Source organism: Pseudomonas sp. VE 267-6A (genome assembly GCF_024126555.1).
GTDB classification, from domain to species: domain Bacteria; phylum Pseudomonadota; class Gammaproteobacteria; order Pseudomonadales; family Pseudomonadaceae; genus Aquipseudomonas; species Aquipseudomonas palmensis.
The window spans coordinates 171,837-229,163 of the sequence record NZ_JAMYBY010000008.1 but is presented as its reverse complement, the minus strand read 5'-3'; the positions used below and the strand labels follow the sequence as shown (position 1 = coordinate 229,163).

At 65.7% G+C, this 57,327-nt stretch carries 46 protein-coding genes (2 of these 46 running past the window's edge); 20 read left to right on the top strand and 26 right to left on the bottom strand.

The annotated features are described in order from the left end of the window. The 11 genes from NJH59_RS11750 to hmpA form a co-directional block, all read right to left on the bottom strand. A protein-coding gene (locus NJH59_RS11750) for an autotransporter-associated beta strand repeat-containing protein (protein ID WP_253086821.1) crosses the window boundary here: on the bottom strand, positions 1 to 3,646 show its beginning. The gene continues 13,172 nt to the left of window position 1, outside the view; 3,646 of the gene's 16,818 nt are visible here — the first part of the coding sequence; its start codon is at positions 3,644 to 3,646; its stop codon lies off the left edge, out of view. A 247-nt stretch (positions 3,647 to 3,893) separates the two neighbouring features. Next, positions 3,894 to 4,268 (bottom strand): YkgJ family cysteine cluster protein, encoded by a 375-nt coding sequence (locus NJH59_RS11745; protein ID WP_043864412.1) that lies wholly within the window; start codon positions 4,266 to 4,268, stop codon positions 3,894 to 3,896. Positions 4,269 to 4,447: 179 nt separating this feature from the next. Beyond that, the gene (gene alaC, locus NJH59_RS11740; RefSeq protein WP_043864411.1) at positions 4,448 to 5,683 is read right to left on the bottom strand and encodes an alanine transaminase; all 1,236 of its coding nucleotides are present in this window, start codon (positions 5,681 to 5,683) and stop codon (positions 4,448 to 4,450) included. Positions 5,684 to 5,831: 148 nt separating this feature from the next. Beyond that, the gene (locus NJH59_RS11735) at positions 5,832 to 6,959 is read right to left on the bottom strand and encodes a hypothetical protein (RefSeq protein WP_058541385.1); all 1,128 of its coding nucleotides are present in this window, start codon (positions 6,957 to 6,959) and stop codon (positions 5,832 to 5,834) included. 821 nt (positions 6,960 to 7,780) lie between these two features. Further along, positions 7,781 to 8,668, bottom strand: a complete 888-nt coding sequence (cyoE, locus tag NJH59_RS11730) for a heme o synthase (protein ID WP_043864408.1) — start codon at positions 8,666 to 8,668, stop codon at positions 7,781 to 7,783. Between the two features lie 11 nt (positions 8,669 to 8,679). Further along, the gene (cyoD, locus tag NJH59_RS11725; protein WP_043864407.1) at positions 8,680 to 9,012 is read right to left on the bottom strand and encodes a cytochrome o ubiquinol oxidase subunit IV; all 333 of its coding nucleotides are present in this window, start codon (positions 9,010 to 9,012) and stop codon (positions 8,680 to 8,682) included. Beyond that, positions 9,013 to 9,636, bottom strand: coding sequence for a cytochrome o ubiquinol oxidase subunit III (gene cyoC, locus NJH59_RS11720; RefSeq protein WP_043864406.1), 624 nt, complete (start codon positions 9,634 to 9,636; stop codon positions 9,013 to 9,015). It lies immediately after the preceding gene. Between the two features lie 3 nt (positions 9,637 to 9,639). Further along, a complete protein-coding gene (gene cyoB, locus NJH59_RS11715; RefSeq protein ID WP_043864405.1) occupies positions 9,640 to 11,658 on the bottom strand; it encodes a cytochrome o ubiquinol oxidase subunit I in 2,019 nt (672 codons plus the stop codon). 3 nt (positions 11,659 to 11,661) lie between these two features. Further along, positions 11,662 to 12,603, bottom strand: a complete 942-nt coding sequence (gene cyoA, locus NJH59_RS11710) for a ubiquinol oxidase subunit II (RefSeq protein WP_043864404.1) — start codon at positions 12,601 to 12,603, stop codon at positions 11,662 to 11,664. 562 nt (positions 12,604 to 13,165) lie between these two features. Next, positions 13,166 to 13,672 (bottom strand): disulfide bond formation protein B, encoded by a 507-nt coding sequence (locus tag NJH59_RS11705; protein ID WP_043864403.1) that lies wholly within the window; start codon positions 13,670 to 13,672, stop codon positions 13,166 to 13,168. 181 nt (positions 13,673 to 13,853) lie between these two features. Then, a complete protein-coding gene (gene hmpA, locus NJH59_RS11700; RefSeq protein WP_088515291.1) occupies positions 13,854 to 15,035 on the bottom strand; it encodes an NO-inducible flavohemoprotein in 1,182 nt (393 codons plus the stop codon). 155 nt (positions 15,036 to 15,190) lie between these two features. Here hmpA and norR point away from each other — a divergent pair, with 155 nt between their 5' ends. The 4 genes from norR (at position 15,191) to NJH59_RS11680 (ending at position 18,930) form a co-directional block, all read left to right on the top strand. After that, positions 15,191 to 16,738, top strand: coding sequence for a nitric oxide reductase transcriptional regulator NorR (gene norR, locus NJH59_RS11695; protein ID WP_043864401.1), 1,548 nt, complete (start codon positions 15,191 to 15,193; stop codon positions 16,736 to 16,738). Between the two features lie 81 nt (positions 16,739 to 16,819). After that, positions 16,820 to 17,719 carry a chemotaxis protein gene (locus NJH59_RS11690; RefSeq protein WP_043864400.1) on the top strand — a complete coding sequence of 300 codons (900 nt, stop codon included), beginning with the start codon at positions 16,820 to 16,822 and terminating at the stop codon, positions 17,717 to 17,719. Between the two features lie 165 nt (positions 17,720 to 17,884). Then, on the top strand, positions 17,885 to 18,190 hold the full coding sequence (locus NJH59_RS11685; protein ID WP_253086820.1) for a hypothetical protein: 306 nt from the start codon (positions 17,885 to 17,887) through the stop codon (positions 18,188 to 18,190). Beyond that, the gene (locus NJH59_RS11680; protein WP_078479911.1) at positions 18,169 to 18,930 is read left to right on the top strand and encodes a YkgJ family cysteine cluster protein; all 762 of its coding nucleotides are present in this window, start codon (positions 18,169 to 18,171) and stop codon (positions 18,928 to 18,930) included. Before NJH59_RS11685 ends, NJH59_RS11680 begins: the two co-directional genes overlap by 22 nt. A gap of 7 nt (positions 18,931 to 18,937) precedes the next feature. Here the strand turns inward: NJH59_RS11680 and NJH59_RS11675 are convergent, their stop codons facing one another. Next, positions 18,938 to 20,521: a PAS domain-containing methyl-accepting chemotaxis protein gene (locus NJH59_RS11675; protein ID WP_054916290.1), complete on the bottom strand. Its 1,584-nt coding sequence runs from the start codon at positions 20,519 to 20,521 to the stop codon at positions 18,938 to 18,940. A gap of 211 nt (positions 20,522 to 20,732) precedes the next feature. Between NJH59_RS11675 and NJH59_RS11670 the strand changes: the two genes are divergently transcribed. The 7 genes from NJH59_RS11670 to NJH59_RS11640 all read left to right on the top strand — a co-directional run bounded on the left by NJH59_RS11670 (position 20,733) and on the right by NJH59_RS11640 (position 30,689). Then, positions 20,733 to 21,911: an efflux RND transporter periplasmic adaptor subunit gene (locus NJH59_RS11670; protein WP_058541382.1), complete on the top strand. Its 1,179-nt coding sequence runs from the start codon at positions 20,733 to 20,735 to the stop codon at positions 21,909 to 21,911. Further along, on the top strand, positions 21,908 to 25,009 hold the full coding sequence (locus NJH59_RS11665) for a multidrug efflux RND transporter permease subunit (protein WP_043864395.1): 3,102 nt from the start codon (positions 21,908 to 21,910) through the stop codon (positions 25,007 to 25,009). The genes NJH59_RS11670 and NJH59_RS11665 overlap by 4 nt, the downstream gene beginning before the upstream one ends. Positions 25,010 to 25,018: 9 nt before the next feature. Next, positions 25,019 to 25,693, top strand: a complete 675-nt coding sequence (locus tag NJH59_RS11660; protein ID WP_043864394.1) for a heavy metal response regulator transcription factor — start codon at positions 25,019 to 25,021, stop codon at positions 25,691 to 25,693. Next, on the top strand, positions 25,668 to 27,050 hold the full coding sequence (locus tag NJH59_RS11655) for a heavy metal sensor histidine kinase (protein ID WP_253086819.1): 1,383 nt from the start codon (positions 25,668 to 25,670) through the stop codon (positions 27,048 to 27,050). Before NJH59_RS11660 ends, NJH59_RS11655 begins: the two co-directional genes overlap by 26 nt. A gap of 208 nt (positions 27,051 to 27,258) precedes the next feature. Further along, positions 27,259 to 27,480 carry a hypothetical protein gene (locus NJH59_RS11650; protein ID WP_043864392.1) on the top strand — a complete coding sequence of 74 codons (222 nt, stop codon included), beginning with the start codon at positions 27,259 to 27,261 and terminating at the stop codon, positions 27,478 to 27,480. Positions 27,481 to 27,735: 255 nt separating this feature from the next. After that, complete coding sequence (locus tag NJH59_RS11645) at positions 27,736 to 29,010, top strand: OprD family porin (protein WP_236066263.1); 1,275 nt, start codon at positions 27,736 to 27,738, stop codon at positions 29,008 to 29,010. Between the two features lie 176 nt (positions 29,011 to 29,186). Beyond that, complete coding sequence (locus tag NJH59_RS11640; protein ID WP_043864390.1) at positions 29,187 to 30,689, top strand: diguanylate cyclase; 1,503 nt, start codon at positions 29,187 to 29,189, stop codon at positions 30,687 to 30,689. Here the strand turns inward: NJH59_RS11640 and NJH59_RS11635 are convergent. Next, positions 30,686 to 31,162, bottom strand: a complete 477-nt coding sequence (locus NJH59_RS11635; RefSeq protein WP_043864389.1) for a PA2169 family four-helix-bundle protein — start codon at positions 31,160 to 31,162, stop codon at positions 30,686 to 30,688. The genes NJH59_RS11640 and NJH59_RS11635 overlap by 4 nt on opposite strands. Before the next feature lie 203 nt (positions 31,163 to 31,365). Here NJH59_RS11635 and NJH59_RS11630 point away from each other — a divergent pair, with 203 nt between their 5' ends. Then, on the top strand, positions 31,366 to 31,596 hold the full coding sequence (locus NJH59_RS11630; RefSeq protein ID WP_253086818.1) for a DUF3820 family protein: 231 nt from the start codon (positions 31,366 to 31,368) through the stop codon (positions 31,594 to 31,596). On the opposite strand, the gene NJH59_RS11625 is transcribed toward NJH59_RS11630, so the two are convergent. The 3 genes from NJH59_RS11625 to ptsP are packed head-to-tail and all read right to left on the bottom strand — an operon-like array spanning position 31,597 to position 37,147. After that, complete coding sequence (locus NJH59_RS11625) at positions 31,597 to 33,336, bottom strand: PTS fructose-like transporter subunit IIB (RefSeq protein WP_236177021.1); 1,740 nt, start codon at positions 33,334 to 33,336, stop codon at positions 31,597 to 31,599. After that, the gene (gene pfkB, locus NJH59_RS11620) at positions 33,333 to 34,289 is read right to left on the bottom strand and encodes a 1-phosphofructokinase (protein ID WP_196932705.1); all 957 of its coding nucleotides are present in this window, start codon (positions 34,287 to 34,289) and stop codon (positions 33,333 to 33,335) included. Before pfkB ends, NJH59_RS11625 begins: the two co-directional genes overlap by 4 nt. Further along, positions 34,289 to 37,147, bottom strand: a complete 2,859-nt coding sequence (gene ptsP, locus NJH59_RS11615; protein WP_253086817.1) for a phosphoenolpyruvate--protein phosphotransferase — start codon at positions 37,145 to 37,147, stop codon at positions 34,289 to 34,291. The genes pfkB and ptsP overlap by 1 nt, the downstream gene beginning before the upstream one ends. Positions 37,148 to 37,431: 284 nt before the next feature. On the opposite strand from ptsP, the gene cra reads away from it, so the two are divergent. Together cra and NJH59_RS11605 are read left to right on the top strand one after the other, a co-directional pair. Further along, a complete protein-coding gene (gene cra / locus NJH59_RS11610) occupies positions 37,432 to 38,427 on the top strand; it encodes a catabolite repressor/activator (protein ID WP_054916282.1) in 996 nt (331 codons plus the stop codon). 2 nt (positions 38,428 to 38,429) lie between these two features. Next, complete coding sequence (locus tag NJH59_RS11605) at positions 38,430 to 39,206, top strand: TatD family hydrolase (protein ID WP_058541376.1); 777 nt, start codon at positions 38,430 to 38,432, stop codon at positions 39,204 to 39,206. Between the two features lie 41 nt (positions 39,207 to 39,247). Here NJH59_RS11605 and NJH59_RS11600 read toward each other — a convergent pair whose 3' ends face one another. The 4 genes from NJH59_RS11600 to NJH59_RS11585 form a co-directional block, all read right to left on the bottom strand. Next, the gene (locus NJH59_RS11600; RefSeq protein WP_054916280.1) at positions 39,248 to 41,266 is read right to left on the bottom strand and encodes a methyl-accepting chemotaxis protein; all 2,019 of its coding nucleotides are present in this window, start codon (positions 41,264 to 41,266) and stop codon (positions 39,248 to 39,250) included. A 180-nt stretch (positions 41,267 to 41,446) separates the two neighbouring features. Continuing rightward, on the bottom strand, positions 41,447 to 42,280 hold the full coding sequence (ampE, locus tag NJH59_RS11595; protein WP_043864382.1) for a regulatory signaling modulator protein AmpE: 834 nt from the start codon (positions 42,278 to 42,280) through the stop codon (positions 41,447 to 41,449). Continuing rightward, positions 42,277 to 42,837: a 1,6-anhydro-N-acetylmuramyl-L-alanine amidase AmpD gene (ampD, locus tag NJH59_RS11590; protein ID WP_253086816.1), complete on the bottom strand. Its 561-nt coding sequence runs from the start codon at positions 42,835 to 42,837 to the stop codon at positions 42,277 to 42,279. Before ampD ends, ampE begins: the two co-directional genes overlap by 4 nt. 79 nt (positions 42,838 to 42,916) lie before the next feature. Then, on the bottom strand, positions 42,917 to 45,091 hold the full coding sequence (locus tag NJH59_RS11585) for a DUF1631 domain-containing protein (RefSeq protein WP_253086815.1): 2,175 nt from the start codon (positions 45,089 to 45,091) through the stop codon (positions 42,917 to 42,919). 249 nt (positions 45,092 to 45,340) lie between these two features. Between NJH59_RS11585 and nadC the strand changes: the two genes are divergently transcribed. Further along, positions 45,341 to 46,189: a carboxylating nicotinate-nucleotide diphosphorylase gene (gene nadC / locus NJH59_RS11580; RefSeq protein ID WP_054916277.1), complete on the top strand. Its 849-nt coding sequence runs from the start codon at positions 45,341 to 45,343 to the stop codon at positions 46,187 to 46,189. Between the two features lie 79 nt (positions 46,190 to 46,268). On the opposite strand, the gene trxB is transcribed toward nadC, so the two are convergent. Beyond that, entirely contained in the window at positions 46,269 to 47,231 is a 963-nt protein-coding gene (gene trxB / locus NJH59_RS11575) for a thioredoxin-disulfide reductase (protein WP_043864378.1), read from the bottom strand. A gap of 336 nt (positions 47,232 to 47,567) precedes the next feature. Here trxB and cysZ point away from each other — a divergent pair, with 336 nt between their 5' ends. Continuing rightward, a complete protein-coding gene (gene cysZ, locus NJH59_RS11570; RefSeq protein WP_054916276.1) occupies positions 47,568 to 48,296 on the top strand; it encodes a sulfate transporter CysZ in 729 nt (242 codons plus the stop codon). A gap of 51 nt (positions 48,297 to 48,347) precedes the next feature. Here the strand turns inward: cysZ and NJH59_RS11565 are convergent, their stop codons facing one another. Further along, complete coding sequence (locus NJH59_RS11565) at positions 48,348 to 49,664, bottom strand: PAS domain-containing methyl-accepting chemotaxis protein (RefSeq protein ID WP_253086814.1); 1,317 nt, start codon at positions 49,662 to 49,664, stop codon at positions 48,348 to 48,350. A 175-nt stretch (positions 49,665 to 49,839) separates the two neighbouring features. Here NJH59_RS11565 and NJH59_RS11560 point away from each other — a divergent pair, with 175 nt between their 5' ends. Further along, positions 49,840 to 51,060, top strand: coding sequence for a glycosyltransferase family 1 protein (locus NJH59_RS11560; protein WP_043864375.1), 1,221 nt, complete (start codon positions 49,840 to 49,842; stop codon positions 51,058 to 51,060). Here the strand turns inward: NJH59_RS11560 and NJH59_RS11555 are convergent. From NJH59_RS11555 to NJH59_RS11545, 3 genes are all read right to left on the bottom strand, one after another. After that, complete coding sequence (locus NJH59_RS11555) at positions 51,029 to 52,132, bottom strand: NADH:flavin oxidoreductase (protein WP_054916275.1); 1,104 nt, start codon at positions 52,130 to 52,132, stop codon at positions 51,029 to 51,031. The two genes, NJH59_RS11560 and NJH59_RS11555, sit on opposite strands and share 32 nt — an antisense overlap. A 166-nt stretch (positions 52,133 to 52,298) precedes the next feature. Continuing rightward, complete coding sequence (locus NJH59_RS11550) at positions 52,299 to 52,781, bottom strand: glutathione peroxidase (protein WP_043864373.1); 483 nt, start codon at positions 52,779 to 52,781, stop codon at positions 52,299 to 52,301. 164 nt (positions 52,782 to 52,945) lie between these two features. Beyond that, positions 52,946 to 53,431, bottom strand: coding sequence for a peptidylprolyl isomerase (locus tag NJH59_RS11545; RefSeq protein WP_043864372.1), 486 nt, complete (start codon positions 53,429 to 53,431; stop codon positions 52,946 to 52,948). Here NJH59_RS11545 and NJH59_RS11540 point away from each other — a divergent pair. The 3 genes from NJH59_RS11540 to NJH59_RS11530 are packed head-to-tail and all read left to right on the top strand — an operon-like array spanning position 53,430 to position 56,764. Beyond that, positions 53,430 to 53,738: a DUF3565 domain-containing protein gene (locus tag NJH59_RS11540; protein ID WP_043864371.1), complete on the top strand. Its 309-nt coding sequence runs from the start codon at positions 53,430 to 53,432 to the stop codon at positions 53,736 to 53,738. The genes NJH59_RS11545 and NJH59_RS11540 overlap by 2 nt on opposite strands. 33 nt (positions 53,739 to 53,771) lie before the next feature. Further along, complete coding sequence (gene pta / locus NJH59_RS11535; protein ID WP_043864370.1) at positions 53,772 to 55,868, top strand: phosphate acetyltransferase; 2,097 nt, start codon at positions 53,772 to 53,774, stop codon at positions 55,866 to 55,868. 2 nt (positions 55,869 to 55,870) lie between these two features. Further along, on the top strand, positions 55,871 to 56,764 hold the full coding sequence (locus NJH59_RS11530; protein WP_253086813.1) for an acyltransferase: 894 nt from the start codon (positions 55,871 to 55,873) through the stop codon (positions 56,762 to 56,764). Between the two features lie 74 nt (positions 56,765 to 56,838). On the opposite strand, the gene NJH59_RS11525 is transcribed toward NJH59_RS11530, so the two are convergent. Then, positions 56,839 to 57,327, bottom strand: partial view of an OmpA family protein gene (locus NJH59_RS11525; RefSeq protein WP_043864368.1) — the 3' portion only. 204 nt of this gene lie beyond the right edge of the window; the window shows 489 of its 693 coding nt (coding positions 205-693); its start codon lies beyond the right edge, outside the window — the gene reads right to left on this strand; the stop codon is at positions 56,839 to 56,841.

Here is a 57,327-nt window from a genome sequence, read left to right as displayed (position 1 = left end):
CGGTACCCAGCGCCGCACCGTTGCCCACGGTCAGGCTGCCGCCGTTGAGCAGCAGGCCGCCGGTGAAGGTGTTGGTGCCCGTGAGGTTGAGGTTGGTGGTGCCGTTCTTGACCAGGCTGCCATTGCCGCCGATGACGCCGCCGAGGGTCAGGTTGTTGCTGCCGGTAAGGGTCAGCGCACCGCCCAGGCTGATGGCGTTGGCCAGGGTCAGCGCACTGCTGGTGTCCAGGCTGGTGCCGGCGGCCGCAGTCAATGTACCGCCCCCCAGCGCGGCAGCATTGCCGAGGATCAGCTTGCCGGCGCCCAGCGTGGTACCGCCGCTGTAGGTGTTGCTGGCGGCCAGGGTCAGGTCGCCGCTGCCGGTCTTGTTCAGCGAACCGGTGCCGCTGACCACACCGCCCAGGGTCAGCGCATTGCTGCCGGGCAGGCTCAGCGCTGCCGACAGCTGCACGGCGTTGCTCAGCACCAGCGGTACCGAGCCCTGCAGGCTGCCGGCCCCGGTAACGCTCAGGCTGCCGGTGCCCAGTGCGGTGTTGTTGCCCAGGATCAGCGTGCCGGCATTGAGCGCCACGCCGCCACCGAAGGTATTGGCAGCGCCCAGCGTCAGGTTGGCCGCGCCGTTCTTGCTCAGGCCCGAGGCGCCGCTGATGACGCCGTTCAGGGTCAGGTTGCTGGTGCCCGGCAGGGTCAGCACGCCATTGAGAACCACGGCATTGGCCAGTACCAGCGGTGAATTGTTGGCAAGGCTCGCCGCGCCGCCGACAGTCAGGGCGCCGGTGCCCAGCGCTGCGGCACTGGCCAGGGTCAGGGTACCGGCGTTCAGGGTGGTACCGCCGATGAAGGTGTTGTTGCCGCTGAGGGTCAGGTTGGTGGTGCCGTTCTTGATCAGGCTGCCATTGCCGCTGATCAGGCCTTGCAAGGCCAGGTCGTTGCTGCCGTCGAGGGTCAGCGCGCCGTTGAGCGTGAGGGCGTTGCCCAGGGTCACGCCCGGGGCAGCGTCAAGGCGGGTACCGTCCGCCGCGATCAGTGCGCCCTGCCCCAGCGCCGTGCTGCTGCCGAGCACCAGCTTGCCGGCGTTGAGCCGGGTGTTGCCCACGTAGGTGTTGTTGCCGGCAAGGGTCAGGTCGGCTGCGCCGTTCTTGATCACGCCGCCCGCGCCACTGATCGGGCCGCCCAGGCCAAGATTGGCCGTGCCGCCGACGGTCAGGTCGGCGCCAAGGTTGACCGCGTTGGCCAGGCTGAGTGCCACGCTCGCATCCAGGCTGGCGGTGCCCGTGGTGTTCAGGGCGCCGCTGCCCAGGGCGTTGGCCGCGCCCACCATCAGGCCGCCGGCATTGAGCGTCACACCGCCCTGGAAGCTGTTGTTGCCGTTGAGCGTGAGCAACGCGGCGCCGTTCTTGACCAGCCCGCCGCTGCCCGACACCACGCCGCCGAGCGTCAGGGCATTGCTGCCGGCCAGGGTCAGGTTGCCGCCCAGGCTGATGGCATTGGCCAGTGCAACCGAGGTGGTGCTGTCCAGCGTGGTGCCATCGGCCACGGCCAGCGTGCCGGTACCCAGCGCCGTGTTGTTGCCGACGATCAGCTTGCCGGCCTGCAACTGCACGCCGCCGCCGAAGGTATTGGCCGCGCCCAGGGTGAGGTCGGCCGCACCGCTCTTGATCAGCCCGCCCGTACCGCTGACCACGCCCCCCAGGGTGGTCGCGCTGGTGCCCAGCAGGCTCAGCGTGTTGGCGCCGAGCACCACGGCGTTGTTGAGGTTGACTGCGCTGCTGGCGTCCAGGCTGGCATTGGCGCCCAGGGTCAGCGCGCCGGTACCCAGCGCCGCACCGTTGCCCACGGTCAGGCTGCCGCCGTTGAGCAGCAGGCCGCCGGTGAAGGTGTTGGTGCCCGTGAGGTTGAGGTTGGTGGTGCCGTTCTTGACCAGGCTGCCATTGCCGCCGATGACGCCGCCGAGGGTCAGGTTGTTGCTGCCGGTAAGGGTCAGCGCACCGCCCAGGCTGATGGCGTTGGCCAGGGTCAGCGCACTGCTGGTGTCCAGGCTGGTGCCGGCGGCCGCAGTCAATGTACCGCCCCCCAGCGCGGCAGCATTGCCGAGGATCAGCTTGCCGGCGCCCAGCGTGGTACCGCCGCTGTAGGTGTTGCTGGCGGCCAGGGTCAGGTCGCCGCTGCCGGTCTTGTTCAGCGAACCGGTGCCGCTGACCACACCGCCCAGGGTCAGCGCATTGCTGCCGGGCAGGCTCAGCGCTGCCGACAGCTGCACGGCGTTGCTCAGCACCAGCGGTACCGAGCCCTGCAGGCTGCCGGCCCCGGTAACGCTCAGGCTGCCGGTGCCCAGGGCCGCGGCGTTGGCGAGCGACAGTACGCCAGCATTGAGGAAGGTGCCGCCGGTATAGGTATTGGCCCCGCTCAGGCCCAGGGTGCCGGCGCCTGTCTTGGTCAAGGCGCCGCTACCGCTGACGATGCCGGTGAGGGTCAGGTTGTTGTCGCCGATGATGCCAAGCCCGCCGGCACCGAGGGTGACGGCGTTGGCCAGCGACAGGTTGGCCGCGCCCGCACCCAGCGCGCCACCGTTGGCCGCGATGGTGCCGGTGCCGAAGGTCGAGGCGTCGTCGAACACCAGCGAGCCGCCGTTGAGGCTGGTGCTGGTGACCCCGAGCAACGCGCCGGAGAGTGTCCAGGTGCCGCTCTGCACGAGCAGGTTGTTGAAGTTGATGTAGTTGCTGGCCGAAAGCGTGCCCGTGCCGCCGGTACCGGTGCCCCCGCCGATGGCGTTCTGCAGGGCCAGGGTGTTGCTGCCGCCGGCACCGCCGTCGACCTTGCCGCTAGGCGCATACAGCAGGTTGATGCCGGCGATGCCCAGGTCGACGCCTACACCTCCCCCGCTACTGACACTGGAACCGGTGATTGCGTTGAAGCGGTTGGTGGAGTTCGCCCCCATCGACACGCCGCCACTGATCGCGCCACTGTTGGTGAAGGTATTGCCGGTGGCAGTGCCTGATGCCTGGAACGCCACGCGACCGATGATGGTGCCGGTGTTGGTCATGTTCACGCTGCCGCCGCCATACACCGCCACCACCGGGGCGTCTGGGGCCAGCACGCTGACGCCGACAATGTTCGATGAACCGATGGTGCCGTCGTTGACCAGCGTGGTAACGCCACCGTTGCCGTTCTGCACGCTCAGGGCCAGGCCGTTGAGGTTGAGCAGGCTGGCACTGAGCACACCGGTGGTGCCCTTGATCACGCCACCGCTGAAGTTGGTGATGCTGACCGTGCTGGCCGCCGCGTTGCCGACCTTGATCCCGGAGCTGAGCCCGCTCAGGATCCCGAGGAATGCGGGGTCGATGGTGCCCGAGTTGTTCAGGGTGACGTTGTTGCCGCTCAGGTTGACTGCCGTGCCGAGCAACGGCGCGTTGATCTGCGAGCCATTGCTCAGGTTAAGGGTCAGGTTGTTGGCGGAGGAACTGACGTTGCCGTTCAACCCCGGGGTGCAGGTGACCGTCGCGCCCGCACCGGGGAACAGCGGGGTACAGGCGGCACTGGCCGTTGCACTGAACAGGCCGAAAGCGATTCCCGCGGTGGCCAGGCTCACGGCCAGCGACAAGGGGCGAATACGGGCGGGGGCAAGCTTGACGGCACGTCTGTCCACGGGCGACTCCTTCGTGGATCAGGCAGTTCGTTCCTTGAATGCGTGCGACGGGTACGCCGTGGAAACTACACACACTAACGTCGAAATGCCTGACCTTGGCGACTACGATTCCAGTGCTGGAATATGTAGCCGCTTTCCCGGAGCCCTTGCGCAAAGGCGTTACGTCAAATGGTGTTAATACTTTGGCAATGGGCCCCGTGAATACGGGGCCTCGTCAAACTTACAGCGTCAGCCAACCGACGAACGGTCAGGCCACCTCCGGGTCTTCGGCGGGCCAGAACGGCTCGTTGGCTTCCAGAGGGGGCAGGCCGTGGGCGGCCCGCGCCGCGTTGCAGTCGTCGTTGGGCTGGCCATTGACCCAGGCGGCATCGAACTCGCGGCAGGGGCTGGAGCGCTGGGCATAGAGCGAACAGCTGACGCTCTTGCCGATCTCGCCTTCAAGCCCTATGCAGCGACACGGCTTGGCGTCGGTGCCGATCATCGCCACCCGGGTCGGGTTGATCTGCACCACCAGTTCATCAGGCACGACACCCCCGGCCGAGGTGCATTCACCCCAGAAAAAGGACACACGGAAATACGCGCAGCAGGCACCGCAAGTCAAACAAGGATTGTTTTCGGACATGATTTGGGAGGGGGGGAGAAGTATCGTTGGAGGGAGAAACCCGACGATCATTCTATGCTTCGGCGTGGCGTTGAAAAGGGGGGCAGTGAAAGAAATATGGGCGGCCGACGGAAGGCGGTGTCGCGCCCTTCGCCGGCAAGGCCGGCTCCTACGGGAGCAGGCCTTGCCGGCGAGGTGCATCACGACGTGCGTGAAGCCCTGGCCGCCTTCGGCGCCTCGATGCCATCGGCACGGAACATCTGGCGGATGCCGCGCACCGCCTGGCGAATGCGGTCCTGGTTCTCGATCAGGGCAAAGCGCACATGGTCATCGCCATAGTCGCCAAAGCCGATGCCCGGCGACACGCATACCTTGGCTTCGGCCAGCAGCTTCTTGGCGAACTCCAGCGAACCCAGGTGCGCGTACTGCTCGGGGATCTTGGCCCACACGTACATCGAGGCCTTGGGGTTCTCGACCATCCAGCCGGTCTCGTGCAGCCCCTTGACCAGCACGTTGCGCCGCTGGCGGTACTGCTCGGCGATGTCGCGCACGCACTGCTGGTCGCCTTCGAGCGCCGCGATCGCCGCCACCTGCAACGGGGTGAAGGTGCCGTAGTCGTGGTAGCTCTTGATTCGCGCCAGGGCGTTGACCAGCTCCGGGTTGCCGACCATGAAGCCGATCCGCCAGCCGGCCATGTTGTAGCTCTTGGACAGCGTGAAGAACTCCACGGCGATGTCCTTGGCACCCGGCACCTGCATGATCGACGGGGCCTTCCAGCCGTCGTAGACGATGTCGGCATAGGCCAGGTCGTGGATCACCAGCACGTCGTACTGCTTGGCCAGTGCCACCACCCGCTCGAAGAAGTCCAGCTCCACGCACTGCGCGGTGGGGTTGGAGGGGAACCCCAGGATCATCATCTTGGGCTTGGGGATCGACTCGCGGATCGCCCGCTCCAGCTCGTTGAAGAAGTCCACGCCGGGCACCAGCGGCACCGAACGCACCTGGGCCCCGGCGATCACCGCGCCGTAGATGTGGATCGGGTAGCTGGGGTTGGGCACCAGCACGGTATCGCCGTGGTCCAGGGTGGCCAGCATCAGGTGGGCCAGGCCCTCCTTGGAGCCGATGGTGACAATGGCTTCGGACTCGGGGTCGATCTCGACGTCGTAGCGGTCCTTGTACCAGTGCGAGATGGCCCGGCGCAGGCGCGGGATACCGCGCGAGGTGGAGTAACCGTGGGTGTCTTCGCGCTGGGCGACCTGTACCAGTTTTTCGACGATGTGCGGCGGCGTGGCCCCGTCGGGGTTGCCCATGCTCAGGTCGATGATGTCTTCGCCACGACGGCGCGCGGCCATCTTGAGTTCGGCGGTGATGTTGAATACGTAGGGGGGGAGACGATCTATGCGCGCAAAGCGGCGCGGCGAACCTTGGTCAGCCATGGTTACCTCGAGGACGTAAGCGCCCGGAACCGTCCGAGCGACGTTGGCCACTGCGGTGGCCGAGGCAGAAGATAGTGCCTGCAGGCAATGCCTGTAAAGTGGATTCGATCGCGGGCCGCGCAGCGCGGCCGCGACCGATGCCGCGGTGTCAGCACAGACGCTCGAACGACAGCGAGCGCCAGCTCCCCACATCCAGGCCCTCCTCCGGAGCCATGTGGGCCCCGCGCACGAAGCTGAAAGCCTTGCGCATATCGCCCTGGTGGACCAGCCGATGCTCCCCTTCGGACTCGCTCAGCAGCGTGTAGGAGTGCTTGCGCATGGCCCTGTAGCGGGCATCGTCGCGGTCCATGGCATCCAGGTAGTCGGCCACCTGCCCTTCGCTCAGCTCAAGGCGTTTTTGCAGCGTCACGCCCCAGCGGGTCAGGCAGGTTTCGGCAAAATGGCGCACGATCAGGCCCGGGTCGGGCAGCTCGTTGCCGGCACTGGCGCCATCGGCCGAGGCATTGCCCACCAGCGTGGCGTGGCGTCCTGGCAGCGGAAAGATGTGGACACGGGTATCGGGGTAGGTGGACGGGATGACGCAGGCGAAGCCCTTGGAGCGCTCGTCGCGAGAAAAGAAACCCACGTACTCCTTCACGTTGGTGCGCAGGTGCAGGCGGTGTGGCTGCAGGTTGTTGATCCCGGGCACGGGGTCGATGGCAAAGATGTTCACCGGCACGTGGGCCAGTTGCGGGTCGTCGGCCATGGCGTTGGCGAGCATGTGGGCACTGATGCCGCCGCGGCTCCAGCCCACGATATTGACCTGATCGGGAATCAGGCCGTCCTTGCGGTGCATGCGGATGATGCCTTCCTGGAGTTGCTGCGGGGTCACACCGCGGTCGCCATAGTCGTACTGGCGCCAGAACCAGGAACCCTCCTTCTTCACGTCCTCGATCGGCACGCCGGCTGACTTCAGGCGGTTGTAGTCCTGCTCGGTGAGTTTTTCGCGCTGCCAGGTGCAGGAGCCCTTGATGACCTGCAGGGCGTGGGCCACGTTCTGCTCCCAGCCGGCGCCGAACAGGGTGCCGGTGAGGCCGTATTCCTTGTTTTCGATGAACAGGTCATCGGCCTGCAGGTTGCCGCTGCCCGGGCCGTCGATGGCGATCCAGTTGGCGAACTCGCGGCTCTGGTCGTTGGAAGCAAGGGTGGCGACCAGTTCGCCGTTCCAGAAATTGGGGTTCTGGTCATCGAAACGGTGCGATCCGGTGCCGCAGAAGTAAACGGTCAGAATGCTCATGGCGGTGTGCTCCTTGGGGTGGGGAGCCGTCACGCTAGCAATGCCGGGGGTTGCGTGTTCAGCGGGGAGTGGTGCCCGGGTGGGAGGGATTGCCGGCCGTTGGCACGCACCGATCCAGAGGCCTTGCTCCGGCTGGTGATCTTGCTCTGGTTTTTGATCTGCTTTTGATCTGCTTTTGATCTTCTGGCCCTTCAGGAGGCCGAGTGGAGCGCCTGCGTAGTGGGGTGTAGGGCCATGGATGGCCCGGAAAGTGCCGACGGGCAGGGACGCCCGTGCGGCGCGGCCCCCGGAGCAGGTGCGGAGCGAGGGGACCCGGAGCGAAGCGTAGGGCCGTATGCAGGGCCCAGCCTTTTTGGTTACTTTTGGGGCGTTTGCCAAAAGTGACCCGCTGTAAGAGCGGAAGGCGCCGCTCGCAGCGCTATCCATGTCGGATAATCACACCGACATGAAAATCGACAATCATGTGCTTATCCAGCATGGATATCGACATTTAGGGCCCCTTCCGCTCTTACAGCGGCTTACTTTTTTCTTGGAAAAAGTAAGCAAAACCGCTCCGTCCAGCATCCGGCCCTACGCTTCGCTACGGGTCCCCTCACTCCACCCACGCTCCGTGGGGCCGCGCCGCACGGGCGTCCCTGCCCGTCGGCACTTTCCGGGCCATCCATGGCCCTACACCCCACTACACGCGGGCTCCATTCGGCCTCCTGAAGGACGGAAAGATCAAAAGCAAAAGCAAGAGCAAGAGCAAGAGCGAAGCCGTTTCTGAAGGGCAAAAAAAACCCCGGCACCTTTCGGCCCGGGGTCTCTTTCAACACATCAGATCAATGCGCGTAGGTCAGCAGCAGCTCGGTCGGCACCTTGGTGTCCAACGACATCATCACGCTCAACGCAGTGATGGTGAAGATGGAAAACACGAACAGCTTGCGCGCCCACAGGCGATCATCCACAGCCTTGTAGCCGGTCCAGGCCATGTACAACCAGTACATGCCCATCGCCGCCGCAACAGCCATGTAGCTCATGCCGGCATAACCACCGATGGTCAGCATCAGGGTCGCTGCCAGGAACGCCACGATGTACCAGAGGATGTGTTTCTTGGCCACCAGGATGCCACGCTTGACCGGCAGTACCGGAATCGAGGCCGCCAGGTAGTCGTTGAAGCGGAAGATCGCGATCGCATAGGAATGCGGCATCTGCCACAGGCTGAACATCACCAGCAGGGTCAACGCAGCCAGGTCGAAGCTGTTGCTCACGGCGCAGTAGCCGATCACCGGAGGCATGGCACCGGACAGGCTGCCTACCAGGGTGCCGTGCACCGATTTGCGCTTCAGGTACAGGCTGTAGAAACCCACGTAGATGATGAACCCGATCAGGCCGAACAACGCTGCCAGGGCATTGGCCTGCACGTACAGCAGGCCAAGCCCGGCCACCCCGAGCAGGGTGGCGTAGGCCAGCGCGATCTTCAGCGAGACCTGCCCTTGAACCATCACACGGTTCTTGGTGCGCTCCATCTTGATGTCGATGTCACGGTCGATGCAGTTGTTGAACACGCAACCGGACGCCACCACCAGCGAAGTGCCGATCACCGTGGCCAGGAACAGCATGAAGTCCACATGCCCTTGCGCGGCAAGGAAGAAACCGCCTGCCACAGAAAGCACGTTACCGAAAATGATCCCCGGTTTGGTGATTTGGATAAAGTGCTTAAAGGACATGCCGTCTTACCTCACTTCGCCATCATGCTGGTGTGGATGCTGAACATGATCCACAGCGACAGGCCGACCAACAGTGCAATGACCAACCCGGTGAACAGGAAGGCGCTGACGTTCTCACGCTGCTCTGGCGAACGGTCCAGGTGCAGGAAGTAGTACAGGTGCACGACGATCTGGATGACCGCGAAGGCCACCACGATCAGTACGGTCATGTCTTTGGGCAAGGTCGGGTACATCACCAGACCGAACGGGATCAGCGTCAGGATCACCGACAGTACGAAGCCGATTGCGTACGACTTCACGCTGCCGTGGCTGCCCTCGGCGTGCTCGTTATGTGCGTTAGCCATTTACAGAACCCCCAGCAGATAGACAACGGTGAATACGCAGATCCAGACCACGTCCAGGAAGTGCCAGAACAGGCTCAGGCAACCCATGCGGGTCTTGGCCGAACCGGTGATGCCCTTCTTCTGGATCTGGTACATCATCACGGCCATCCAGATCAGACCACCGGTCACGTGCAGACCGTGGGTGCCGACCAGGGCGAAGAAGCCCGACAGGAAGCCGCTGCGCTGCGGGCCGAAGCCTTCGCTGATCAGCAGGTGGAACTCGTTGACTTCCATGACGATGAAGCCAAGGCCGAGCAGGAAGGTGACTGCCAGCCAGGCCAGTACACCGTTCTTGTTGCCCTTGTACATCTGCAGCATGGCGAAGCCGAAGGTGATACTGGAGAACAGCAGCAGCGCGGTTTCAGCCAGTACATACGGCAGTTCGAAGATGTCGTGACCCGACGGGCCGCCGGCAAAGTTGCCGGACAGCACCGCGTAGGCTGCGAAGATCGACGCAAACAGGATGCAGTCGGTCATCAGGTACAGCCAGAAACCGAATACGGTCATCTGGCCCGAGTCGTGGTGTTCTTCGTGCCCATGGTCGTGACCATGAGCAGCATCAGCATTGATTACATGACTGGACATTGATTAAACCCGTTCAAACGATTCGACAGGCGCACCGACTGGCGAGCCGGTAGCCAGACCGAGGTGCTTCAGACGCTCACCTTCGATACGTGCCACTTCCTCGGCAGGAACCATGTAGCCCTGGTCGTCACGCGCAGCGTGAGCAACGAAGACAGCGATGGTGCCGATCAGGCCGACCGCGGCCAACCACCAGATGTGCCAGATGGTGGCGAAACCGAAGACGGTCAACAGCGCGCCCATGTACAGACCGGTAGCGGTGTTGTTCGGCATGTGGATCGGTGCGTACTGGGCCGGAGCCTTGTAGGCGATACCGGCGCGCTTGGCTTCGGTCCATGCGTCCAGGCCGACTTTTTCCGGCATGGTGGCGAAGTTGTAGAACGGCGGTGGCGACGAGGTCGACCATTCCAGGGTGTGCGCATTCCATGGGTCGCCAGTGACGTCCATGTTGTCCTTGCGATCGCGGATCGACACGTACAGCTGGATCAGCTGGCAGGCGATACCGAACAGGATCAGCACGGCACCGACCACGGCCACGTACAGGTACGGTTCCCAGGCAGGGTTGTCCGAGTGGTTCAGACGACGGGTCATGCCCATGAAGCCCAGTGCGTACAGCGGCATGAAGGCCACGTAGAAACCGGAGATCCAGAACCAGAAGGCAGCCTTGCCCCACTTCTCGTTCAGGGTGAAACCGAAGGCTTTCGGGAACCAGAAGGCGAAGCCGGCAATGTAGCCGAACACCGCACCACCGATGATCACGTTGTGGAAGTGAGCGATCACGAACAGGCTGTTGTGCAGCACGAAGTCAGCACCAGGTACGGCCAGCAGTACGCCGGTCATGCCGCCGATCGAGAAGGTCACCATGAAGCCCAGGGTCCACAGCACTGGCGCGGTGAAGCGCAGACGGCCCTGGTAGATCGTGAACAGCCAGTTGAACAGCTTGACCCCGGTCGGGATCGAAATGAGCATGGTCGCCAGACCGAAGAAGGTGTTGACGCTGGCGCCCGAACCCATGGTGAAGAAGTGGTGCAGCCATACGCCGAAGCCCAGAACCGAGATCGCACCCGAGGCGTAGATCATCGACTTGTGGCCGAACAGGCGCTTGCCGGTAAAGGTCGAGATGACTTCCGAGAACACGCCGAACGCCGGCAGGATCAGGATGTACACCTCAGGGTGACCCCATGCCCAGAACAGGTTGACGTACATCATCGGGTTCCCACCAAGCTCGTTGGTGAAAATGTGGAAGTCCAGATAACGGTCAACGGTCAGCAGTGCCAGGGTCGCGGTCAGGATCGGGAACGAAGCCACGATCAGGATGTTGGCCCAGGTGCAGGTCCAGGTGAAGATCGGCATGTCCATCAGCTTCATGCCAGGGGCGCGCATTTTCAGCACGGTGGCCAGGAAGTTGACACCGGTCAGCGTTGTCCCCAATCCGGATATCTGTAGCGCCCAGATGTAGTAGTCGACACCGACCCCAGGGCTGTACTGGATACCCGCCAGCGGTGGATAGGCCACCCAGCCGGTCTTGGCGAACTCGCCCACGCCCAGGGAGATGTTGACCAGCGCAACGCCGGACACCAGCAGCCAGAAGCTCAGGGAGTTGAGGAACGGGAAGGCAACGTCACGTGCACCGATCTGCAGAGGCAGGGCCAGGTTCATCAGGCCGGTGAAGAATGGCATCGCCATGAAGATGATCATGATCACACCGTGAGCGGTGAAGATCTGGTCATAGTGTTCAGGAGGCAGATAGCCCTCGGCGCCGCCAGTGGCCATGGCCAGCTGGGTACGCATCATGATGGCGTCGGCAAAGCCGCGCAGCAGCATGACCATCGCGACGATGATGTACATCACCCCGATCTTCTTGTGGTCGACCGACGTCAGCCACTCGGTCCACAAGTAGGTCCACTTGCGGAAATAGGTGATTGCAGCAACCAACGCGAGACCGCCGAGCGCGATCATGGCGAGGGTCACCATGACTATCGGCTCGTGATACGGGATCGCGTCCAGACTAAGTTTACCGAACATCTTTTACTCCTCTGCCCCAGCAGCTGAATGCATACTCACGTCCATCGCTTCGGCCGCTTCTTTGTGCTCTTTCTTCTCGTGCACCACCGGCTTGCCACGGTTCATGCCCTCGTACTTGTCGACGATGGACTGGAACATGTTTTCCGGGGCCACGCTGTAGAGCGCAACCGGGTTGTTTTCGCTAGGTTTGGCCAGAGCCTCGTAGGTGGCCTTGTCCAGTTGTTGCGGCGACTGCTTGACCTCGTTGACCCACGCCTCGAAATCTTCCTGGGACGTGGCGATCGCCTTGAACTTCATGCCGGTGAAGCCGGCACCGCTGTAGTTGGCGGAGATCCCGTCGAACTCGGCGTTCTGGTTGGCAATCAGGTGCAGCTTGGTGGTCATGCCCGCCATCGCGTAGATCTGGCCGCCCAGGCCCGGGATGAAGAACGAGTTCATCACGGCGTCGGAGGTCACGCGGAAATTGACCGGGGTGTTGGCCGGGAAGACGATCTTGTTGACCGTGGCAATGCCCTGTTCCGGGTAGATGAACAGCCATTTCCAGTCCAGCGCGACCACGTCGATCTGCACCGGCTTCACGTCGGAATCCAGTGGACGGTACGGGTCCAGCTTATGGGTGGAGAGGTAGGTGACATAACCCAGGGCGATGATGATCAGCACCGGGATGGACCATACGGCCACTTCGATCTTGGTCGAGTGCGACCAGTCAGGGGTGTAGGTGGCAGCCTTGTTGGAGGCGCGATACTTCCACGCGAACGCGATCGTCATGAAAATGACAGGAATCACCACCAGCAACATCAGGCCGGTAGCGATCAGGATCAGGTTCCTTTGCTCAATGCCGACCTGGCCCTTCGGGTCGAGCAGGGTCCAGTTGCACCCACTGAGTAAAAGCATGCCTAAAAAGGGCAGAATGCCAAACAGTCTGGGGTAACGCTTTTTACTCATCTCACGACCTCTAGAGCAGCTTGCTTCAATGCAATTTGTGTTTTGGTCGCCAACACTTCGTCCTGCCAAGCGTCAGCATTTATGGGATCGAATACGGTCACGCCGGAATTCAGCTGCGGCTGCTCGGCAGAACCGGTGTGCAACGGTGCTTATTGTTTTGACTTCGTAGGCAATCAGGCCTGTTTACAGACCAATTCCATTTGGTGCGGAAAATCACGGGAGGGGGGTCAGCCCGGCATCGCCGCAGGCGATGCTCGTCAGAGTCACGAAAGGGGCCGGAGCTCCTTTAATCCTGCAACTCGCAAGCGGTGCCGAACGGAAATTGGGGGCGATTGTAGTGACGTAACATGGCCATGACTATGACTTATTGAGCAACAGTCCTTTACAGAAAACGTAACAATAGCGCAGCAAAAATCAATTTCGCGACAGTTTGTCGCACCCCTGGCTGTAGCCCTGAAATGCCCGTACCGCAAGGGTTGGGACTTGATCCAGGTCAACCTGGAGGCGACTTCTTCGGAAAATTCTCAAGCCCTGCGCACTTGCCTCGACACGGGACTTTTGTCTAACGCTGGCGACGGTTGCGGTAGATGCCCAGCGGCACCAGCACGGCGGTCAGCACGAAGGCCAGCAGCGCCCATTGCGCCAGCGACAGCCCCAGCACCGGCGGGTACGGCGTCGAGCAGAAACCATCCACCTGGAACACCAGCGGCAGCACCGAGGCCAGCGGCAGGCCGTCGACGATCGGCTGCAGTGTGTCGATGCCGCAGCTGACGGCCGGGTTGGCCAGAATGTAGGCGTGGTTGCCCGCTGCAGCAATGCCGCCGATGGCGCTCAGCACCACCAGGGCCTCGAACAGCGTGAGGCTGCGCCGCCCGGGCATGGCCGCACCGATGAAGGCGAACAGGGCGATGAACAGCAACGCATAGCGCTGAAGGATGCACAGTGGACACGGTGCCTCGCCCAGCACGATCTGCATGTACAGGGCACCGCCGATCAGCGCCAGGCAGATGGCGCCCAGCAGTACCAGAAAGCGCCGTTCCCGATTCAGGCGCTGCGTTAGATCGTTCATTCCCGTTCCCTTCACTAGATAGGTGGCTCAAGCCTGGGCGCAATTCTACACGCCGACCATGACCACAGGGAGTGAAGGTTAAACCGATTAAAAGAAGATTAAGGTCGGCAGCTTAGCCGGCGCCTGCAGCACATACGCTTAGCTGCAGGCGCCGGCATTGCCGGCGAACAGGCCCCGGCCCTTACTCGAGTGCCGCCGCCGGCCCAAAGAACTCGTAGCGGCTCTGCTGCTCCGGCACCCCCAGGGCCTTGAGCTGACGCCTGATCGCCGCCATGAAGCCCTTGGGCCCCAGGAAGTACGCGTCCAGGTCACGCTCGACCGGCAGCCACTGCGCCAGTTGATCCTGGCTCAGCAGCCCCACGGCGTCGGCCGGCAGGCTCACCCCATCATCCTCGGCGTAGCAATAGAAGCGCTTGAGCTGCGGATGACGCGCCGCGCGTTCGTCCACCCAGTCGCGAAACGCATGCACCGCACCGTTGCGCGCGCAATGAATGAAGTGCACCAGGCGACCGCTGGCCAGGGCCGCGTCGAGCATCGCCAGGGTCGGGGTGATCCCTACCCCGCCGCTGATCAGCACCAGCGGCTTGTCGCTGGCGCTCAGGGTGAACTCGCCCGCCGGCGGGAACAGCTCCAGGGTATCGCCCACCTGCAGGTGCTCATGCAGGTAGTTGGACACCTTGCCGCCCGCCTCGCGCTTGACGCTGATGCGGTACTCGCGGCCGTCACCCAGCGCCGACAATGAATAGTTGCGCCGGTGCTCCTGGCCATCGATCTGCACCTTCAGGCCCAGGTACTGGCCGGGCTCGCCTTTGAGGACCGGGCCGCCATCGAGCGGGGCGAAGTGGAACGAGACGATCTCGCTGCTCTCCTGCACCCGCGCCGCCAGCCGGAACGCCCGCGCACCGCGCCAGCCACCCGGCGCCTGGGCCTTCTGCTGGTACAGGCCCTCTTCGGCGCCGATCAGGATATCGGCCAGTTGCTGGTAGGCCGCGCCCCAGGCCGCGATGACCTCGGGGGTGGCGATCTCCTTGCCGAGCACCTCTTCGATGGCACGCAGCAGGCAGGCGCCGACGATCGGGTAATGCTCGGGCAGGATCTGCAGCGCCACGTGCTTGTTGATGATCTGGTTCACCAGGCCGCCCAGTTGCTCGAGCTGGTCGATATGGCGTGCATACATCAGTACGCCATTGGCCAGCGCCCGCGGCTGGTCGCCGCTGGCCTGGTTGGCCTGGTTGAACAACGGACGCACCTCGGGGTATTCGCTGAGCATCAGTTTGTAGAAATGCGTGGTCAGCGCCTCGCCGCCGCTTTCAAGCAGCGGAACGGTGGCTTTGACGATGGCACGATCTTGGGCATTGAGCATGGGTAACTCCCGGGCCTTATGGCTTCTGGATAATCTACCCGGGTTGTTTCAGCTTTCGTGCCAACTATTAAATCCATATAAATCAATAGCTTGAATATTTTTGAGTCAAATTGACCACAGCCCTGCTAGAGTCATAAAGACTCGAAGGAGTCATCATGACCGCAAAATCCCTGCTTACCGCACTGCTGCCCCTGGTCAGCGACCTGTCTCGCGAGCTGCCCGAACGCGAACGCTACCGTCGCCTGCTCGAAGCCATGCGCGCCCTGTTGCCATGCGACGCCGCCGCGCTGCTGCGCCTGGATGGCGAATGGCTGGTCCCCCTGGCGGTGGACGGCCTGAGCCCCGACACCCTGGGCCGGCGCTTCAAGGTCAGCGAACACCCGCGCTTCGCCGCCCTGCTCAGCCGCAGCGAGCCGACCCGCTTTGCCAGCGACAGCCAACTGCCCGACCCCTACGACGGCCTGGTCGAGGGCCTGCACCAGCACCTGGAGGTACACGACTGCATGGGCTGCCCGCTGTTCGTCGACGAACGGCCCTGGGGCCTGATCACCCTCGATGCGCTGGCCCCGGAGCGCTTCCAGCAGGTCGAGCTGGACGCCCTGCAGGCCTTCGCCAGCCTGGCCGCCGCCACGGTCAACGTGGCGCAACGTATCGAACGCCTGGCCCTGCGCGCCGAAGACGAACACCAGCGCGCCGAGATCTACCGCCAGGCCAGCGGCCAGCAGCACCAGGAACTGATCGGCCAGAGCAAGGCCCACAAGCACCTGCTCGAAGAGATCCGCCTGGTCGCCGGCAGCGACCTGACCGTACTGGTCACCGGTGAAACCGGGGTCGGCAAGGAGCTGGTGGCCCAGGCCATCCACCAGCAGTCGGCGCGTGCCGACAAGCCGATGATCAGCCTCAACTGTGCCGCCTTGCCCGACACCCTGGTCGAGAGCGAGCTGTTCGGCCATGTGCGCGGCGCCTTCACCGGCGCGGTGGGCGAGCGACGCGGCAAGTTCGAGCTGGCCAACGGCGGCACACTGTTTCTCGACGAAGTGGGCGAACTGTCGCTGGCCGTGCAGGCCAAGCTGCTGCGCGTGCTGCAAAGCGGACAGCTGCAGCGCCTGGGCTCGGACCAGGAGCACCAGGTCGATGTACGCCTGATTGCCGCCACCAACCGCGACCTGGCCGAGGAAGTGCGTGCCGGGCGCTACCGCGCCGACTTCTACCACCGCCTGAGCGTGTACCCGCTGCGGGTGCCGGCGCTGCGCGAGCGCGGGCGCGACGTGCTGCTGCTCAGCGGCTACTTCCTGGAGCAGAACCGCTCGCGCATGGGCCTGAACAGCCTGCGCCTGAGCAGCGATGCCCAGGCCGCGCTGCTGGCGTACGACTGGCCGGGCAATGTGCGCGAACTGGAGCACCTGATCGGCCGCTCGTCGCTCAAGGCGCTGGGCCAGCACCCCGAGCGGCCGAAGATCCTGACCCTGGAGGCCCGCGACTTCGACCTGCCCGGCGCCGGCCCGGGCGCAGCGCCCAGCGTGGCGGCGCCACTGCCACCACCGCCCGGCACCGACCTGCGCCAGGCCCTGGACCTGTACCAGCGCCAGCTGATCGAGGCCTGCCTGGAGCGCCACCAGCACAACTGGGCCAGTGCCGCGCGCGAGCTGGGCCTGGACCGCGCCAACCTCAGCCGCCTGGCCCGCCGACTGGGGCTACGCTGAAGTGCAGTGGCGGATTAAAGCCTGGCGTGCTCGGGTCGATAACCCGGCAGATCCCTTATTCTCTTTGCCCTGAAGGTGCCTATGGCCTCGCAAAATGCCCGCGCCGACTCGCTGTCGCTGCTGCTGTTCACCCTGCGCAGCGGCAAGCTGATGGCAATCAACCTGCTCAAGGTCAGCGAGATCATCCCTTGCCCGCCCCTGACCAAGCTCCCGGAATCGCACCCGCACGTCAAAGGCGTGGCCACCCTGCGGGGCAACTCGCTGTCGGTCATCGACCTGTCGCGCGCCATCGGCGAGCGCCCGCTGGAAGACCCCAACGGCGGCTGCCTGATCGTCACCGACATCAGCCGCTCCAAGCAGGGCCTGCACGTGCAGGCGGTGAGCCGCATCGTGCATTGCCTGAGTACCGACATCAAGCCGCCGCCCTACGGGTCGAGCAGCAAGGCATTCATCACCGGGGTAACCCAGGTGGACGGCACGCTGGTGCAGGTGCTGGACATCGAAAAGGTCATTCACGGCATTGCGCCGCCGCCGCGTGAAGTGAGCAGCAGCGAGCTGAACCCCGAAGACGCCGCCGTTCTGCAGGCCACCAACATACTGGTGGTCGATGACAGCCATGTGGCACTCCACCAGTCGGTGCTGACCCTGCGCGGCCTGGGGCTGGAATGCCATACCGCCAAGAGCGCCAAGGATGCCATCGACACCCTGCTGGAGCTGCAGGGCACCGACCGGGAGATCAACGTGGTGGTCTCGGACATCGAGATGTCCGAAATGGACGGCTACGCCTTCACCCGCACGCTGCGCGAAACGCCTGACTTCCAGCACCTCTATGTACTGCTGCACACCTCGCTGGACAGCGCGATGAACAGCGAGAAAGCCCGGCTGGCAGGGGCGAACGCGGTGCTGACCAAGTTCTCCTCGCCGGAACTCACCGATTGCCTGATCGTGGCAGCGCGGGCGGTGGCTTTCGCCGAGCGCTGAGCCGGCCCCCTTCGCCGGCAAGGCCGGCTCCTACAGGCACCGCGTACCTTTGTAGGAGCCGGCCTTGCCGGCGAAAAAAACCGGACAAACGCTGAAACGCTCCCGCTCCTGCAAAAATCGACGCTCTGGCATAATCAGCGGCCTGCCCCCCATGAGCCGCCCATCATGAAAACCCTTACCTTTACTCTGCTGGCCCTGTTCAGCCTGGGCGCCCACGCCTCCAGTGATCAAGCCTGGGCTAACCACGAAAAAGCCCTGACCAGGGCCTGCCTCGCCGCCAGCCAGTTCAAGGATGCCCGACCCGCCAGCAAGCCGGCCGAGTTCGACGACCGCGTCGGCTACAGTGCCCTGCTGATCAGCGGCCACTACCCGCAAAAGCACATGAAGAACCAGCAAGGCAGCGAGCTGTGCCTGTTCGACAAGCAGCGCAAGACCGCCTTCATCACCGAATGGACCCCCGCCAAACCGTGACCAGCGCTGCAACCTCACTCCAGTTCGACTGCACCGGCTGTGGCAAATGCTGCAATGGCCACCACGTTCCCCTGACCCTCGACGAAGCGCGCCACTGGGTGGCAGATGGCGGCCAGCTCATCGTGCTGGTGGAAGCCTTTCTGGCCAACGGCCTGGGCCTGCCCGACGCCCAGCGCGAGCACGCCACCCGCCGTGCCTGCGCCGTGCCCTGCGGCAGTACCCAGGCACACGTGGCCATCACCTTCGCCGCGTTCAACCCCGGCGCCTGCCGCAATCTGGATGCCGACAACCTGTGCCGCATCTATGAGCGCCGGCCGCTGGTGTGCCGCATCTACCCGATGGAAATCAACCCGCACATCCCGTTGCGCCCCGACGCCAAGGACTGCCCGACCGAAGCCTGGCAACGCGGCCCGGTACTGATCCACGGCAGCCAGCTGATGGACCGCCAACTGGCCGAGCTGATCGAGCGCTCGCGCCAGGCCGACCGCGACGATATCCACGCCAAGGTGCAGATCTGCCAGCAACTGGGCATCACCACCAGCGCGCTCAAGGGCAACGGCTTCACCGCCTACCTGCCCGACACCGGGGCGCTGCACGCCGCCCTGCATGCCCCGGGCAACGCCGCGCTGGCGCCCTGGACCCTGCACGTGGAAAACCCGGCACTGGTCGAGCAACTGCATCAGGCCGGCGCCCGGGTGTGCAGCACATCGGCTGGCCACTACAGCTTCATCGGTTTCTGAGCGGCGCCTAGCGGCGCTGCCAGAACTCCTCGGCCAGGCGCCGGAGGTCTTCGGCCAGGCCGGCCACGTCGCTGGCGTTGGCATGCCCATGCTGACCGGCCACCACGCTCTCTTCGCTGGCCTGGCGAATGCTGATGATGTTGCGGTTGATATCTTCGCTGACCAGGCTCTGCTGCTCCACCGCCGCAGCAATCTGCAGGCTCATCTCGCTGATCTGGTTGACCTGCTGGCTGATGCCGTCCAGCGCCACCGCCGCCTGCTGCGCCTGCTCGACGCTCTGCCCGGCATGCTCGCGGCTCTCGTGCATGGCCTGCACCGCATCGCGGGTGCCGCGCTGCAAGGCGCTGATCATGCGCTGGATTTCGCCGGTGGACTCGGCCGTGCGCTTGGCCAGGCCGCGCACCTCATCGGCGACCACCGCAAAGCCACGCCCCTGATCCCCCGCCCGCGCCGCCTCGATGGCCGCGTTCAGTGCCAGCAGGTTGGTCTGCTCGGCGATGCTGTGGATAACCGACAGCACTCCGGAAATTTCCATGCTGTGGCCTTCCAGGGTGTGGATAACCTCGGTGGCAGCGCTCAGCGCGCTGGCCAGCTCGAGGATGCTGCTGCGGCTGCGGTCCACCAACTGGTGACCATTCTGGGTGGCATCTTCGGCATGCTCGGCGGCCTCCGAAGCCTGCTGGGCATTGCTGGCCACCTCGGCCACGCTGGTGGTCATCTGGTTGATTGCCGCCGCCACCTGATCGGCCTCGCCCTGCTGGCCCAGGGTGGTGGTGTGGCTGTGCTGCAGGTGCTGGGCCAGCTCTGCGGTGTGGCCGGCCAGGCGCTGCGAGGTATCGCCAATGCGCCCCACCACCGCCCCGATCTGCGCCTCGAGCATCAGCAGGGCGAATTCGATCTGCCCCACGGCGCCCGCCTTGCCGGTATACAGCTGCTGGCTCAACGGGTTGTCGGCAATCGACTGCGCCCGCACGCGCAGTTGTTCCAGCGGGCGCAGCAGCGCCGACACCAGCAGCGCACTGAGCCCACCGGCGGCCACCAGCTCCAGCAGCCACTGCCACGGCAGCGCCGGCAACAGCAGGCGGCTGGTGCCCAGCACCACTGCCAGCACCAGGCCTGTGCCCAGCCCCAGCTGCAACGCCAGGCCAGGGCGCGGCAGGCGTTGCCACCAGGGCAACGGGCGCTGCTGGCGCAAGCGTGCATAGCAGCGTTCGGCGGCCTCCACCTGCGCCGGGGTGGGCTTGGTGCGCACCGACTGGTACTCCACCGTCTGGCCCTGGCTGGTGACCGGCGACACGAATGCGCTGACCCAGTAATGGTCGCCATTCTTGCAGCGGTTCTTCACCAGCCCCATCCACGAGCGGCCGGCCTTGAGGGTCTGCCACATCTGCGCAAAGGCCTGGGAAGGCATATCGGGATGGCGTACCACATGGTGCAACTGGCCAATCAGCTCGTCGCGCTCGAACCCGCTGACCTTGAGAAAATCCTCATTGGCATAGGTAATGGCGCTGGTCAGATCGGTGGTGGAAAGGATATTCGCGTCACCGGGGTAATCTACATTGCGGCCGGTCACAGGCAGATTGCTCTTCATCGAAAGCGCTCGCGTTTTTATAGGTGGAGGGGCGGCAGGGCGAGAGACTCTACGGGGCAACATTTAGTAAAACCTTGATCCAGCGCAGACTATTGGCACTTGGCCATCTGCCAGCTGACAGCGCTGACAGGTGGGCGTCACACTGCTGACCCCCAGTAGCAGCTATAACCTACTGACAGCCCTCCTTTTTCTGCCCTGGCGCCGTGCACGCATGCGAATTTCCAGCTCTCGAGTGTTTTTTTTCGGCCTGATAGCGTTGCTGCTGGGCCTGGCGCTGTACCTGACTTTCGGTCGCCACACGGCCAGCCAACCGGCCATGCCCGTGGCCACCCCGGTCAGTGTGATCCAGGTGCAGCAGCAGGATGTGCCGCACTACCTCAGCGCCATCGGCGCGGTGCAGTCGCTGCACAGCGTGCAGATCCGCCCCCAGGTGGAGGGCGTGCTGACCCGGATCCTGGTCAAGGAGGGCCAGTCGGTGCAGGCCGGCGACCTGCTGGCCACCCTGGATGACCGCAGCATCCGCGCCAGCCTCGAGCAGGCCCAGGCGCAACTGGGCCAGAGCCAGGCCCAGCAGCAGGTGGCCGAGGTCGACCTCAGGCGCTACCGCCTGCTCAGCGAAGACAACGGCATCTCGCGCCAGACCCTCGACCAGCAGCAGGCACTGGTCAACCAGCTCAAGGCAAGCATCCTCGGCAACCAGGCAGCGATCGCCGCGGCCAAGGTGCAGTTGTCGTACACCCAGATCCGCTCGCCGGTCACCGGACGGGTGGGCATTCGCAACATCGACGAAGGCAATCTGGTGCGCACCAGCGACGCCCAGGGCCTGTTCAGCGTGACCCAGATCGACCCCATTGCGGTGGAGTTCGCCGTGCCGCAGCAATGGCTGCCGACCCTGCAGGGGCTGGTGGCCGCCGAACCCCCGGCGCCGATCCGTGCCTACCTCGAAGGCAACGGCGACAGCGGCGGCCTGCTGCTGGGTGAAGGGCACCTGAGCCTGATCGACAACCAGATCGCCGCCAACACCGGCACCCTGCGCGCCAAGGCCGCGTTCGACAATGCCCAGGCCCGCCTGTGGCCGGGGCAACTGGTGAGCCTGAAGATCCAGACCAGCATCCAGCGCGATGCGCTGGTGGTGCCCCCCGGCGTGGTGCAGCGGGGCATCGACCAGCACTTCGTGTACCGCGTCGAGGGCGACAAGGTCGCGGTGGTGCCGGTCAAGGTGCTGTACCAGGACAGCAACCTCAACGTGATCAGCGGCGTAGCGGTCAACGACACGCTGGTGGCCGACGGGCAGTCGCGGCTCAGGCCCGGCGCCCGGGTCGAGGTACTGACAGCCCCGCCCGCCGCGCCCGTCGGCGACGATGTTGCCGGCAGCGGTGTGCAGCCATGAGCGGGCGCAGCTCGATCAGTGCGTGGTGCATCGACCGCCCGGTGGCCACCCTGCTGCTGACCTTCGCCCTGGTGCTGCTGGGCGTGGTGGCGTTCCCGCAGTTGCCGGTGGCACCGCTGCCCGAGGCGGACTTCCCCACCATTCAGGTCAGCGCGCAGCTGCCCGGCGCCAGCCCCGAGACCATGGCCTCGTCGGTGGCCACCCCGCTGGAGGTGCAGTTCAGCGCCATCCCCGGCATGACCCAGATGACCTCCAGCAGCGCACTGGGCTCCACCAGCCTGATCCTGCAGTTCACCCTCGACAAGAACATCGACACAGCCGCCCAGGAAGTCCAGGCCGCGATCAACACCGCCTCCTCGCGCCTGCCCCAGGACATGCCGAGCCTGCCCACCTGGCGCAAGGTCAACCCGGCCGACAGCCCGGTGCTGATCATGACCGTCAGCTCCGCGCAGATGCCGGCCAACGAACTGAGCGACTACGCCGAAACCCTGCTGGCACGCCAGCTGAGCCAGATCGACGGGGTCGGGCTGGTCAACATCACCGGCCAGCAGCGCCCGGCGATTCGCGTGCAGGCCCAGCCGGAAAAACTCGCCGCCATCGGCCTGACCCTGGCCGACCTGCGCCAGGCCATCCAGCAGACCAGCCTCAACCTGGCCAAGGGCGCGCTGTACGGCGACAGCAGCGTGTCGACCCTGGCCACCAACGACCAGCTGTTCCACCCCGATGAATACGCCCAGCTCATCGTCGCCTACCGCGACGGCGCCCCGGTACACCTCAAGGACGTGGCCACGGTCATCAACGGCGCCGAAAACGCCTATGTCAAAGCCTGGTCCGGCGACCAGGAAGGCCTCAACCTGGTGGTGTTCCGCCAGCCCGGGGCCAACATCGTCGACACCGTGGACCGGGTCATGCAGGCGCTGCCGCACCTGGAGGAAATGCTCCCGGCATCGGTGCAGGTGTCGGTGCTCAGCGACCGCACCCAGACCATCCGCGCCTCGCTGCACGAGGTGGAGATCACCCTGCTGATCGCCGTGCTGCTGGTGATCGCGGTCATGGCGCTGTTCCTGCGCCAGTGGTCGGCCACGCTGATCGTCTCCAGCGTGCTGGGGGTATCGCTGGTGGCCAGCTTCGCGCTGATGTACCTGTTCGGCTTCAGCCTGAACAACCTGACCCTGGTGGCCATCGTCATCGCCGTGGGGTTTGTGGTGGACGATGCCATCGTGGTGGTGGAAAACATCCACCGGCACCTGGAGGCCGGCGACGACAGCCGCACGGCTGCCCTCAAGGGCGCCGGCGAGATCGGCTTCACCGTTGTCTCGATCAGCTTCTCGCTGGTGGCCGCGTTCATTCCGCTGCTGTTCATGGGGGGCGTGGTGGGGCGGCTGTTCAAGGAGTTCGCCCTCACCGCCACCTCCACCATCCTGATTTCGGTGGTGGTCTCACTGACCCTGGCGCCGACCCTGTGCGCGCTGTTCATGCGCCGCCCGCAACACCCCGAGCACGCCGCGCCGACCTTCGGCGAGCGCCTGGTGGCCGGTTACGATCGTCTGCTGGTCAGGGCCCTGGCGCACCAGCGGCTGATGCTCGGGCTGTTCTTCGTGACCCTGGCCCTGGCCATCGGCGGCTACGTGGCCATTCCCAAGGGCTTCTTTCCGGTGCAGGACACCGGCTTCATCCTCGGCACCACCGAGGCCGCAGCCGACGTGTCGTACCCGGACATGGTGCGCAAGCACCAGGCGCTGGCGAAGATCATCGAGGCCGACCCTGCGGTACGCGCGTTCTCGCACTCGGTGGGGGTTACCGGCAGCAACCAGACCATCGCCAACGGGCGCTTCTGGATCGCCCTCAAGGACCCTGCCCAGCGCGACGTGTCGGCCAGCGAGTTCATCGACCGGCTGCGCCCCAAGGCCGCCCAGGTGCCGGGCCTGGTGCTGTACCTGCGGGCCGGGCAGGACATCAACCTCAGCTCCGGGCCCAGCCGCAGCCAGTACCAGTACGTGCTCAAGAGCAACGACGGCCCGGCGCTCAACCTGTGGACCCAGCGCCTGACCGAACGCCTGCACGCCAACCCGGCGTTCCGCGACCTGTCCAACGACCTGCAGCTGGGCGCCAGCGTGACCCGCATCGACATCGACCGCCAGGCCGCCGCGCGTTTCGGCCTGACCACCGCCGACGTTGACCAGGCGCTGTACGACGCCTTCGGCCAGCGTCAGATCAGCGAGTTCCAGACCGAGACCAACCAGTACAAGGTGATCCTGGAAATCGATGCACGCCAGCGTGGCAAGGCCGAGAGCCTGGCCTACTTCTACCTGCGCTCGCCCCTCAGTGGCGAGATGGTGCCGCTGGCGGCGCTGGCCAAGGTCGCGGCGCCCAGCACCGGGCCGCTGTCGATCAGCCACGACGGGCTGTTCCCGGCCGCCAATCTGTCGTTCAACCTGGCACCGGGGGTAGCCCTGGGCGATGCGGTGAGCATCCTCGAACGCACCCAGCGCGAGCTGGGCATGCCGGCCTCGATCATCGGCACCTTCCAGGGCGCGGCCCAGGCCTTCCAGAGTTCGCTGTCGAGCCAGCCGTGGTTGATCCTGGCCGCGCTGGTGGCGGTGTACATCATTCTGGGGGTGCTCTACGAGAGCTTCGTGCACCCGCTGACCATCATCTCCACCCTGCCCTCGGCGGGCCTTGGCGCACTGGCGCTGCTGTGGCTGATGGGCCAGGACTTCACCATCATGGGCCTGATCGGCGTGGTGCTGCTGATCGGCATCGTCAAGAAGAACGGCATCCTGCTCATCGACTTTGCCCTGGAGGCCCAGCGCCAGCGCGGGCTTGCGCCAGAGGCGGCGATCCACGAGGCGTGCCTGACGCGCTTTCGTCCGATCATCATGACCACCCTGGCCGCCCTGCTGGGCGCGGTGCCACTGATGCTCGGCGCCGGGGCCGGGGCCGAGCTGCGCCAGCCGCTGGGAATCGCGGTGGTGGGCGGGCTGCTGGTCAGCCAGGCGCTGACACTGTTCACCACGCCGGTCATATACTTGGCCCTGGAGCGCCTGTTCCACCGCCGCCGCAACGACCTGCCGGCGGCCCGGCCGATCGAGAACTGAGAGCCGACCATGCGCGTGCTGATTATCGAAGACGAACAGAAGACCGCCGACTACCTGCATCGCGGCCTCACCGAACAAGGCTTTACCGTGGACCTCGCCCCGGACGGCATCGAGGGCCTGCACCTGGCCCTCGAGGGCGACTACTCGGTGATCGTGCTCGACGTGATGCTGCCGGGCCTGGATGGCTACGGCGTACTGCGCGCCCTGCGTGCACGCAAGCAGACCCCGGTGATCATGCTCACCGCCCGCGAGCGCGTCGAAGACCGCATCCGCGGCCTGCGCGAAGGCGCCGACGACTACCTGGGCAAGCCGTTCTCGTTCCTCGAACTGGTGGCGCGCCTGCAGGCGCTGACCCGCCGCAGCGGCGGGCACGAGCCGGTGCAGATCCAGGTCGCGGACCTGTGGGTGGACCTGATCAGCCGCAAGGCCAGCCGCGCCGGCCAGCGCCTGGAACTGACCGCCAAGGAGTTCTCGCTGCTCAGCGTGCTGGCGCGCCGCCAGGGTGAGATCCTGTCCAAGACCGCGATTGCCGAGCTGGTGTGGGACATCAACTTCGACAGCGACGCCAACGTGGTGGAGGTCGCCATCAAGCGCCTGCGCGCCAAGCTCGACGGCCCGTTCGAGACCAAGCTGCTGCACACCATCCGAGGCATGGGCTATGTACTGGAAAGCCGTGCGCACTAACTCCATCGCCCTGCGCCTGAGCCTGCTGTTCAGCCTGGTGGCGCTGGGCGTGTTCCTGCTGATCGGCGGTGCCCTGTACAAACAGGTCGACCGCAGCCTCGACCTGCTGCCGGAGGCCGAGCTGGACGCCCGCTACAGCGTGCTGGAATCGGCGCTGACCCGCTATGGCACCCGGGAGCACTGGGCCAAGATCACCAACAAGCTCAACCTGCTGGGCGAGGAAGACCGGCGTATCCGCTTCTGGGTGGTGAGTGGCGACGCGCACTACGAGTACGGCCAGCCCGACGCCGCGATACGCGACTTTGCCGCCGGCCCGCTGGGCATGCGCGACCTGCAGATGGAGGGCCGGCCGTACCCGTACAAGGTGCTGGTGAGCGAGCTGCCGGCGCTGGACCGGCGCCCTGCCCTGCGCTTTCTGCTCGGCATCGATACCGAAACCTTCTGGCACACCCAGCACACCCTGCTGGGGGCATTGATCAGCCTGGCGGTGATCGGCGTGCTGCTGGCCTCGGCCCTGGGCTACTGGGCCGCGCGCATCGGCCTGCGCCCGCTGCGGGCGCTGTCGGCCGAGGCCCAGCAACTGGCGCCACCGCACCTGAGCGCACGCCTGTATGCGGCCGACCTGCCGCCAGAGCTGCAACAGTTCGCCGGCACCTTCAATGCCACCCTGGAGCGGGTCGAGCAGGCCTATTCACGCCTGGAGGGGTTCAATGCCGACGTGGCCCATGAGCTGCGCTCGCCCCTGACCAACCTGATCGGCCAGACCCAGGTGGCGCTGACCCGCGGTCGCAGCGCCGAACATTACTTCGAGGTACTGCAATCGAACCTGGAGGAACTGGAGCGGCTGCGCAGCATCGTCAACGACATGCTGTTCCTGGCCAGTGCCGACCAGGGCAACAAGGCCACCGCGCTGACCAGCAGCTCGCTGGCCGAGGAAGTGGCGACCACCCTGGACTACCTGGACTACATCCTCGAGGACGCCCAGGTACGGGTGCAGGTCAGCGGCGATGCACGGGCGCGCATCGAGAAGGCGCAGTTGCGCCGGGCGCTGATCAACCTGCTCAACAATGCGGTGCAGCACACGGCCCGCCAGCAGGTGATCCAGGTGCATATCGAGCGTCAGGGCGAGCAGGTATGCATTGCCGTGAGCAACCCGGGCCCGGCCATCGAGGCCGTGCACCTGCCTCGCCTGTTCGAGCGCTTCTACCGGGTGGATGCCGCGCGCAGCAACAGCGCCGTGGGCAACCATGGGCTGGGGCTGGCGATCGTCAAGGCGATTGCGCTGATGCATGGCGGCAGCGTGTTTGCCCGCAGCCAGGCGGGGGCCAATACCTTCGGGATTCTGTTGCCGGCCTGAAGCCCCCATCGCGGGTCAAGCCCGCTCCCACAAGGGCCAGCGAACACCCTGTGGGAGCGAGCTTGACCCGCGATGGGCCAAACGCTGCGCTCGACTGTTGCCCGAAATGCAACAGTGCATTGCCCAATCCCCTCTGTTTCAACCCCCCACCGAGGACTATCGTACCCACACCAAATAGATAGCTTGCTATGCAAGAAGGTAGCTTCAAATGTCCAACAGTATGGGTATTGCCAGTATTTTCGTCCTGTCGTCCGTATTGCTCTCGCCCCTGGCCATGGCCGAGGAGTCCCCTGCTTTCGTGGCGCAGTACGCCGCCCGCGCCGCTGCCGCGCAGCAAGGCCGCGAAGCCCTCGCCCAGCAGCAGGACCACGCCAAAAACCTGGAGCAGACCGCGTCCAAAGGTTCTGCGAGTGCCGACAAAGACAGCTGATACGCTGCCTCTGCCTCTCTCCTATTCCCTCGACTGCTGCGCTGGCGACGTGTTCGCCTGCGTGGCCGTCTTTCAAAGCCGCTGCTATCAGCGGCTTTTTTTTGGCCTGGACAAAAGGTTCTGCGGCCAGAGATGTGTCCTCACAAGAAAACACCGCTTCGCACAATAAAAAGCTGCATCCCTCACCTCAAGGAGTCCACACCGGTGATCCACGCTTTTCGCTTGACCCCGCTGTTCGTTGCGCTGGCTGCAACGATGCCCCTGCACGCCCAGGCCGACGAGGCCGAAGGCTTCGTCGAAGGTGCGCACCTCGACGTGCTCAGCCGCAACTACTACCTCAACCGCAACCAGCTGCAGCGCGGCAACCACGACAACCGTGAATGGGGCCAGGGCTTCATCGGCAAGTTCGAGTCCGGGTTCACCCAGGGCACCGTGGGCTTTGGTCTGGATGCCCATGCCATGCTCGGCCTCAAGCTGGACGGCGGTGGCGGTACGGCGGGTTCGAGCATCCTGCCCTACCACTACAAGGACGATGGCGAACTGGGCAAGGCCCCGGATTCGTTCTCCAATGCCGGCGCTGCCATCAAGCTCAAGGCCTTCGACACCGTACTGCGTGCCGGCGACCTGTTCCTGACCAACCCGGTGATCGCCGGTGGCGAAACGCGCATGCTGCCGCAGACCTTCCGCGGCGTCAGCCTGACCAACAACAGCATCGACGGGCTGCAACTCGAAGGCGGCCAGGCCAGCTTCACCAAGCTCTACAACCAGAGCGGCCACAAGCGCATCGGCGCTACCTACGGCAACCTGCCAGATGACCGCGAAAGCCGTCACCTGAACTGGGCCGGCGCAGCCTGGGCACCGGTCGAAGGTTTTACCAGCAGCCTGTACGCCGCCGAACTCAAGGACGTGTGGAACCAGTACTACCTGGACCTGGACTACACCTGGCAGTTCGCCGACGGCGTCAGCCTCAACCCCGGCCTGCACTACTACCACACCCAGGACACCGGCGATGCGCTGCTGGGCAGCATCGACAACAACACCTACAGCCTGCACCTGGCGCTCGGCGTGGGTAACCACACCGTCACTGCGGTGTACCAGCGGGTCAACGGCAACACGCCGTTCGACTACATCACCCTGGGCGACAGCGTGTACCTGGACAACTCGCAGATGTACTCGGACTTCAACGGGCCTGGCGAGCGTTCGTGGAAACTCAAGTACGCCTATGACTTCGCCGGCGTCGGCATGCCCGGCCTGACCACCGCCGTGTCGTACTCGCGCGGCAAGCTGGACCTGAGCAAGGTCGACCCGGCCAGCGCCGGCTACAGCAACTGGTACAGCGCCGACGGCGACAATGCGCGCCACTGGGAACGCGACATGGACCTGGCCTACGTGTTCCAGCAAGGTTCCCTCAAGGACCTCAGCGTGCTGCTGCGCTGGGCCTCGCACCGTGGCAGCCAGGGCTACGCCCAGGTCGACAACGATGTGGACGAATACCGCGTGATCGTCGAATACCCGCTCAACGTCTTCTGATCCCACCGCCATGCGCCATAGAGCTTGCAGGATGCAGGCTCTTTTCCTGCAAATAGCCCCAAGATGCCGTACATCAATCGGCACCAGCAACAGCTTGTCCGACAATCTGCACCCGCCTAGAATACCGCCGCCTCGCACCTGCCCTTTCAACGACAGCGGTACGAATCACCTCCATCATGCCTTCGCGCCTTCCGCCCCAGCGCCCGACCCTGTACAGGACTCATCCGGAGTTGATCCTTAACCTGGGCAGTTGCCTGGCGGTTCTGGCCATCATCACCATCGTGACCTTCCTGCTGGTACGCGAAAAAGCCAACGTGGGCCAGGCGGCCGCACGCTCGGCCAGTAATATCGTGCAGTTGATCGACACCGACATCGTGCGCAACGTCGAGCTCTACGACCTGTCGCTGCACGGACTGATCTGGGCCATCCAGCGCCCTGAGCTTGCCAGCGTGGCCGCGCCGCTGCGCCAGCAACTGCTGTTCAACCAGGCCTTCACCGTGCCGTTACGCGGCGACATCCTGTGGCTGGACCGCAACGGCAACGTGGCGGCCGACTCCACCAGCGTGGTGCCACGCAGCGCCAACTTTGCCGACAGCAGGGTGTTCCAGGCCCATCGCGACAACCCGGGCCTGGGCCTGGTCATCAGCCCGCCATTCAAGGCACGCCTGGGCGAGCTGGACTGGTGCATCAGTTTCAGCCGGCGCATCAACGATGCCGATGGGGCCTTCGCCGGTATCGCGTCAGGCGCCCTGCGCCTGGCCTACTTCAGCGAGCTGTTCCAGCGCCTGGACATCGGCCGCGACAGCAGCGTCAACCTGTTCAACAGCGACGGCGTGATGCTCGCCCGCCACCCTTCGCTGCCCAGCGACCCGCTGATCGGCGCCGACCTGTCCGAGCAGCCCAACTTCAAGCGCGCAATGGCCCAGGGCAACGGCAGCTTCACCGCGCGTTCGAGCCTGGACGGCAAGCATCGCCTGTACACCTTTTCACGGGTGGACGACCTGCCGCTGCTGGTGGTGGTGGCCTTGTCCACCGACGAGGTCTATGGCTCGTGGCGGCGCACCGCACTGGTGGTCAGTATCGCTACCGGCCTGTTGTGCATCGGCATCCTCTGGCTGTCGTTGCTGCTGGGGCGCGAATTGCGCAGGCGCCACAGCGCCGAGCAGGGCCTGGCCGAACTGGCAGCCACCGACAGCCTCACGGGGCTGGCCAACCGCCGTCAGCTCGACCAGGTACTGCGCCGCGAATGGGCGCGTGCCCAGCGCAGCCAGCGCCCGCTGGCGGTACTGATGGTGGATGTGGACCACTTCAAGGCGTTCAATGAACGCCACGGTCACCAGGGCGGAGACGAAGCGCTACGCCAGGTGGCGACGACGATCGCGCACAGCATTCGCCGCCCGGCGGACCTGGCCGCGCGATATGGCGGGGAGGAATTTCTGGTGATCGTGCCCGAGACCGACCTCAACGGCGTGCTGACCCTGGCCGAACGTATCCGCAGCAGCGTCGAGGCACTGCCGCCGTTCGGCGACGACCAGCACCCGGTGACCGTCAGCATTGGCGTGGGCCTGCAGACGCCAGAAGCCCAGCAGGATCTTTCGACCTTGCTGGGCTGTGCGGACGATGCGCTGTATTGCGCCAAGCGCAACGGGCGCAACCGGGTAGAGGTGTACGCCGGTTAGGAACGTGCGCGGGCCGCGTCGCGCAGCACCTTGACCTGGTCATGGTTGCGCTGCACGCCATGGTACTGGCGCTCGACCAGGGCATATGCCGGGTCACTTGCCGGTACATTCAGCTTGGCCAGTTTTTCCAGGGCATCCTTGTAGGCTTTGAGGGCGTGGTCTTCACCGCGCTCCACTTCTTCCAGCACCGCCTTGTCGTCGTTGCTGGTCAGCGAAGACTTGAGGTTGACCCATGCGCGGTGCATGTCACCGCTGAGGCTGGTGGTGGTTTCCGGGTCGCCGCCCAGGGAACGCACGTGCTGCTGCAGATCTGCGGCGGCGCTACGGCATTCGCCTTCACGCTGCAGGAAGAACGCCTTCAGGTCCGGGTTCTTGGCATCCTCGGCAGAAGTCTTGAAGCCCTTCTCGCCATCCTTGCTGTACTCGATGAGGTTGTTCAGAACCGAAATAACGTCTTTGTTCACGTTGGTCATGACAGTGCTCCTTTGCATGAGGGTGGTTGCGTAGTACAGGAGCAGTGTTCATGCCAGCTTTTCTGTAAAAATTAAATCTTTTAAAATCAACAACTTATAAAAATTTTGAACCTTCCCCAAGCAGCGTTTTGCATGAACGGACCTTTGGTCTCGTGCAGATTGCATGTATTGTCGGGCCTTTCCTGCACTGCTGCGCCGAGCCCATGACTCCCGAGACACTCGAACTGCTGGTTACCCGCAAAATGCCCTATGGCAAGTACCAGGGCCGGCTGATCGCCGACCTGCCCGGCCACTACCTCAACTGGTTCGCCCGCCAAGGCTTTCCCAAGGGCGAACTGGGCGGGCTGCTGGCGTTGATGCACGAGGTCGACCACAACGGCCTGGCCGACCTGCTCGAACCGCTGCGCAAGAAGCACCCGCGCCCACGCCCCTGATCAGGCCTTGGCCGGCTCCAGTGCCAGCTCGGCCACGTCCCTGCGCTTGAGCACCGCGTACACCACAGCGGTCAGCAGGCTGCCGGCGGCGATGGCCAGCAGGTACAGCAGGGCGTGGTTGATCGCGTTGGGAATCAGCATCACGAACAGCCCGCCGTGGGGCGACATCAGCTTGCAACCGAAATACATCGACAGCGCGCCGGTCAGTGCACCGCCGACCACGCTGGCGGGGATCACCCGCAGCGGGTCCTTGGCCGCGAACGGGATCGCCCCCTCCGAAATGAAGCACATGCCCAGCACCAGCGCCGCCTTGCCGGCCTCGCGCTCGCTCTGGGCGAACTTGCGTCGCGCCAGGAAGGTGGCGATGCCCAGGCCGATCGGCGGCACCATGCCGGCGGCCATGGTCGCAGCCATCGGCGCCATGCTCTGGTTGGCCAGCAGGCCCACCGAGAAGGCATAGGCGGCCTTGTTCACCGGCCCGCCCAGGTCCACGCACATCATGGCGCCGAGCAGTATGCCCAGCAGCACCGCGTTGGCAGTGCCCATGCTGTCGAGAAAATGCGTCAGGCCATCGAGCATGCCGGCCACCGGCTTGCCCACCACGTAGATCATCACCAGGCCGGTGAACAGGCTGGCCAGCAGCGGGATGATAAGGATCGGCTTGAGACTCTCCAGGCTGCTGGGCAGGCGGACCCAGTGGCTGATCGCCTTGGCCGCGTAGCCGGCCACGAAGCCTGCGACGATGCCGCCGATGAAGCCGGCGCCCAGCGAACTGGCGAGCAGCCCGCCGATCATGCCCGGCGCCAGGCCCGGGCGATCGGCAATCGAATAGGCGATGTAGCCGGCCAGCAGCGGCACCATCAGCTTGAATGCGGCGTCTTCGCCGATCTGGCGCAGGGCGGCGGCCAGGGTGCCCGGCTCCTGGTAGGCATCGAGCCCGAACATGTATGCCAGGGCGATCAGCAACCCGCCTGCCACCACCATCGGCAACATGAACGACACCCCGGTCAGCAGGTGCTTGTACACCCCAGCCCTTTCACTGCGTGCAGGTGCGGCGCCGGCGCTGCCGGCGGCACGCTCTTCGCGACCTTCGGCCAGCGCCTTGTTCAAGGTGGCCTGGGCCTGCTTGAGGGCCACGCCGGTGCCACAGCGGTAGATGCGCTTGCCGGCGAAGCGCTCGGTGGGCACTTCGATATCGGCGGCCAGCAGTACCACGTCGGCTTCGGCGATGGCCGCGGCGCTCAGCGGGGTGCGTGCCCCCACCGAGCCCTGGGTTTCGACGGCCAGTTGATAACCCAGTTGCCGCGCCGCCTGCTGCAAGGCTTCGGCGGCCATGAAGGTGTGCGCCACCCCGGTGGGGCAGGCAGTGACCGCAACGATCTTCTTTACCGCCCCCGCTGCGGCCGGCGCAGGCGCCACGGCTTCGGGGTGATGCACCTGGGCCTGTTCGGCGGCCAGGCGCAGAAAGCTCTCCACATCCTGCAGGGCCTGGGCCGGGGTGCTCTGGAACAGGCGCTTGCCGGCAAAGCGCTGCAGGTCTAACGGGCCGGTGCTGATCACCAGCACCCAGTCGGCGGCGGCGATCACTGCCGGCGAAAGCTGGCGCTCGGGATGGTCGGGGTCGTGCACCTCGACACTGGTGCTCCAGCCCTGGCGCTGCGCGGCCGCATCCAGCAGGCGCGCGCTGAGCAGGCTGGACACCTGGCCGTTGGGGCAGGCGGTGACGATGGCGATCTTCATTGTTCACCCTCTTGTCGAGCGTGGGGAATCTGCACCCGGACGGCATCTTCGAGCTGCGCCAGTTGCACGCGGTCGCCGATGCCGAAGCCGATCTGGGTCACGGCCTGGGCGGCAATCGCGGTGGCGCGGCGCAAGGTCTGCGCGGCAGGCTCGGCATTGAGCAGGCCGTGCAGCATGCCGGCCAGCAACGAATCGCCCGCGCCCACTGTGCTGGCCACCATCACCTGGGGCGGCAGCGCCTGCAGGGCGCCGTCGCGCCGGAACCAGATCACCCCCTGCTCGCCCTGGGACACCACCACATGCTCGACGCCCTGGTCGATCAACTGGCGGGCAGCGGCCTGCTGCTCGGCAATGCTGTGCAGCGGGCGGCCCAGCGCTTCGGCCAGTTCGTCGGTATTGGGCTTGACCAGCCACGGCGCGCTCTTGAGACCGGCGATCAAGGCCGCACCACTGCTGTCCAGGATCACCTTCAGGCCCAGCGACTTGAACCACGCCAGCAGCATCTGCAGCCACTGCGGGCTCACACCCGGCGGCAGGCTGCCGGCCACCACCACCGCGTCATGCCCGCTGGCCAGGTGCTGCAGGCGTGCCAGCAGCTCACCCTGGGCGTGTTCGTCGACCTGCGGGCCCACGCCGTTGATATCGGTGACCCGGCCATCGCCCTCCACCAGCTTGAGATTGCTGCGGGTTTCGCCGGGCACCCGCACGAAGCAATCGGCAAAGCCGCGACGGGCCATCAGGGCCTCGAAGGGCTGCAGGTTGTCCTGGCCCAGGAAGCCGCCCACCGTCACCGAATGCCCCAGGTCGGCCAGCACCTGCGCCACGTTCAGGCCCTTGCCCGCCGCGTGGCTGTGCTGCGCGTGGCTGCGGTTGACCGCGCCGGGCTGCAGGGTGGCGAGGCTGACGGTGAGGTCCAGCGCCGGGTTGAGGGTCAGTGTGAGTATCCGTGCCATCAATGCATCTCCACCCGTGCGCGCACATCGGCGGCACTGCCCTGCACCAGCGCATCACGCGCCAGTTGCCGGGCCTGTTCAAAATTCAGTTCGCGCACCACCGCCTTGACCTCGGCAATGCTGCGCGCCGCCACGCTCAGTTCATCCACGCCCAGCCCCACCAGCACCGCCACCGCCTGGGGGTCGGCGGCCAGTTCACCGCAGATGCCCACCCACTTGCCGTGGGCATGTGCGGCGCGCACGGTGATGTCGATCAGCTGCAGCACCGCCGGGTGCAGGCCATCGGCCTGGGCCGACAGGCTCGGGTGGCCGCGGTCGATGGCCAGGGTGTACTGGGTCAGGTCGTTGGTGCCGACACTGAAGAAGTCCACCTCCGGCGCCAGCACCGGTGCCAGCAGCGCGGCCGAAGGCACCTCGATCATGATGCCCACCTGCAGGTCGCCGACCGGTATCTCCTGGCGCAGGCGCTCGACCATTGCTCGGGCCTGGCGCCACTCCTCCACCTGCCCGACCATCGGGAACATGATGCGCAGCGGTCGCTCGCCCGCCGCGCGCAACAGGGCGCGCAACTGGCTTTCCATGACCTGCGGCCATTGCAGGGTCAGGCGAATGCCGCGTACCCCCAGAAACGGGTTTTCCTCCTTGGCGATGGGCCAGTAGGGCAACGGCTTGTCGCCGCCCACATCCAGGGTGCGCACCACCAGCGGCCGGCCCTGCAGGCCGTCGAGCACACGGCGGTACTCGGCTTCCTGGGTGGCCTCGTCGGGCACCTGTGGATGGGCCATGAAGATCAGCTCGGTGCGCAGCAGGCCGATGCCTTCCGCGCCCAGGTCGATCACCTGTTCGATACCCGCGCTTTCACCGATGTTGGCGAACACTTCCACGGCATGCCCGTCGCAAGTCACGGCAGGTTCCAGGCGACGCGCCCGGGCCGCCTGCAGGCGCTGTTCGCGCTGCTCGCGCTCGGCCAGGGCGCGCTGCAGCTCGTCCGCCGCCGGGGCCACGGTCAGGCGCCCACGCTGGCCGTCCAGCAACAGCTCGGTGCCGGCGGCGATCAGCAGCACCGCCGCGCCGGCCCCCACCACCGCCGGGATGCCCAATGCCCGCGCCACGATCGCGCTGTGCGCGGTGGCGCCACCGCGTGCGGTGAGAATCCCGGCCACCCGCGCCGGATCGAGGCGCGCCACATCGGACGGGCCGACTTCGTCCATCACCAGCACATAGGGCTGTTGCGGCTCCGCCACCTCGGCGGCCCCGCACAGGGTGGCCAGCACACGGCGGCCCACGTCGCGCAGGTCGGCGGCGCGTTCGGCCAGCAGGGCGTCGTGCAAGGCCTCCTGCTGCCGCGCTGCGGCCTCGATCACGGTCATCCAGGCCGCTGGGGCGCTTTCGCCCTGGAGCAGGCGCAGCTCGACTTCATCGCCCAGCTCCGGGTCGCCGAGCATTTCCTGGTGAGTGACGAAGATCTCGCGGATGGCCTTGGCCGGGCTGCGCCGGATCAGCGCTTCGAGCTCACTGGCCACCGCGGCCAGGGCACGTTGCAGGCGGTCGCGCTCGATCACCGGCGACTCGCCCCGCAGCGGGTAGTCGAAATGGCGCAGCACCTGCACATGCGCCGGGCCGCAGGCGATGCCCGGCGATGCGGCCACGCCCTGGACCTGCGTGCCCGGCAGCGGCGCGCTCAGCACCGGCTCGAGCACCTGGGGCGCCGCTACCTCGCTCACCGGCGCCAGCGCCTCGACCGCTTCGCCCAGGCCGGCCTGCACCGCCGCCAGCAACGCCGGCAGCGCGCTGTCGGCAACGCTCGGCTCGGCGATGAACTCCAGTACCTGGCCACGGCGTGCGCCCAGGCTCAACAACTTGCTCAGGCTCTTGACCGACACGGCGGCCTCGCCGCTGTCGACCACGCGCACGCGCACCTCGCCCTCGAACGCCTTGGCCAGTTGCGCCAGCTCCTTGGCCGGGCGCGCATGCAGGCCGTGGGCATTGGCCAGGCCGACGCGAACGCTGGGCCAGTCGGCCGGCAGCTCGCCGCCCAGCACCTCCAGCACCGCACGGCTGCTGGTAGCGCGAAACAGCTCCTGCGCCCGACCTTCGATCAGCAGGGTACACAGGCGTTCGAGCAGGGCCTGGTGCGCCGCGCCCAGGCTGGCCAGGCAGAACAGGCCGTTGAGCGGCTGGCCCAGGTAGCGCAGCGGCTGCTGCGGGGTGACGAACGCCAGGCCCGGCTTGCGCACGGTCTGCTCGCTGTGCAGCCACCACAGGCCATCGCCCAGGGGCAGCGCCTCGACCTGCTGCAGCACGGCGGCAAAGCCATTGCCGGCGCAATCGGCGCGGCGCAGCAGGCGGGCGCCACGCCATACCAGCTCTTCGAAATCCTCGGCGGGCACACCCAGGCCGATCATCTGTGCATCCAGTGCCAGCTCCTGCGGCGCCCCCTGCAGCAGCTTGAGCAACGCCTCGGCGCTGCCAGCCCGGCGCAGCGCCTGGGCCAGGTCGGTCTCGCCCAGCGCGCGGGTGAGCAATTGCAGCAGGCGCAGGTGCTCGTCGGAGCGCGCGGCGATGCCGATGGCCAGGTACACGATCTGCCCGTCGCCCCAGTCCACGCCCTCGGGGAACTGCAACAGGCGCACGCCGGTGGCATGCACCAGCTCGCGGGTCTGCGGGGTACCGTGGGGGATGGCGATGCCCTGGCCGAGAAAGGTCGAGCCCTGGGCTTCACGCGCCTGCAGCCCGGCCAGGTAGCCCTCGGCCACCAGCCCGTCGGCCACCAGGCGCTCGGCCAGCAACTGCAGCGCGGCGGTCTTGTCCACGGCCGACTGGCCCATGGAAATCTGCTCTATGGTGAGCTCGAGCATGAACCTCTCCTTTGCAGCGCCGGGCCGGCGCCGAGGTATTGTTGTGAATTTAGCAGCACCCGACACTTCGCAGGGCCGGGCGCAGGCGAAGGCCACGGCAGAAAAATCGCCTGCTGAATCGTTTAACCTAGAATAGCGTGCACGTTACTCGATAACCTGCGAACAATGAAAGCCCCATTTTGTCGGACAATTGCGACAATGGTCGTCTGCGCCGATGCTTCGCAATCGGCGACAATACCCGGTCAGGCTCTGCAGCCAACCCCGGTAATAACAAGGAAAATTCGGTGAAACTCAGCGATATCGCCCGTCTGGCCGGTGTGTCCGTTACCACTGCCAGTTATGTCATCAATGGCAAGGCCGAACAGCAACGCATCAGCAGCAGCACGGTAGAGCGTGTGCGTGCGGTGGTCGAGGCCCATGGCTTCACGCCCAACCCGCAGGCGGCCGGGCTGCGCAGCCGTCACACGCGCACCCTTGGCTTCATCCTGCCAGACCTGGAAAACCCCAGCTATGCGCGCATCGCCAAGCAACTGGAGCAAGGCGCAAGGGCCCAGGGCTACCAGCTGCTGATTGCCAGCAGCGACGACCAGCCCGACAGCGAGCGCCAGTTGCAGCAGCTGTTTCGCGCACGGCGCTGCGACGCCCTGTTCGTCGCCAGTTGCCTGCCCGAAGACGACGACAGTTACCGCACGCTGCAGGCCAACGGCCTGCCGATCATCGGCATCGACCGCAGCCTGGACCCGGCGCAGTTCTGCTCGGTGGTCAGCGACGACGAGCATGCCAGCCTGCACCTGACCCGCAGCCTGCTCGACAGCGCCCCGGCGCATATCGCACTGATTGGCGCACGCCCGGAGCTGAGCGTCAGCCGCGCTCGCGCACGTGGTTTCGACCAGGCCCTGCAAGGCTTCGACGGACGGGCCAGCCAGCACCAGGGCGAAGCCTTCAGCCGCGAGTGCGGGCGCCGCCTGATGAGCGAGCTGCTGGCCGACCTGGGGCGCCTGCCCGACGCGCTGGTGACCACCTCCTATGTGCTGCTGCAAGGCGTGTTCGATGTGCTGCAGACCCGCCCGCCAGCATCGCGCAGCCTGCACCTGGGCACCTTCGGTGACAACCAGTTGCTGGACTTCCTGCCCCTGCCGGTCAACGCCATGGCCCAGCAGCACGGCCTGATGGCCGAAACCGCCCTGCGCCTGGCGCTGGAGGCGGTGGAGAAGCAGCACTACACGCCGGGTGTGCACGCAGTGGCGCGCACCTTCAAGCAACGCCTCTTCAAGGCCTGACCATGCGCCTGGTAGACACCCACACCCACCTGGACTTCCCCGACTTCGATGCCGACCGCAGCGAAGTGCTGGGGCAGGCGCGCCGCGCCGGGGTCGAGCGCATGGTGGTGCTGGGGGTGTACCAGGACAACTGGCAGCGGGTATGGGAGCTGGTCAAGAGCGATCCGCAGCTGTATGCGGCGTTCGGCCTGCACCCGGTGTACCTGGAACAGCATCGTCCGGAACACCTGCTGGCGCTGGGCGACTGGCTGAGCCGCCTGCGTGGCGACCGGCAGCTGTGCGCGGTGGGCGAGTTCGGCCTGGACTACTACGTGGCCGAGCTGGACCGCGAGCGCCAGCAGGCGCTGTTCGAGGCCCAGTTGCAGCTGGCGGCGGACTTCGACCTGCCGGCGCTACTGCATGTACGGCGCAGCCACGCCGACGTGATCGCCCGGCTCAAGCGCTTCAAGCTGGCGCGTGGCGGCATCGTGCATGCGTTTGCCGGCAGCTACGAGGAGGCCCGCGAGTACCGCCGCCTCGGGTTCAGGCTGGGGCTGGGCGGTGCGGCCACCTGGCCCCAGGCGCTGCGCCTGCGCAAGGTGCTGCCACGCCTGGGGCTGGACGGCGTGGTGCTGGAGACCGACTCGCCGGACATGGCCCCGGCGATGTACGCCGGGGTGCGCAACAGCCCTGTGCACCTGCCGCAGATTGCCGTGGCACTGGCTGAGGTGATGGGGGTTGCGCCCCAGGTGCTGGCCGAGGCCAGCACGCGCAATGCCTGCGAGCTGTTTGGCTGGTAATACCGGCCCTGCGCCTCGCCGGCGAAGGGCCCAGCCCTCGCTCAGACCCTGAACGCCCCGATCAACTGCTTCAACTCCATCACCTGCGCCGACAGCTGCCGGCTCGCATCTTCGGTCTGGTGCGCGCCCTCGGTGGTGTGCTCGGCCGCGCGGTTGATCTGCACGATGTTCAGGTCGATGTCATGCGCCACCGCCGTCTGCTGCTCCACCGCCGCCGCAATCTGCTGGTTCTGCTCCACGATGCTGCCCATCGCCCCCAGAATGTTGACCAGCGCCTGCTGCACCTGCTGCGACTGCCCCACGGTGCCCGCCGCCATCTGGTGACTGCTGTCCATCGCCCGCACCGCCGCCTCCACCCCACCCTGCAGGCGTGAGATCATCTGGTCGATTTCCTCGGTCGACTGCTGCGTGCGCTTGGCCAGCGTGCGTACCTCGTCGGCCACCACCGCGAAGCCACGCCCCTGCTCCCCGGCCCGCGCCGCCTCGATGGCGGCGTTGAGCGCCAGCAGGTTGGTCTGCCCGGCGATGCTCTTGATCACCTCCAGCACCTGGCTGATCTGCTGGCTGTCGCTGACCAGCTGGTTGATCACCCCCACCGACTGGTCGATTTCGGCCGCCAGCCCGGCAATGCTGCCCTGCTGCGACTCCACCAGCTCGCGCCCGCTGACCGTCTCGCGGTTGACCCCGTGGGCGCTGTTCACGGCTGCCGCAGCGCTGCGAGCCACTTCCTGGGCAGTGGCCGACATCTGGTTCATGGCCGTGGCCACCTGCTCGATCTGCCCACGCTGGCCGCTCACCGCCTGGTTGCTGCGCGCCGATACCGCATGCACCTGCTCGGCCTGGTGTTCCACCTCGGCCACCGTCTGCCCGACCCGCTCGATCAGGTCATGGATGCGCCGCACCGTGGTGTTGAACACCTCGCCCAGCTCGCCCAGCTCGTCGCGACTGCGGGCCTGGAAGGTCACCGTCATGTCGCCACCGGCCACCTTGTCCATCACCTTGCCCAGGGTACGCAGGGTGCTGCGGGTGGAGGCATAGAAGCCGCCATACAGGTAGCCGATCAGCATGAACACCGCCGCCAGGGCCAGCACCAGCAACACCATGTGCTGGCGGTAGTCGCCCAGGCGCGCCTGCAACTGCTGTTCGAGTACCTGCAGGGTGGCGCCATTGAGCAGGTAGGTCTGCTCGATCAGGCCGCTGACCTGCTGGTAGAACGCCGGCCACGGCGCATCGAGGGTATCGGCCATCACCACCTGGTCTTCGAGCAGCTCGCTGGCCTGCTTGAGCGACGCCTGGCTGCTGGCGGCCTGGCTGGCCAGCCGCGGCTCGTCGCCCAGGGCGTCCTGCAGGCGAATGGCGTAGTCGGCCGACAGCTTGTCGAGGCTTTTGAGCAATTCTTCGAAACGGGTACTGGCCGATGAGTTGAGAAACCCCTGGCCCAGCGAGTAAGCCCCGATTGCGCGGCCTTCACCCAGGGTCTGGGTGACCTGGGCGGTGACCGTGGTCAGCAGCTCGCCCATCTGGCGCACGCCGGCATCGCTGTCCTGGCCAAGGCCCGACTGGCTGACCACCAGCTTGCCAAGCAGCTGCGCCTGCGCCAGCAGGGCGTCGTACAGGGCTGCACGGGTCTGCAGCGAGGAGTCGGCTCGCGCCGCCTCGAGCCCTGCCAGCAACTCGTCGCGCCGGGCGGTGAAGGCCTGCACCTGGGCCGGGTCCTCGGTCATCGGGGCCAGCGCGGCCACGCGCTTTGCCACCTGCTGTTCCAGCGCATCGATGCGCGCCTCCAGGTCGTCGGCCTTGCCGGACTGCCCCAGCACCGCGTTGATCTGCACCAGGTTGCCCAGGCTCTCCAGATCACCGCGCACGGCCAGGCTCTCGCTCAGCAGGCCGAGGCTGTGCAGCTCCACACGGGTGGCGTGGAACTTGGCATAGGCGTCGCGCACCAGATAGAAATTGGTGACCAGCATGGGCAGAAAGAACAGCACGCTGATCAGGCTGAACTTCATGCCGAAGCTCAGCCGGTTCATCAATGCGATTGCCGGATACAAGAGGCGCTTCAAGGGTCGTCTCCTTTCGATTTCTTATTGTTTTCTGCGCAATAGCACTAGGCCACTGGCGATCGTCAGCAGCCTCTGTATAGCGCATATCGAAGGGAAGTTTTGTAACTTAAGGTTAACCACCAGTAGCGGCGGCCTGTAGGAACGAGCCGCCGTTGCGGCAGCCCGTTTACACGTTGTGAGTCAGCCGAGCACAGTCCACAGGGCAAAGCCCGCGTACCAGAGCACTGCGGCACGCAGCAGCAGTTCCCACAGGCTGTCGAGCCCGGTCAGGCCTTGCGGGCCGGCCTCGACGTCGGCGGGAATCTCCGCCGCTGCCGTGCCCGCCTGCTCCACCAGGCGCGGCGCACCGATGTGCCAGTTGAGCAGTTCGTGCAGCATCATGCGGCTGACCGCCACAAAGTTGCCCACCAGTGCAAAACTGGCGGCCAGTACCCGCACCGGCGCCCAGTCGAAGGCGTGGCGCAACTGCCGGGCGCGTTCCTGTACCGCCGGGTTGCCGGCCCGCTCGCCCGTCAGCGCCAGCAGCCGGTAAGCCAGCGCTGCAGCCGGGCCCAGCAGCACATACCAGAAGATCACCGCAAAGAAGCTCTGGTAGGCCTGCCACAGCAGGTGCCCCTGCACCTTCTGGATCAGGCCCTGGCTGTCGTCGGCCGTCACCCCCAGGTCGCGCTCGGCCACGTGCACGGCCGCCTGTTCATCGCCGCGTCGCCAGGCATCGCGAAACGGCCCCAGCGCCGCCTTCACATCGCCCCGGCCCAGGCTGTAGATCAGCACCAGCAGGTGCACCGGCAGGGCCAGCAGGCCATAGGCGACCGGGTCGAGCACGTGCAGCAGCAGCGCCAGTACCACTACTGGCAACAGCACCAGAATGCCCAGCACCCACCAGGGGTCGGCCTTGGGCCTGCGCTCCAGGCGGGCCAGTTCGGTGAGAAAAAAGCCGTCGCGTTGCAGGCGCTGGCGCAGCGCCGAGAACTTCTCGACCCACAGCACCAGCAGTAACACCAGAAAACTCATGATCTGTCCTCGTTGACGTGCAGGCTGGCGCGATAGCGTTCCCAGTCGAACGCCGGCCCCGGGTCGGTCTTGCGCCCCGGCGCAATGTCGCTGTGGCCGCGGATTCGCCCCGCGATGGGCCAGGCAGCCTGCAGTTGCAGGGTCAAGTGTTGCAGGGCAGTGTACTGGGCGTCTGTGAACGGCGTCTGATCGGTGCCTTCGAGTTCGATGCCCACGGAAAAGTCGTTGCAGCCCTCGCGGCCCTCGAAGCGCGATGCCCCGGCATGCCAGGCCCGGTCCAGGCACGAGACGAACTGGGTGACCCTGCCGTCACGCTCGATCAGAAAGTGCGCCGATACACGCAGGTCCTTGATCTGCTCGAAAAACGCATGCTCGGCGATGGGCAGGCGGTTCTGGAAGAACGCCTGCACCTTGCCGGTGCCGAACTGCCCGGGCGGCAGGCTGATGTTGTGGATCACCAGCAGGCTGATGGCTTCGCCCTCGGGGCGCGCGTTGAAGTTGGGGGAAGGGCAATGGGTGACGCCAGCGACCCAGCCAGTAGCGTGGTCAAGTTGCATAGAAGATCCTGAAGCATGAGGGCTCTGGCGCAGTATGCCCCGAGGAATCGACGGTTGTATCGTTAAAAAGTGCGGGCGCTCAGGGTTGGCGCTGGCGCAGTTGGCTGACCACCGAACCCAGTGCACGTTCGAACAGCTGGGTGGCATCGAGCAGGCGTACCTGGCCCTGGCTCAACGCCCCGGCAAGCCCCTGCTGCGACCATTCGCGCAGCTTGCGCCCGGTACGGTCGACGAACACGTAGGTGTGGGTGCTGTCGATGATCGCGATCAGCTTGCCGCGTACCGGCTCGTCATCCTCGTCGCGCAGCTCGATCCAGGCCCCCGGGCGCAGGTCGCGCACCTGGTGCAGCGCCGGGTCGTCGTCGGGCAGGCTGGAGCACAACCCGCCCGCTGCCACCGACTCCGGCCCCAGCAGCACGATGCGGTCACGCACCAGCACCCGCTCGATACGCGCCTGGCCGGGGTGCCCTGCCCCTTCCACAGCCTGCAGGTGCAGCGCTTCGAGCTGGGCGAAGAACTCGCTGGTGGCAAAGGGGTCGTAGGCAACCCGGGTCAACCCCTCGCGCAGGGCCTTGAGCAGGCCCGGCACCTGCTCCAGCAGCCGAGCACGGTCGTCGCCTGTGTGTGACTCGACGCTCCAGAGCAACAGGTCCATGTTGGCCAGCGCGTCCTGCCACTGGGTCGAACCCCGCCCATGCTTGAGGCAGGCCAGCAGCAGCACCTGGCTCCAGGCCTGCTCGATCACCCGTACCACGCCTTGCGGCAGGCACTTGCCGAGCAGGCGCAGGTTGAGTTCGCTTTCAACCTGCTGGCGCGCCAGCACGGTGCGTGCCCGGCCCTCTTCGGCATCGCGGGTGCGCTGTTCGAGCAACTCGGTACGGCGGCGCTCATCGGCACTGAAGGCAAGGAACTCGGCCAGCAGCTCGGCGAAGATCTGCGGGTCGTCGGCAAAATCGGTGAGCAGGCGCTGCACGATGGCCTCGACCCGCAGGTACAGCTCGTCGCGCTGCACGTCATCACGCGCGCCCCAGCCCATCGCCACTGCGGCAATCTCGTCGAGCAGGCGGCGCGCCGGGTGGGTGGCGCGGCTGAAGAAGCTCTTGTCGAGCAGCGCCACCTTGAGCATCGGGATCTGCAGGCGTGCGATCAACTGGCGCAGCGAATGCGGCAGGTTGCGATCGCCGAGGATGAAGTCGAAGAGCATGGCGATCAGGTTGATCACATCCTCATCGATCACCTCGACCCTGCGGTACTTGCCGCTTTGCACGCTGGCCCGGGTCAGCAGTTGCTCCAGCTGGTGGCGCAGGTCGAAGTCCTGCACCTCCCCCGCTGCCGGCACGAACTGCTGCAGGTGCGAGAGCAGGCGCAGCAGGTCCTGCCTGCTGATCGGCTGCACCCGGTCATAGGGCTCCAGGCGCGGGGCCACCCTACCGCGCACCGGGGACAACAGCACCTGCAGCGAGGCGAAGGCAGCCTGCGCCCCGGCATCGGCCATCAGCGGGGCTGGCTTGACCTCCGGATCGCCGGCCGGGTGCGCCGGTTCGGCCGCCGGGGTGCGCCAGCCCGGCGCGCTCTTGAGGTCGGGCAGGATCCCGGTGGCGCTCAACAGCTGGTTGGCTTCGCCGTACAACTGGCCGACGTCGCACAGCACGTAACGCTCGAACAGCTTGAGCAGTATCAGCTTGACCTTGATGCCCACGCCCAGGCTGCGCCCGGCCTGCAGAAAGTACTCGCACAGCAGCGCCGGCCCCAGCGGGTTGGCGCGATCGTCCAGGCGCTGGCTGATCAGGCTGTTCATGCGCAGGGTCAGCTGGCCGAGGGCGAAACCGTCACGCGTGGCCACGCGGGCCACCATCGTCTCCACGGCCTGGGCCCGCTCACGCGCATCGTCGGCCATCAGCGCCTGCCTGTCGTAGCCACGGCGCGCCAACGGCGCGGTCGGGTCGTTGCCGGCAATATCGATGAAGGCGTCATAGAACAGGTCGAGGAAGGCACGCTCGATGCTCTTGCGCTTGAGGCGCAGGTCGCGCATCGCTTCGAAGAACAGGCTGCGGTCATGGTTGTCGGAGGCCGTGTCGGCCATTTCGAAGAGCGTGTCGTCGGCGTTGTCGAACAGCCCCTGCAGCGCCTGGCGCAGGTGCTGCGCTGCCTTGTCGCGCACTTGCAGCAGGATGACCGGCAGACGAGCGAACGGCGTGCGTGACGCCTGATCGGTGGTCGCCTTGAACGGCACCACCTTCCCGTCATTGGGCATCCCGGTCTCCTTGCTGGGTTGGCTACGAAGTGGATTGAATGGCTGTCAAAGTCATGACGCCAATTACAAGGCGCGCATTATCTGGCAAAAACGCGCGGCCTGCCAGCGAACTGTGCAGTACGTTTCGGCCAGCCTGTGGATAGACCGCCATGGGGCGCAAATGCTCATTTGCTGCGACCAAAGGCGGATTGCTGCACGCCCGCCCCGGGCTGCCCTATAATCGCGGCCACCTAGCTTGTGGAGCCCACCATGCCGAATCTACGCCTCGCCGACCTGACCGCCGAAATCGAAGCCAACGTGCGCCGTGCGTTGCTCGAAGATGTCGGCAGCGGCGACATCACCGCCCAGCTGATTCCTGCCGAGCGCCTGGCCAAGGCCACCATCATTACCCGCGACGACTGCGTGATCAGCGGCACGGCCTGGGTGGACGCGGTGTTTCGTCAGCTCGACCCGCGGGTGGCGGTGCACTGGCAGGTCAAGGACGGCGACCGGGCCACGGCCAACCAGGCACTGTTCCACCTGGAAGGGCCGGCCCGCTCGCTTCTGACCGGCGAGCGCAGCGCGCTGAACTTTTTGCAGCTGCTGTCGGGGGTGGCCACCCATGCGCGGCACCTGGCCGACCTGGTGACCGATACCCAGGTCAAGCTGCTGGATACGCGCAAGACCCTGCCGGGCCTGCGCCTGGCGCAGAAGTACGCAGTGACCTGCGGCGGCTGCCACAATCATCGCATCGGCCTGTACGACGCGTTTCTGATCAAGGAAAACCACATTGCCGCCAGCGGCGGGATTGCCGAAGCGATCGCTGCGGCGCGCCGCATTGCGCCGGGCAAACCGGTGGAAATCGAGGTGGAGAGCCTGGATGAACTGCAGCAGGCGCTGGAGGCCGGGGCCGACATCGTCATGCTCGACGAGCTGAACCTGGACGAAATGCGCGAGGCGGTGCGCCTCAATGCCGGCAAGGCCAAGCTGGAAGCCAGCGGCGGGATCAGCGAAAGCACGTTGCGCGCAATTGCCGAGACGGGGGTGGACTACATCTCGATCGGGGCAATGACCAAGGATGTGAAGGCAGTGGACCTGTCGATGCGCCTGAGCCTGTAAGAAACATCGCCGGCAAGGCCGGCTCCTACAGGGTTGTGCATGAACCTGTAGGAGCCGGCCTTGCCGGCGAAGGGGCCAATCAGAACGAAGCGTTCTGCAGGCCGTCCAGGTAACGCTCGACATCCAGTGCCGCCATGCAGCCGGCACCGGCCGAGGTGATTGCCTGGCGGTACACGTGGTCGGCCACGTCGCCGGCGGCGAATACGCCCTCGATGCTGGTGGCGGTGGCATTGCCGTCACGCCCGCCGTTGACCACCATGTAGCCATCCTTGAGCGCCAGCTGGCCTTCGAACAGCGAGGTGTTGGGGGTGTGACCGATGGCGATGAACACGCCGTCGACCTTCACTTCATCGAAGCTGCCGTCGTTGTTCTTCAGGCGCGCACCGGTCACACCCATGTTGTCGCCCAGCACTTCGTCCAGGGTGGCGTTGAGCTTGAGCTCGATCTTGCCTTCGGCCACGCGGGCGTGCAGCTTGTCGATCAGGATCTTCTCGGCGCGGAAGGTCTCGCGGCGGTGCACCAGGGTCACCTTGCTGGCGATGTTGGCCAGGTACAGGGCTTCCTCGACGGCAGTGTTGCCACCACCGACCACGGCCACCGGCTTGTTGCGGTAGAAGAACCCGTCACAGGTCGCGCAGGCCGAAACGCCCTTGCCCATGAACGCCTCTTCCGACGGCAGGCCCAGGTAGCGCGCGCTGGCGCCGGTGGCGATGATCAGTGCGTCGCAGGTGTAGGTGGCGCTGTCGCCCTTGAGGGTGAACGGCTTGTTGGCCAGGTCCACGGCGTTGATGTGGTCGAACACCACTTCGGTCTCGAAACGCTCGGCATGCTCCTGCATGCGCTGCATCAGCGCAGGGCCGGTCAGGCCATGTGCATCGCCCGGCCAGTTGTCGACTTCGGTGGTGGTGGTCAGCTGGCCGCCAGCCTGCATGCCGGTGATCAGCAGCGGCTTGAGGTTGGCACGGGCCGCGTACACGGCGGCGCTGTAACCGGCAGGGCCGGAACCGAGAATGATCACTCGCGAATGACGAACTTCAGACATGAAACGCTCCTGTCGAGCTGGCGAGCCAGCCACATGACGCCGGGGGCACCGGCTGGAATAAAAAAGAACCCGCGAAGCACTTGGGGAAGGCTTTTGGCCGCAGGTTCTGGAAACCGTGAAATTGGTGCGACTGTAACGAGGAGGCAGAGATTAAGGAAATATCCTTAGACAATCCACCTTATAGACGACCTCTATTCACCTGCCGAGCACCGGCCGCTTTGCCTATTAAATGATCGACAGGGTTTTGTTACCGGGGGTTGCGCGCATTTCGCCGCGCTTTCGCCCAGGCGTCAAACTCGGTAAGGTCGGCGCGTTTACCACCGCTCGGAGCCTTTTATGCAAGCCCCTGTCCTGTCTGGCCCCCAATACCTGCGCGAGGGCCTGAAACTGGTCCTGAGCCCGGGCCTGCGCCTGTTCGTGCTGCTGCCGCTGGCGGTCAACCTGCTGCTGTTCGTGGGCCTGATCTATTTTGCCGGTCACCAGTTCAGCCTGTGGGTGGACTCGCTGATCCCGACCCTGCCGGGCTGGCTGAGCTTTCTCAACTATGTGCTGTGGCCGCTGTTCGTGGTGCTGGTGGTGCTGATGGTGTTCTTCACCTTCACCATGCTGGCCAACATCATCGCGGCACCGTTCAACGGTTTTCTGGCCGAAAAGGTCGAGGTGGTGGTACGTGGCACCGACCCGTTCCCGGCCTTCAGCTGGGGCGAACTGGCCGCCATGGTGCCGCGCACCCTGAGCCGCGAACTGCGCAAGCTGGGCTACTTCGTGCCGCGCGCCCTGGCGCTGTTCATCCTGTCGTGGATCCCGGTGGTCAACATCGTGGCCGCACCGCTGTGGCTGCTGTTCGGTGTCTGGATGATGGCCATCCAGTACATCGACTACCCGGCAGACAACAACAAGATGAGCTGGCAGGACATGCTCGCCTGGCTGCGTGCCAAGCGCTGGCAGAGCCTGGGCTTTGGCGGCTCGGTGTACCTGGTGCTGCTGATCCCGTTCGTGAACATCGTGATGATGCCTGCCGCCATCGCCGGTGCCACGCTGTTCTGGGTACGCGAACGCGGCTGACGGTTGCCGGGGCGACGGTGGCGACGGTGCAAGGCCGCCGCCACCGCGCCGTCAGGGCGCCAGCTGGTTGGAGAACTGGCCGACCGCGTCCACCACCTTCTGCGCCCCGTCCTGAATCTCGACGATCACCGTACCGGTCTGCCCGGCCAGCGACAGGCCCTCTTCGGCCTGGCGCTTGCTGTTGTCGATGATGTCGACCGCCGCCTTGGCCAACTGGGCGTTCTGCTGCACCACCCGGGCGATTTCCTCGGTGGCGGTGCTGGTGCGCGAGGCCAGTTGCCGCACCTCGTCGGCCACCACCGCAAAACCCCGGCCCTGCTCGCCGGCACGCGCGGCTTCGATGGCCGCATTGAGCGCCAGCAGGTTGGTCTGCCCGGCAATGTCGCTGATGGTCTTGATGATCGAACCGATCACCTGGGACTGCTTGTCCAGCGCCTCGATGCCGTCGGCGGCCTGCTGCATGTACGTCTCCAGGCCACGCATGACCTCGACCGTCTGAGTCACCACCTCGGTGGCGCGACGTGCACTGGAGTCGGTGTCCAGGGACGTGGTGTAGGCGATGTCGGCGGCGTGGGCCACCGCCGCTTCCTGGTTGACCTGGTCGGTGATCACGGTGGCGAACTTGACCACCTTGTACAGCACGTCATGGGCGTCGATGATCGGGTTGTACGACGCCTCCAGCCAGACCACGCGGCCATGGGCATCGATGCGCTTGAAGCGCTCGGCCACGAACTCGCCACGGCGCAGTTTTTCCCAGAACTGCTGGTAATGCACCGAGTTGTACTCTTCCGGCTCGCAGAACATGCGGTGGTGCTTGCCGCGCACCTGCTCCAGGGAATAGCCCATGGTCTTGAGGAAGCGATCGTTGGCAGCCAGCACCTCGCCATTGAGGTTGAACTCGATCACTGCCGTGGAGCGCATCAGGGCCTTGATCAGGCTCTCGTGCTCGCGTGACGTCTCGATGGTGCGGGTCAGGTCGCTGGAGTGCAGGGTGAAGTAGCGCAGGCGCCCGTCACTGCCCTTGACCGGCTGCAGGATCGAGCGCAGCCAGGCTTCCTCGCCGTTGCCGCGCAGCAGGCGAAACGCGCCGTTGAGGTGCTCGCCGCGGTTGATCGCCTGTTTCATGCGCTGGTAGAAATCCAGCGGCTTTACATGCGCCGGCACGATCTCTTCGATGTTGCGGCCCAGCAGCTGCTGGCTGCTGTAGCGCATCTCTTTCTCGAAGTTGCCGTTGACCGCTTCGATGCGGCCCTGGGGGTCCAGTTGCAGCACCAGCATCTCGCTGTCCAGGCTGCACTTGACCTGCTCCATGGTCATCAGCTCTTCGCGCAGCCTGGCATTTTCTTGTTTCAGTTTGCTGTTGAACATCACCGCTCCTGGAGCGAAAGTCTCATTCGAATGCAACTTCATCGGCTGGCGATGCGGCATTCTTGAGGCGCTGGCCAAGCTTATTTTCACAGCGCAAAAGCGCCAATGATCGGGCGTCATGTATCCGTCATTTTGCTGTCATCCGGGCGCAATCGGCACCTCGGAAAATCCTCCCATGACCAGTCCCGCCGCCCTGCACATCACCCTTGTCAGCGAAACCTTCCCACCCGAAATCAATGGCGTGGCCAACACCCTTGGCCGCCTGCACGAAGGCCTGCGCCTGCGCGGCCACCGGGTGGAGCTGGTGCGCCCGCGCCAGGCCGGCGATGCCGCCGGCCCTGCGCAGGCCGACCTGCTGTTGTGCCGTGGCTGGCCCCTGCCCGGCTACCCCGGCCTGCAGTGGGGGCAGGTGTCGATGCACAAGCTGCTGCGCCGCTGGCGCCGCGACCGCCCAGACGTGCTGTACATCGCCACCGAGGGGCCACTGGGCCTGAGTGCACTGCGGGCGGCGCGGCGCCTGGGCATCGCGGTGGTCAGCGGCTTTCACACCAACTTCCAGCAGTACTCCGGCCAGTACGGCTTCGGCCTGCTCACGCGGCTGGTCACCCGTTACCTGCGCGGCTTCCACCATCGCTGCCACAGCACCCTGGTGCCCAGCGTCAGCCAGCGCCTGGAGCTGCAGCGGCGCGGCTTCGAACGCCTGACCCTGCTGTCGCGCGGGGTCGACAGCAGCCTGTTCAACCCGGCCCGGCGCCGCCAGAGCTTGCGCGACCAGTGGGGCCTTGGGCCCGACGACATCGCCCTGCTGCATGTGGGGCGCCTGGCCACCGAGAAGAACCTGGGCCTGCTCGGCCAGTGCCTGGACGCCCTGCGCAAGGCCTACCCCCTGCGCAACCTGCGCCTGATCGTGGTGGGGGACGGCCCGCAGCGCGGCGCACTCGAGCAGCAGTTGCCAGGTGCAGTGTTCTGCGGGGTACAGCGCGGCGAATGCCTGGCCGAACACTACGCCTCGGGGGATATCTTCCTGTTCCCGAGCCTGACCGAAACCTTCGGCAACGTGGTGCTGGAGGCGCTGGCCTCCGGCCTTGGGGTGGTGGCCTACGACGAGGCCGCAGCAGCCCAGCACATTCGTCATGGGCACAGTGGCGCACTGGCCATGCCGGGGGATGCAGAGGCCTTCATCGATGCCGCCAGCTGGCTGCTGGAAGACAGCGAGACCTTGCGCCGGGTGCGCCTCAATGCCCGCCAGCATGCCAGCCGCCAGGGCTGGCCGGCCATCGTCGAACAGTTCGAGGCGCACCTGCGCGGCGCCTGCGAACAGGCACCGGCACCGTCTCAGCGCCGCGTCGATGCGGCGCTGCTGGTCAAGCCAGGCTCGTCAGCGCCTCGCGGCTGAACGGCAGGATGTCCTGCTCGCGCCCCTCACGCACCTTGGCCGCCCACTGGGCATCCACCAGCAAGGCACGCCCTACGGCCACCAGGTCGAACTCCTGGTCGCCCAGGCGCTGCAGCAGTTTCTCCAGGCTGGCCGGTTGCGCCACCTTGTCGGTGTCGACCATGAACTGCAGAAACTCCCCATCCAGGCCCACGCTGCCCACGGTGATGGTGGGCTTGCCGGTGAGCAGGCGGGTCCAGCCAGCCAGGTTCAGGTCCGAGCCTTCGAACTCAGGCTCCCAGAAGCGGCGCGTGGAGCAGTGGAAGATATCCACACCGGCGTCGGCCAGCGGGCGCAGGAACTCGCCCAGCGCCTCGGCGTTGTCGACCAGGCGGGCGCTGTAGTCCTGCTGCTTCCATTGCGAGAAGCGCAGGATGATCGGAAAGTCCGGGCCTACGGCGGCGCGTACCGCCTGCACCAGCTCGATGGCAAAGCGCGAGCGGCCGGCCAGGTCGCCGCCGTACTCATCGCTGCGCTGGTTGCTCGTGGCCCAGAAGAACTGGTCGATCAGGTAGCCGTGTGCGCCATGTATCTCGACGCCATCCATGCCGATGGCCTTGGCATCGCGGGCAGCCTGGGCGAACGCCTCGATCACGTCGCGGATGTCGGCATGACTCATGCCGTGCACCACCACCTGGCCATCCTTGAGTTTTTCGCTGGGGCCGTAACCCGGCACGCTGGCGTCCGGCTCGGTACCCAGGCGGCGCACGCTGCCCACGTGCCACAGTTGCGGCACGATCCTGCCGCCTTCGGCGTGTACGGCATCGACGACCTTCTTCCAGCCCGCCAGGGCATCTTCACCATGAAAGCGCGGCACGTTGGGGTAACCGTTGGCGGCCGGGTGGTCGACGGTAGTGCCTTCGGTGATGATCAGGCCGACATCGGCAGCGGCGCGGCGGCGGTAATACTCGACCACCTGCGCATGAGGCACACCGCCGGGGCAGAAGGTTCGGGTCATCGGTGCCATGACCACACGGGTCGGCAGCTCGAGGGCGCCCAGCTTGAAGGGGGTGAACAGGGCTTGAGCAGGCATTCGGCGCTCCTGGGAAAGGGATGGCGCCTGAGCATAGGGCGGGATTGTCGCTGACCCCAGTACTATTGATAGCGGTGATCGGGGTGGATTTTTCGCCGGCAAGGCCGGCTCCTGCATACGACGGTGCATCCATTGCAGGAGCCGGCCTTGCCGGCGAAGGGGCACGTCAGGCCAAGGCTTTCTCGATAGCCTGCACCACCGTGGCATCATCCGGCGCAGTACGCGGCGCAAAGCGCGCCAGCACGCGGCCGTCCTTGCCTACCAGAAACTTCTCGAAGTTCCAGGTGATATCCCCCGGGAACTCGGCGCCTTCACCGGCCAGCAGGCGGTACAGCTGATGCCGCTCCGGGCCGTTGACCTCCAGCTTGCTGCCCAGCGGGAAACTCACCCCGTAGTTCAGGCTGCAGAACTGGGCGATCTCCTGCTCGCTGCCCGGCTCCTGCCCGGCAAACTGGTTGCACGGCAGGCCCAGCACGCTGAAGCCCTTGTCCTTGTAATGCTGGTAGAGATTCTCCAGCGCCGCATATTGCGGGGTCAGGCCACATTTGGAGGCGACATTGACCACCAGCACCACCTGCCCCTTGAACGGCGCCAATGGCAACTCCTGGCCATCCAGCGCCTGCAATTTCAGGTCGTGAAATGCACTCATGACGTACTCCCCTTTCCAGTTCCCGGCCAGTTACCGGCATCGGTCCCGGCTGGCGCAACAAATGCTGCCCACTAAAAAAGCGCCCGGCCAAGCCGTCTGCCTCCTGGGAGAACACGACAGACTTGCCCGGGCGCCTTAGCGACCTTCTGAGCTTAGCGCAGAAATCAGTGCTGATGGCCACCTTCGCCATGCACGTGACCATGGGCGATTTCTTCTTCGCTGGCATCACGCACGGCAACGACCTTGACCTTGAAGTTCAGGCGCTGGCCAGCCAGTGGGTGGTTGCCGTCGACGGTCACGTCGTCGCCGTCCAGGTCACGGATGGTCACGATCTGCATCTGGCCATCAGGCGCGGACGCGTGGAACTGCATGCCCACTTCCAGCTCGTCGACACCTTCGAACATGCTGCGGTTCAGGGTGCTGACCAGTTCGGCCAGGTATTCGCCGTAGGCGTCTTCCGGCTCGATGGCAACGTCCAGCTCGGCGCCGGTATCCTTGCCTTCCAGGGCTTTTTCCAGGCCCGGAATGATGTTGCCTGCACCGTGCAGGTAAACCAGCGGCGCGCCGCCGTTGGAGCTATCGATGACCTCACCAGCGTCGTTGGTCAGGGTATAGTCGATGGAGACAGCCTTGTTGGCGGCGATCGGCATGGGGCGAGACCTTTTGCATAAGAATGTAGAACGAACAAGTGTAACCAACGCATCGCCTGAAAGCGAACGCAACCCGGACAAACGGGAAGCCGCTTTTCCCAGCCGGGTGCTGGGTTTTCATCAGGACGAGCATGGCCACTGGGTGGTCGAACTGTCGTGCGGGCATACCCAGCACCTGCGCCACGAACCGCCGTGGCAGTCGCGTGGCTGGGTGCTGGACGCAGACCTGCGCCAGCAACGAATCGGCCAGCCATTTGCCTGCGGCTGGTGCGCTCAGGGGGTCGATAGCGCTACCCTTGGCAATTGATTCTTTTGCAACAGCTCACTTCGAGAAGCTCGCATGCAGACATTTTTCATCGCGCCGACCGACTTTGGTGTCGGCCTGACCTCCATCAGCCTGGGCCTGGTGCGCACACTGGAACGCGCCGGACTCAAGGTCGGCTTCTTCAAGCCGATCGCCCAGCCCCACCCCGGCGACACCGGCCCGGAACGCTCCACCGAACTGGTCGCCCGCACCCACGGCCTCAAGCCGCCGCAACCGCTGAGCCTGGCGCATGTGGAACGCATGCTCGGCGATGGCCAGCTGGACGAACTGCTCGAAGAGATCATCACCCTGTACCAGCAGGCCTGCATCGGCAAGGACGTGCTGGTGGTCGAGGGCATGGTGCCGACCCGCCATGCCAGCTACGCCGCACGGGTCAACCTGCACCTGGCCAAGAGCCTGGACGCCGAGGTGATCCTGGTGTCGGCGCCGGAAAACGACGTGCTGGCCGAGCTGTCGGGCCGTGTCGAGCTGCAGGCCCAGCTGTTCGGCGGCCCGCGCGACCCCAAGGTGCTGGGCGTGATCCTCAACAAGGTGCGCAGCGACGAACCGATGGACACCTTCGCCAGCCGCCTGCAGGAGCATTCGCCCCTGCTGCGCAGCGGCGAGTTCCGCCTGCTGGGCTGCATCCCGTTCCAGGCCGGGCTCAACGACCCGCGCACCCGCGACGTGGCCGAGCTGCTCGGTGCCCAGGTACTCAACGCCGGCGACTACGAAACCCGGCGCATGAACAAGATCATCATCTGCGCCCGCACCGTGGCCAACACCGTGCCGCTGCTCAAGCCCGGCACGCTGGTGGTGACCCCGGGTGATCGCGACGACATCATCCTGGCCGTCAGCCTGGCGGCGATCAACGGTGTGCCACTGGCCGGCCTGCTGCTGACCAGCGACAGCAAGCCCGACCCGCGCATCCTCGAACTGTGCCAGGGCGCCCTGCTGGCCGGCCTGCCGGTGCTGTCGGTGAGTACCGGCTCCTACGACACCGCCAACCAGCTGAACCAGTTGAACAAGGAAATCCCGGTGGACGACCGCGAGCGCGCGGAGATCATCACCGACTTCGTGGCCAGCCACCTGGATGCCGACTGGCTCAACCAGCGCTGCGGCACCCCGCGCGAGATGCGCCTGTCGCCTGCGGTGTTCCGCTACCAGCTGATCCAGCGTGCCCAGCAGGCCAACAAGCGCATCGTGCTGCCCGAAGGCGCCGAGCCGATGACCGTGCAGGCTGCCGCCATCTGCCAGGCCCGCGGCATCGCCCGCTGCGTGCTGCTGGCCAGGCCCGAGGACGTACAGGCAGTGGCCCGCGCCCAGGGCATCAGCCTGCCCGAGGGGCTGGAGATTCTGGACCCGGACCTGATCCGCGAGCGCTACGTCGAGCCTATGGTCAGCCTGCGCAAGAGCAAGAGCCTGAACGCGCCGATGGCCGAGCAACAGCTCGAAGACCCGGTGGTGATCGGCACCATGATGCTGGCCCTGGACGAGGTCGACGGCCTGGTCTCGGGCCTGGTGCACTCCACCGCCAACACCATCCGCCCGGCCCTGCAACTGATCAAGACCGCCCCCGGCTGCAGCCTGGTGTCGTCGGTGTTCTTCATGCTGTTCCCCGAGCAGGTGCTGGTGTATGGCGACTGCGTGATGAACCCGCACCCCACTGCCGGCGAGCTGGCCGAAATTGCCCTGCAAAGCGCCGATTCGGCCGAAGCCTTCGGCATTACCCCGCGGGTGGCGATGATCAGCTATTCCAGTGGCGATTCGGCCAGCGGCGAAGAGGTCGAGAAGGTGCGCGAGGCCACCCTGCTGGCCCAGGAAACCCAGCGTGGCCTGCAGATCGATGGGCCGTTGCAGTACGACGCCGCCGCCAACCAGGACATCGCCCGCCAGCTGGCGCCCAACAGCAAGGTGGCCGGACGCGCAACGGTGTTCGTGTTCCCCGACCTGAACACCGGCAACACCACCCACAAGGCCGTGCAGCGCAGCGCCGATTGCGTGAGCCTGGGGCCGATGCTGCAGGGCCTGCGCAAGCCGGTCAACGACCTGCCGCGTGGCGCCCAGGTCGACGACATCGTCTACACCATTGCCCTGACCGCGATTCAGGCCAACCGCTCGCTGGATAACTGACCATGCTCGCTTTTCTGCCCGCGCCCGTGCGCGGAGTCATCGGCTCGCTGCTGCTGGCCGCCAACACCATCCTGTGCTGCACACCGCTGTTCATCGTCAGCCTGTTCAAGCTGTGCCTGCCCTTTGCCGCCGCGCAGCGCGTCACCGACGAACTGATGCGGCACATCCACGAAGCCTGGATCAGCAACAACAAGGGCTGGATGAACCTGGTCGGGCGCACCCGCTGGGACATCCAGGGGCTGGCCGGGCTGGACTACCAGCACAGCTACCTGGTGACCAGCAACCACCAGAGCTGGGTGGACATCATGGTGCTGCAATACGTGCTCAACCGGCGTATCCGACCGCTCAAGTTCTTCCTCAAGCAGGTGCTGATCTGGGTGCCGGTGATCGGCCTGGCCTGGTGGGCGCTGGGCTTTCCGTTCATGAAGCGCTACAGCAAGGCCTATCTGGCCAAACACCCAGAAAAACAGGGCAAGGACCTGCAGACCACACGCCGTACCTGCGCCAGGTTCCGTGGCAAGCCCACGGCGATCTTCAACTTTGCCGAAGGCACGCGTTTCACCCCCGCCAAGCATGCCGAACAGGGTTCGCCGTTCCGGCACCTGCTCAAACCCAAGGCGGGCGGCATTGCCTTCGTGCTGGATGCGATGGGCGAGCAACTGGAGTCGATCATCAACGTGACGATCCATTACCCGCAGGGCACACCGGGCTTCTGGGACCTGCTGTGCGGGCGAGTGGCGCGGGTGGAGGTGACGTTCGAGGCGCTGGCGATTCCCAAGGAATTCCTGGGACGCAGCTACGACCAGGATGAAGCCTACAGGCTGGCGTTCCAGCAGTGGATCAACCGGTTGTGGGAAGAGAAGGATGAACGGCTGGAGCGGATGCGCCAGCAGTGAGCCCTTCGCCGGCAAGGCCGGCTCCTACAACGGCGTGAGTCCCCTGTAGGAGCCAGCATTGCTGGCGAAAAGATTTACTGGTACTGCTGGCCAGGGATCGGCTTGAGGTTCACCTCCACCCGACGGTTCTGCGCACGCCCGTTGGCATCGGCGTTGCTCGCGATCGGCTGGTCCGGGCCCAGGCCACGCGCACTCACGCGCGAAGGGTCGACGCCCTGGGAGGTCAGGTAGGTGCTCACGGCCTGTGCACGACGCTGCGACAGGTCCATGTTGTGCTGGCGACTGCCGGTGCTGTCGGTGAAACCGACCACTTCGATGGTGTTCTGGTTGAACTGCTTGAACGAGTTGGCCAGGTTGTTCAGCGGCGCGTAGAAGCTTGGTGCAATGCTCGCCGAGTCGGTGGCGAAGGTGATGTTGCCCGGCATGATCAGCTTGATCTGGTCGCCTTGACGCTGCACTTCGACACCGGTGTTGGCCATGCTCTCGCGCAGTGCCGCTTCCTGGCGGTCGGCGTAGTAGCCGTAGCCGGCGGCGGCGGCGCCCACCGCGGCGGCGCCGATCAA

What these genes read in the sequence shown, in the direction of transcription:
- NJH59_RS11745 (WP_043864412.1), bottom strand. Translation starts at nt 4,268, where the DNA reads ATGTCCGAAAACAATCCTTGTTTGACTTGCGGTGCCTGCTGCGCGTAT.
- alaC (WP_043864411.1), bottom strand. Translation starts at nt 5,683, where the DNA reads ATGGCTGACCAAGGTTCGCCGCGCCGCTTTGCGCGCATAGATCGTCTC.
- NJH59_RS11735 (WP_058541385.1), bottom strand. Translation starts at nt 6,959, where the DNA reads ATGAGCATTCTGACCGTTTACTTCTGCGGCACCGGATCGCACCGTTTC.
- cyoE (WP_043864408.1), bottom strand. Translation starts at nt 8,668, where the DNA reads ATGTCCTTTAAGCACTTTATCCAAATCACCAAACCGGGGATCATTTTC.
- cyoD (WP_043864407.1), bottom strand. Translation starts at nt 9,012, where the DNA reads ATGGCTAACGCACATAACGAGCACGCCGAGGGCAGCCACGGCAGCGTG.
- cyoC (WP_043864406.1), bottom strand. Translation starts at nt 9,636, where the DNA reads ATGTCCAGTCATGTAATCAATGCTGATGCTGCTCATGGTCACGACCAT.
- cyoB (WP_043864405.1), bottom strand. Translation starts at nt 11,658, where the DNA reads ATGTTCGGTAAACTTAGTCTGGACGCGATCCCGTATCACGAGCCGATA.
- cyoA (WP_043864404.1), bottom strand. Translation starts at nt 12,603, where the DNA reads ATGAGTAAAAAGCGTTACCCCAGACTGTTTGGCATTCTGCCCTTTTTA.
- NJH59_RS11705 (WP_043864403.1), bottom strand. Translation starts at nt 13,672, where the DNA reads ATGAACGATCTAACGCAGCGCCTGAATCGGGAACGGCGCTTTCTGGTA.
- hmpA (WP_088515291.1), bottom strand. Translation starts at nt 15,035, where the DNA reads ATGCTCAATGCCCAAGATCGTGCCATCGTCAAAGCCACCGTTCCGCTG.
- norR (WP_043864401.1), top strand. Translation starts at nt 15,191, where the DNA reads ATGACCGCAAAATCCCTGCTTACCGCACTGCTGCCCCTGGTCAGCGAC.
- NJH59_RS11690 (WP_043864400.1), top strand. Translation starts at nt 16,820, where the DNA reads ATGGCCTCGCAAAATGCCCGCGCCGACTCGCTGTCGCTGCTGCTGTTC.
- NJH59_RS11685 (WP_253086820.1), top strand. Translation starts at nt 17,885, where the DNA reads ATGAAAACCCTTACCTTTACTCTGCTGGCCCTGTTCAGCCTGGGCGCC.
- NJH59_RS11680 (WP_078479911.1), top strand. Translation starts at nt 18,169, where the DNA reads ATGGACCCCCGCCAAACCGTGACCAGCGCTGCAACCTCACTCCAGTTC.
- NJH59_RS11675 (WP_054916290.1), bottom strand. Translation starts at nt 20,521, where the DNA reads ATGAAGAGCAATCTGCCTGTGACCGGCCGCAATGTAGATTACCCCGGT.
- NJH59_RS11670 (WP_058541382.1), top strand. Translation starts at nt 20,733, where the DNA reads ATGCGAATTTCCAGCTCTCGAGTGTTTTTTTTCGGCCTGATAGCGTTG.
- NJH59_RS11665 (WP_043864395.1), top strand. Translation starts at nt 21,908, where the DNA reads ATGAGCGGGCGCAGCTCGATCAGTGCGTGGTGCATCGACCGCCCGGTG.
- NJH59_RS11660 (WP_043864394.1), top strand. Translation starts at nt 25,019, where the DNA reads ATGCGCGTGCTGATTATCGAAGACGAACAGAAGACCGCCGACTACCTG.
- NJH59_RS11655 (WP_253086819.1), top strand. Translation starts at nt 25,668, where the DNA reads ATGTACTGGAAAGCCGTGCGCACTAACTCCATCGCCCTGCGCCTGAGC.
- NJH59_RS11650 (WP_043864392.1), top strand. Translation starts at nt 27,259, where the DNA reads ATGTCCAACAGTATGGGTATTGCCAGTATTTTCGTCCTGTCGTCCGTA.
- NJH59_RS11645 (WP_236066263.1), top strand. Translation starts at nt 27,736, where the DNA reads ATGCCCCTGCACGCCCAGGCCGACGAGGCCGAAGGCTTCGTCGAAGGT.
- NJH59_RS11640 (WP_043864390.1), top strand. Translation starts at nt 29,187, where the DNA reads ATGCCTTCGCGCCTTCCGCCCCAGCGCCCGACCCTGTACAGGACTCAT.
- NJH59_RS11635 (WP_043864389.1), bottom strand. Translation starts at nt 31,162, where the DNA reads ATGACCAACGTGAACAAAGACGTTATTTCGGTTCTGAACAACCTCATC.
- NJH59_RS11630 (WP_253086818.1), top strand. Translation starts at nt 31,366, where the DNA reads ATGACTCCCGAGACACTCGAACTGCTGGTTACCCGCAAAATGCCCTAT.
- NJH59_RS11625 (WP_236177021.1), bottom strand. Translation starts at nt 33,336, where the DNA reads ATGAAGATCGCCATCGTCACCGCCTGCCCCAACGGCCAGGTGTCCAGC.
- pfkB (WP_196932705.1), bottom strand. Translation starts at nt 34,289, where the DNA reads ATGGCACGGATACTCACACTGACCCTCAACCCGGCGCTGGACCTCACC.
- ptsP (WP_253086817.1), bottom strand. Translation starts at nt 37,147, where the DNA reads ATGCTCGAGCTCACCATAGAGCAGATTTCCATGGGCCAGTCGGCCGTG.
- NJH59_RS11605 (WP_058541376.1), top strand. Translation starts at nt 38,430, where the DNA reads ATGCGCCTGGTAGACACCCACACCCACCTGGACTTCCCCGACTTCGAT.
- ampE (WP_043864382.1), bottom strand. Translation starts at nt 42,280, where the DNA reads ATGAGTTTTCTGGTGTTACTGCTGGTGCTGTGGGTCGAGAAGTTCTCG.
- ampD (WP_253086816.1), bottom strand. Translation starts at nt 42,837, where the DNA reads ATGCAACTTGACCACGCTACTGGCTGGGTCGCTGGCGTCACCCATTGC.
- NJH59_RS11585 (WP_253086815.1), bottom strand. Translation starts at nt 45,091, where the DNA reads ATGCCCAATGACGGGAAGGTGGTGCCGTTCAAGGCGACCACCGATCAG.
- nadC (WP_054916277.1), top strand. Translation starts at nt 45,341, where the DNA reads ATGCCGAATCTACGCCTCGCCGACCTGACCGCCGAAATCGAAGCCAAC.
- trxB (WP_043864378.1), bottom strand. Translation starts at nt 47,231, where the DNA reads ATGTCTGAAGTTCGTCATTCGCGAGTGATCATTCTCGGTTCCGGCCCT.
- cysZ (WP_054916276.1), top strand. Translation starts at nt 47,568, where the DNA reads ATGCAAGCCCCTGTCCTGTCTGGCCCCCAATACCTGCGCGAGGGCCTG.
- NJH59_RS11565 (WP_253086814.1), bottom strand. Translation starts at nt 49,664, where the DNA reads ATGTTCAACAGCAAACTGAAACAAGAAAATGCCAGGCTGCGCGAAGAG.
- NJH59_RS11560 (WP_043864375.1), top strand. Translation starts at nt 49,840, where the DNA reads ATGACCAGTCCCGCCGCCCTGCACATCACCCTTGTCAGCGAAACCTTC.
- NJH59_RS11555 (WP_054916275.1), bottom strand. Translation starts at nt 52,132, where the DNA reads ATGCCTGCTCAAGCCCTGTTCACCCCCTTCAAGCTGGGCGCCCTCGAG.
- NJH59_RS11550 (WP_043864373.1), bottom strand. Translation starts at nt 52,781, where the DNA reads ATGAGTGCATTTCACGACCTGAAATTGCAGGCGCTGGATGGCCAGGAG.
- NJH59_RS11540 (WP_043864371.1), top strand. Translation starts at nt 53,430, where the DNA reads ATGGGGCGAGACCTTTTGCATAAGAATGTAGAACGAACAAGTGTAACC.
- NJH59_RS11545 (WP_043864372.1), bottom strand. Translation starts at nt 53,431, where the DNA reads ATGCCGATCGCCGCCAACAAGGCTGTCTCCATCGACTATACCCTGACC.
- pta (WP_043864370.1), top strand. Translation starts at nt 53,772, where the DNA reads ATGCAGACATTTTTCATCGCGCCGACCGACTTTGGTGTCGGCCTGACC.
- NJH59_RS11530 (WP_253086813.1), top strand. Translation starts at nt 55,871, where the DNA reads ATGCTCGCTTTTCTGCCCGCGCCCGTGCGCGGAGTCATCGGCTCGCTG.